The sequence below is a fragment of the Micromonospora sp. NPDC047812 genome, assembly GCF_040704175.1.
Lineage (GTDB): Bacteria > Actinomycetota > Actinomycetes > Mycobacteriales > Micromonosporaceae > Micromonospora.
In genome coordinates this window covers 496,614-552,428 of sequence record NZ_JBEYRY010000003.1, presented here as the reverse complement: position 1 = coordinate 552,428, position 55,815 = coordinate 496,614, and the positions used below count along the sequence as shown (strand labels likewise).

Genomic DNA, 55,815 nt, shown 5'->3' with positions numbered 1-55,815 from the left:
CACCTCCCCGAGGCCGGGCACCCTGTCCAGCGCCGACTCGGTCATCCGCTTGGAGCGCCGCTGCCGGTGGAAGGTGATGGCAAAGCGGTGCGCCTCGTCGCGCACCCGTTGCAGCAGGTAGAGCCCCTCGGAGGTGCGCGGCAGGATGACCGGGAACTCGTCGTCGGGCAGCCAGACCTCCTCCAGCCGCTTGGCCAGGCCGCAGAGCGCCACGTCGTCGACGCCCAGCTCCGCCAGGGCCTGCGCCGCCGCCGCGACCTGCGGCGCGCCGCCGTCGACCACCACCAGCTGTGGCGGGTACGCGAACCTGCGCGGGCGCCCGGTGGTCGGGTCGATCAGGGTGCCGACGGTGCGCTCGTCGGACCCGCCGGGCTGGTGGGGCTCGCTCGGCGCGGGCTGCCCGGCCGGGGCGACGGGATCGTCGGCCGGCTCGACACCCGCCTCGCCGGTCTCGGCGCGGGCGTCGAGGTAGCGGGCGAAGCGGCGGCGCAGCACCTCGGACATGGCGGAGAGGTCGTCGGTGGCGCCCCGGATGATGAAGCGCCGGTATTCGCTCTTGCGGGGCAGCCCGTCCTCGAAGACGACCATGCTCGCCACCACGTCGGTGCCCTGCATCTGGGAGATGTCGAAACACTCGATGCGCAGCGGCGAGGTGCGCATGTCGAGCGCCTCGGTGATCTCGTCGAGCGCCTTGCTGCGGGTGGTCAGGTCGCCGGCCCGGCGCAGCTTGTGCCGGGCGAGGGCGTCCTTGGCGTTGCGCTCGACGGTCTCCAGCAGGGACCGCTTGTCGCCGCGCTGCGGCACCCGCAGGCTCACCCGGCTGCCCCGGTGACCGGAGAGCCAGTCGGCCAGCGCGTCGGCGTCGGCGGGCAGCGCCGGCACGAGCAGCTCGCGGGGCACGTCGGCCTCGCCCTGCTCGCCGCCGTAGACCTGGGTGCAGAAGTGGTGCACCAGGTCGCCCGTGCTCAGCTCCTCGGTCTTCTCCACCACCCAGCCGCGCTGACCACGGACCCGGCCGTCGCGCACGTGGAAGACCTGGACGGCCGCTTCGAGGGGGTCGTCGGCGAACGCGACCACGTCGGCGTCGGTGCCGTCGCCGAGCACGACGGTCTGCTTCTCCATCGCCCGGCGCAGCGCGGCCACGTCGTCGCGCAACCGGGCCGCCCGCTCGAACTCCAACTGCTCGCTGGCCTCGGTCATCTCCCGTTCGAGCCGGCGCACCATCGTGTCGGTGCGGCCACCCATGAAGTCGCAGAAACCGTCGACGATCTCCCGGTGCCGCTCGGGGGTGACGCTGCCGACGCAGGGGGCCGCGCACTTGCCGATGTAACCCAGCAGACAGGGGCGGCCCACCTGGCCGGCGCGCTTGAACACCCCGGCCGAGCAGGTGCGCGCGGGAAAGACCCGCAGCAGCAGGTCGAGCGTCTCGCGGATCGCCCAGGCGTGCGAGTAGGGCCCGAAGTAGCGCACCCCCTTGCGCTTGGCGCCCCGCATCACCTGCAACCGGGGGAACTCCTCGTCCAGGGTGACCGCGAGGTAGGGGTAGGACTTGTCGTCGCGGTAGCGGACGTTGAAACGCGGGTCGTACTGCTTGATCCACGTGTATTCGAGCTGGAGCGCCTCGACCTCGGTGCCGACGGTGACCCAGTCCACCGACTCGGCGGTGGTGACCATCTGCTGGGTGCGCTGGTGCAGGCCCCACAGGTCGGCGAAGTAGGAGTTGAGCCGGCTGCGCAGGTTCTTCGCCTTGCCGACGTAGATCACCCGGCCGGTGCCGTCGCGGAACCGGTAGACCCCCGGTGACTCCGGGATGGTGCCGGGCGCGGGACGGTAGGTCGAGGGGTCAGCCACGGCAGCAAGCGTAGTCCGCTCCCCCGACAGCTCCCGGGACGGCGCGTCCCCGCCCGGCCCGCCCGCCGTGCCACGCCCCGGTCGTGCCGGCCGTCCCGGGCCGGGGGGCGAACCTCCGGCGGCCCGAAACTGCGGTGCCGCCGGAAACGCTCCCCGCTAACATCCGCCCCTGGCGGAGGCGACGCGAGGGGGTACGGGGACATGGGCGCGAACCCCGCGGGACACAGCCGAGGGGGTGCCGTCCTCGTGGCGGCGCTCACCGTCGACTCGGTCGGCAACGGGCTGTTCCTGCCCCTGTCGCTGGTGTACTTCCTGCGGCTCACCGACGTGCCCCTGGCGCTGCTCGGGGTGCTGCTCAGCGCGGCGACCGTGCTCACCCTGCCGGTGCCGCTGTGGGCGGGATCGCTGGCGGACCGGTTCGGGGCGCTGCCGGTGGTCGTCGCCTCCCAGCTGCTCCAGGCCGCCGGCTATCTGGCGTACGCCTGGGTGGGAGGGCCCGTCGGCGTCTTCGTGGCGGCGGCGCTGGTCGCCGTCGGCGTGCGGTTCTTCTGGTCCGCCGTCTTCACGGCGGTCGCCGACTACGCCGACGGCAGCCCGGGCGGCTGGGCCCGGGACACCTGGTACGCGATCAGCAACGGCGCCCGTACCGCCGGGCTGGCGGTGGGGGGCCTGACCACGGGCGTGGTGGTGGCCGACGGGCGGGCCGCCACCTACCGCGCGGTGGCCTACGCGGCGGCGGCCTGCTTCGCCCTCGCCGCGGTGCTCATCGCCGTCTGCGTGCGGATCCCGCCGGCCACCGACCGCCCGGCGGGATCCGGGCGGGGCGGGTACGCCGCGCTGGTCCGGGACCGCCCGTTCCTCGCCCTCATCGGCCTGAACACGGTCTTCGCGCTGAGCAGCATGATGCTCGGCTTGGCCCTGCCCACGATGATGCTCACGGACCTGCGGGGCCCCGCGTGGCTGACCTCCGCCGTCCTGGCCGGCAACGCGTTCCTCGTCGCCCTGCTGTCCGCGCCCGTCGGCGCCCGCCTGCCGCACCACCGCCGCACCCGTGCGGTCGCGCTGGCCGCCGCCCTGTGGACGGTCTGGGGCCTCGCCATGGCAACCCTCGGCCCGGGGCGCCTCGGCGTGGTGGCCGCGCTGCTGGTCGCGGCGACGCTGCTGTTCACCGTCGCGGAACTGGTGCACGCGCCGGCCTCCGCCGCGCTGGCCGCGGCCGCCGCCCCGGTCGCCGCCCGGGGCCGCTACCTCGCGGCCTTCCAGTACTCCTTCGCCATCGCCTCGATGGTCGCGCCGGCCTTCTTCGGCACCCTGTACGAGGTCGACACCGCCGCGCCCTGGCTGGCGCTGGCGCTGCTCAACGCCGTCGGCGTCGCCGGCGTCCTGCTGTTGGAGCGGAGCCTGCCGCCGGCCGCCCTGCGGGAGCCGCCGCCGACGGGCGAGCGGCCGGCGGTCGACGTGGGCGCCGCCGCGGACTGAGCGGGGCCGGCGGCCCGGGTCGGGCCGCCGGCCGCGCCGGACCGGTCAGGCCAGCGAGATCTGGTCGCCGGTGACCTTGACGTTCTTCGGCGGGAGCGGCTTGGTGGCCGGGCCGCCCTTCACCGAGCCGTCCTCGATCGAGAACTTGCTGAAGTGGCAGGTGCAGTTGATGGTGCCGCCGTCGACGTTCGTCACCGGACAGCCCTGGTGGGTGCAGATCGAGTCGAACGCCTTGAACTCGCCCTCGCGCGGCTGGGTGATCACCACGCCCTGGGCGGGATAGACGGCGCCGCCGCCGACCGGGATGTCGGCCGTACGGGCCAGCGACTGCGCGCCCTCGCGGTCACCGCCGCCGGCGTCCCCGGTGCTGGGCACCGGCGGGCCGCCGCTGGTCGGGGCCGCCCCGTCGCCGGAGTCGTCGCTGCCGCAGGCGGCCAGGACCACCGCCGCGCCGACCGCGCCCGCGCCCGTGAGAAGGGCGCGTCGCGTCCGCGTCGCCGGCCCGGTCAGCCCCTGATCGTCACTCATGCCTCGCCCTTCTCTCGGCTGCCGCCGCCTGGTCATGATCCGCGGCCGCACTCGGGTACACGGATCACTCTGCCCGACGGTTCACCCGATCGGCGAGCGTGGGGCCGTCCCGGCGGGCGTGGGGCCCGCCCGGACGGCCCCACGGTCCGTACCTGCGGTCGGGAGGCGCGCCGTCAGCGCGCCCCGGCCGGCACCTTGCGGGCGCGGGGCCTGGTGCCGTTGGCCTTGGCCGCCCGGGAGGTGGCCGCCGCCGCGCCCTTCGCCTCGCCGTCGAGCCTGAGCGCCTGCCGCAGGAAGTGGCCGGTGTGGCTGCCGGGCACCTCGGCGACCTCCTCGGGGGTGCCGGTGGCGAGCACCGTGCCGCCCCGGTGGCCGCCCTCGGGGCCCATGTCGATCAGCCAGTCGGCCGTCTTGATCACGTCGAGGTTGTGCTCGATGGTGATCACCGTGTTGCCCTTGTCGACCAGCCCTTCGAGCACCATCAGCAGCTTGCGGATGTCCTCGAAGTGCAGGCCGGTGGTCGGCTCGTCGAGGACGTAGACCGTCCGCCCGGTCGAGCGCTTCTGCAACTCGGAGGCGAGCTTGACCCGCTGCGCCTCGCCGCCGGAGAGCGTGGGCGCGGGCTGGCCGAGCCGGACGTAGCCGAGGCCGACGTCGACCAGCGTCTTGAGGTGCCGGTGGATGGCCGGGATGGCGGAGAAGAACTCGGCCGCCTCCTCGATCGGCATCTCCAGCACGTCGGAGACGGTCTTGCCCTTGTAGTGCACCTCCAGGGTCTCCCGGTTGTAGCGGGCGCCCTTGCAGACCTCGCACGGGACGTACACGTCGGGCAGGAAGTTCATCTCGATCTTGATGGTGCCGTCGCCGGAGCACGCCTCGCAGCGGCCGCCCTTGACGTTGAACGAGAACCGGCCGGGGCCGTACCCCCGGACCTTGGCCTCGGTGGTCTCGGCGAAGAGCTTGCGGACGTGGTCCCAGACCCCGGTGTAGGTGGCCGGGTTGGACCGCGGCGTGCGGCCGATCGGCGACTGGTCGACGCCGACCACCTTGTCGACGTGCTCCAGCCCGGAGACCCGGGTGTGCCGGCCGGGGACCAGCCGGGCCCCGTTGATCTGGTTGGCCAGCACCGCGTAGAGGATGTCGTTGACCAGCGTCGACTTGCCGGAGCCGCTGACCCCGGTGACGGCGATGAGCTGGCCGAGCGGGAACGAGACGGTCAGGTTGCGCAGGTTGTGCTCGCGCGCGCCGTGCACCACCAGCTCCCGCTCCGGGGTCTGCGGACGGCGCCCCCTCGGCGTCGGGATCGACCGGCGGCCCGACAGGTAGGCCCCGGTCACCGACTCCGGGTTCTCCAGCAGCGCCGGCACCGAGCCGCTGTGCACGATCTTGCCGCCGTGCTCGCCCGCGCCCGGGCCGATGTCGACGATCCAGTCGGCGGTGCGGATCGTGTCCTCGTCGTGCTCGACGACGATCAGCGTGTTGCCCAGGCCACGCAGCCGGACCAGGGTCTCGATCAGCCGGTGGTTGTCGCGCTGGTGCAGCCCGATCGACGGCTCGTCGAGGACGTAGAGCACGCCGACCAGGCCGGAGCCGATCTGGGTGGCCAGCCGGATGCGCTGCGCCTCGCCGCCGGAGAGGGTGCCGGCCGGGCGGTCCAGGGACAGGTAGTCGAGACCGACGTCGAGCAGGAACTTCAGCCGGGCGTTGATCTCCTTGAGCACCCGCTCGGCGATCATCTTCTGCCGGTCGGTCAGCTCGATGCCGGCGAGCAGGTCGGCGGCCTCGCCGACGGATAGGTTGCAGACCTCCGCGATGCTCTTGCCGGCCAGGGTGACCGCGAGCACCTCGGGCTTGAGCCGGGCGCCCCCGCAGGCCGCGCAGGGCACGTCGCGCATGTAGCCCTCGTACTTCTCGCGCGACCACTCCGACTCGGTGTCGGTGTGCCGGCGCTCAATCCACTGCACCACGCCCTCGAAGCCGGTGTAGTAGGAGCGCTCGCGGCCGAACTTGTTGCGGTAGCGCACGTGCACCTGGTCGTCGGAGCCGTGCAGGATCGTCTTCTGCGCCCGCGACGGCAGGGCCCGCCACGGCGTGTCGACGTCGAAGTGCTCGGCCGCGCCGAGGGCCTCCAGCAGGCGCAGGAAGTATTCCAGGTTGTGCCCGGTCGACCAGGGCTGGACCGCGCCCTCGCGCAGGGTGCGCTCCGGGTCGGGGACGACCAGCTCCGGGTCGACCTCCTTCTTGGTGCCGAGGCCGGTGCACTCGGGGCACGCGCCGTAGGGCGCGTTGAAGGAGAAGACCCGGGGCTCCAGGTCCTCGATCGCGAGCGGGTGGTCGTTGGGGCAGGCCAGGTGCTCGGAGTAGCGCCGCTCGCGCTCCGGGTCGTCCTCCGGCAGGTCGACGAAGTCGAGCAGGACCAGGCCGTTGGACAGGCCCAGGGCGGCCTCGACCGAGTCGGTCAGCCGCTGCTTGGCGCTCGGCTTGACCGTGAGCCGGTCGATCACCACCTCGATGGTGTGCTTCTCCTGCTTCTTGAGCTTCGGCGGCTCGGTGAGCGGGTGCACCACGCCGTCGACCCGGGCCCGGGCGTAGCCCTTGGCCTGGAGCTCGGCGAAGAGGTCGACGTATTCGCCCTTGCGGCCGCGCACCACGGGCGAGAGCACCATGAACTTGGTGCCCTCGGCCATCGCGAGGACCCGGTCGACGATCTGCTGCGGGGTCTGCCGGGAGATCCGCTCGCCGCAGACCGGGCAGTGCGGCTCGCCGATGCGGGCGAAGAGCAGCCGGAGGTAGTCGTAGACCTCGGTGATGGTGCCCACCGTCGAGCGCGGGTTGCGCGAGGTGGACTTCTGGTCGATGGAGACCGCCGGGCTCAGGCCCTCGATGAAGTCGACGTCCGGCTTGTCCATCTGGCCGAGGAACTGCCGCGCGTACGACGACAGCGACTCCACGTAGCGGCGCTGCCCCTCGGCGAAGATCGTGTCGAAGGCCAGGCTCGACTTGCCCGACCCGGAGAGCCCCGTGAACACGATCAGGGCGTCCCGGGGCAGGTCGAGACTGACGTCACGCAGGTTGTGCTCGCGCGCGCCACGGATGATCAGTCGGTCGGCCACTGTCCGTGTACTCCCGGGTGAAGAAGATGAAGAGGAATTGTCCGCTCCAAGGCTGGTCTGAGCGGTTGTTTGAGTGGTTGTGGGCGCGCAGAAAGGCGCCTCGGCAACTCTAGCCCCGAGGTACGACAACTTCCCTCGCCGGCACATTCCCCCAGCTCAGCCCGGTCCGCCGTGCCGAGGAACCGGCGCGCCGCGTTCGAGGGAACAGTCCGCCGTGACCGAGGAAGCGGTCCGCCGCCCCCGAGGAAACGGGCGGGGCCGGTCGTCGACCGGCCCCGCCCGCGCGTACGCCCGTCAGGGGCGGGCGGCCCGCCGCCGCCCGGAGCGCCAGCCGCCGCGCCGCTCCGCGGCCAGCCGCGTCTCCCGCCGCCGGCTCTCGTACGCCACCTCCCGCTGCAACCGCCGCCAGCTCTCCCAGCGCCGCGCCGGCAGTTCGCCGGTCTCCAGCGCCTCGCGCACCGCGCAGGCGGGCTCCCCGTCGTGCCCGCAGTCGGCGTACCGGCAGCCGGTGGCCAGCTCGGCGATGTCCGCGAACGCCCGGTCCAGCCCCGCCGAGCCGTCGAGCAGGCCGACCGCGCGTACCCCCGGGGTGTCCAGCACGGCGCCGCCGCCGGGCACCGGGAGCAGGGCCCGCCAGGTGGTGGTGTGCCGGCCCTTGCCGTCGACGCGCCGGATCGCCTGCGTCGGCATCAGCGCCGCCCCGGCCAGCGCGTTGACCAGGCTCGACTTGCCCGCGCCGGACGGGCCGAGCAGGCCGAGCGTGCGGCCGGGCGCCACCTCGGCGCGCAGCGGGTCGAGCCCGGTGCCGTGCTCGGCGCTGACGGCCAGCACCGGCACCCCCGGGGCGATCCCGGCGAGCTGGCGCGCGACGGCCTGCGGGTCGGCCGCCAGGTCGGCCTTGGTGAGCACGACCAGCGGCCGGGCGCCGGACTCGTGCGCCAGGGAGAGCAGCCGTTCGATCCGGCCGACGTCCGGTTCGGGGTGCACCGGCTCCACCACGGCGGCGGCGTCGAGGTTGGCGGCCAGCACCTGGCCGCTGGCGTCCTTGCCGGCGGTCCGCCGGACGAGGGCGGTGCGCCTCGGCAGCACCGCCTCCACGGTGACGTTGCGGTCGGGCCAGGTGCCCAGCAGCACCCAGTCGCCCGCGCAGGGCAGGCGGGTCAGGTCGCGGGCGGCGGCGGCCAGGACCGCCCCGCCCAGGGTGGCGCGGACCGGGCCGTCCGCGCAGAGCACGGTGCAGACGCCGCGGTCCACCCGGGCCACCCGGCCCGGTCGGTGCCCGGCGCGTCGCGGTACGTGTGCCGCCCGCTCGGCATCCCAGCCGAGGGCGGTCAGATCGATGGTCATGGCATCCTCATCGGTGTCGCAGTGGTTGACGCACGCGTGCTGCTACCGGCATGGTCACCACCTCCCCCGCCGTCCGGTGCCGCGTTCCACGCCGACGGTAGGACGCGCCGCGACGCGCCGAAAGCGATTTCCCCGGCGACGCGGCGTCCCCCGGCGGATAGGGTCGGTGGGTGACAATGGATCCGCTTCTGCTGACGGGCGAGGTGGACGCGGCCACGGACCGCCTGCTACGGACCGCGGCCTCCCTCGACGACACGGGCCTCGCCGCCGCCTCGCTGCTGCCAGCCTGGAGCCGGGGGCACGTCCTGGCTCATCTGGCCCGCAACGCCGACGGCTTCGTCAACCTGCTCACCGCGGCCCGCACCGGCGAGCCGATCCCGATGTACGCCTCCGCGGCGGCCCGGGACGCCGACATCGACGCCGGTGCCGCCCGCCCGCCCGACGCCCACCTGGACGACCTGCGCCGTTCGGCCGACCGGTTCGCCGAGGCGGTCGCCGCGATGCCGGTCGAGGCGTGGGCGGCCACCGTCCAGACGCGGCGCGGCCCCTGGCCGGCGGCCATGCTGGTCTGGGGCCGGCTGCGCGAGATCGAGGTGCACCACGTGGACCTCGACGCCGGCTACCGGCCCGCCGACTGGCCCGAGGCGTTCGGCCACCGGCTGCTGCACGAGGTGGTCGGCGACCTCGCCGACCGCGCCGACGTGCCGCCGATGGTGCTGCGCTTCGACGGCAGCCGGCACGAACTGGTCGTCGGCGACCGGAGCGCCGCGCCCACGGTCACCGGCGCCGCCCCCGAACTCGCCGCCTGGCTGATCGGCCGCAGCCCGGGCACCGTGCTGACCGTCACCCCCGACGGCCCCCTGCCGCAACCACCGGAATGGATATAGACGACCTCATGACCTACAGCGGAGACGTCACGCCCGGCGGCGCGCCGGCCGTACGCGAGCTCGACGGGCTCACCATCACGAAGGTGTCGGTGGGCCCGATGGACAACAACGCCTACCTGCTGCGCTGCCGGGCCACCGGCGAGCAGGTGCTGATCGACGCCGCCAACGAGGCGCCCCGGCTGCTCGAGCTGGTGGGCGAGGCCGGGCTGGCGACGGTGGTCACCACCCACCAGCACATGGACCACTGGGTGGCGCTGGAGGAGGTGGTCGCCAAGACCGGCGCCCGCCCGCTGGTGCACGCCGACGACGCGGCCGGGCTGCCGATCGAGGCCGAGACGCTCGCCGACGGCGACAGCGTGCCGGTGGGCGAGTGTGCGCTGGAGGTGATCCACGTCAAGGGCCACACCCCCGGCTCGATCGCGCTGCTCTACCGCGACCCGGCGGGGTCGCCGCACCTGTTCACCGGCGACAGCCTCTTCCCCGGCGGGGTCGGCAACACCGACAAGGATCCGGAGCGGTTCTCCGCGCTCATCGACGACGTCGAGCACAAGCTCTTCGACCGGCTGCCCGACGAGACCTGGTTCTACCCGGGTCACGGCAAGGACAGCACGCTCGGCGCGGAACGTCCCGCGCTGCCCCAGTGGCGCGCCCGCGGCTGGTGAACCTCAGCGGGGCCGGGCGCGATCCGCGCCCGGCCCCGCTCCCCCCGTCGGTCCCCCGTTCCCCCGTCGACTCCCCGATCCCCCGTGCCCCGGTCCGACGCGGGGTCAGGCCCCGGTGACCGCGCGCAGCCGGCGCCGCGTGCCCATCAGCACCGCGCCCGCCAGCAGCAGGCCGACCGTCATGGTGACCAGCATCGGGCTGGACTCCCCCGGCAGCAGCCCGGCGAGCGACCGCGACGCGGTGCCCAGCACCAGGTAGAGACCGGCCCATGCCGCCGCGCCGAGCGTCGCGCAGCCGAGGAAGCGCGGGTACGACATCCGCAGCCCGCCCGCCGCCAGCGGCAGCAGCGCGTTGAACACCGGCAGGAAGGGCGCGACCAGCACCATCCGGCCGCCGCCGCGCTGGAGGATCCCCTCCGCCGCCGCCCAGCGCGCCTCGCCGATCCAGTCGCCGAGGCGGCTGCGCCGCAGGCGTTCGCCGTACCGGCGGCCGGCGAGGAAGCTCAGCGACCAGCCGGCGAGGCAGCCGGCCACCACGACGGCGAAGGTGGCGGCCCCGGTGGTCGGGCCGCCGACCCCCATCGCGGCCAGGATCGCCACGTCGCCGGGGACCAGCACCCCGAGCAGCGGTACGGCGTCGAAGAGCATCACCACCCCGAGCACCCCCATGAGCAGGGTGGTGGGGAGCTCTCCGAGCTGGGTCAGCCAATCCGCCATGCCCGTACGCTATGGCCGCCCGGCCAACCGGGACATCGGGTCCGATCCCCCACCGCCCCCTGGTATCGGGCTCGGGGTCGACCCTGAGAGCCCGTGGGTCATTGGGGGCGCAGCACCTGCACCCGGCGCACGGTCGAGTCGACGGCTGGCTCGGTGGTCGGCACCGGGTAGCTCGCCACCGTCGCCAGCACGCCCGGTGGCAGGTGGCCCCGTCCGGGGTCGCCCACCAGCACGTCGGCGCCCGCGGCGGCGGCCCGTCGCAGGAAGGGCAGCACCCGCGCCGCCATCGTCGCGTCGTAGAGCACGTCCCCGGCCACCAGCAGGTCCACCCCGTCGAGGTCGGAGTCGAGCAGATCGCCGCCGGTGGTCGCGACCGTCACACCGTTCACCCGGGCGTTGACGGTGACCGCCGCGACCGCGTACGGGTCGATGTCGTTCGCGACCACCCGCTCGGCGCCGGCGAGCGCGGCGGCGATCGCCACCAGGCCGGACCCGGCGGCGAGGTCGAGCACCCGGCGGCCGGCCGCGAGGTCGGGGTGGTCGAGCAGGTGGCGCGCGAGGGCCTGTCCACCGGCCCAGACCGAGGCCCAGTACGGCGCGGGCAGGGCGTGTCCGGCCTGCGCCTCCATCCGGGCCCACCACACGATGGCGTCCTCGGCCAGGTGCAACCGGACCTCGGGGACGAACGGGATCCGCACCAGCCGGAGCCGGTCCAGCCCGCCGCCGGGAGCGTCGATCTCCCGCTCGATCTCGGTCAGCGCGTCGGCTGTGGCACCCCTCATCGGGGCAAGCATGCCCCAGCCGACCTCGCACCGCCCGGCTTTCGCGTCGCCGCGCCGAGAGTTCGGCCAGCGGATCGGGGTTCGGCCGGTTACTCTCGGGGTAGCACCGGGCGATCATCGGTCGACGACCGAGGTTCACCCGCTTTGGAACAGGGAGAGATGCATGGCAACCGGCACGGTTAAGTGGTTCAACTCGGAAAAGGGCTTCGGCTTCATCGAGCAGGATGGCGGAGGGCCGGACGTGTTCGTCCACTACTCGGCCATCGCGTCGAGCGGTTACCGGGAGCTGAACGAGGGCCAGAAGGTCGAGTTCGAGGTGACCCAGGGTCAGAAGGGTCCGCAGGCGGACAACGTCCGTCCGCTGTAGATCCCGTGCCGGTGGCGGCGGCCGACTGACGGCCGCCGCCGCAGCGCGTATTCAGGGCCGCTTCGGCGCGGCGGGCAGGTCCCGTCGCCGCCGTAGCGGCCCGATCAGCAGAATGGCCGGGGTGAGCGCGAGCCAGCCCGTCATCACCGCGATCGCGGTGCCGGCCCCGTGGGCCGCGCCGACCGCCCCGGCCAGCACCGCGGCGAGCGGGATCGTGCCGTAGTTGAGCATCTGCATGCTCACCGTGACGCGGCCCAGCAGGTGGTGCGGCGTGTAGGTCTGCCGGAAGCTGCCCTTGAGCACGTTGCCCACCGCCACCCCGAGGCTGACCAGCATCCCGCCGATCGCCGGCAGGGCCAGTCGGCCGCCGGGCCCGGCGAGCGGGATCAGCAACGCCGGCGGCCCGGTGAACGCCGCCGCCAGGAGCATGGCCCGGGCGGTGCCGAGCCGACGGCCGAGCAGGGTCGCCGACAGCGCGCCGACGATGCCGCCGAGACTCATCGCCGCGACCAGCAGGCCCACCGGGGCCGGTGCGAGTCGCGCCTCCCGGACCAGGAAGACCACCAGGACCGCCTGGTAGCCGACCAGGCCGACGTTGCTGGCCGCCCCGAAGGCGGTGAGCACCCGCAGGTACGGGTCCCGGGCGACGAACCGGATCCCCTCGCCGATCTCCCGCCGCAGCGACCGCGAGGGCCCGACGCGCTCGGGACGCCGCTCGACGGCGCGGATGCGCAGCAGGCAGGCGGCGGAGAACAGGAAGCTCAGCGCGTCGAGCACCAGCGCGGTGACGGCGCCGGCGGCCTGTGCGACCACGCCGGCGAGACCGGGGCCGAGCACGTAGCTCGCGGTCTGGGTGGCCTGGAGCTTGGCGTTGCCCTCCGGCACCTGCTCGGGGCGCAGCAGCACGGGCAGGTAGACCTGGTCGGCCGTCTCGAAGAAGACCCGGGCCAGGCCGGCGCCCAACGCCACCACCAGCAGCTGCGTCACGGTCAGCACGCCGAGCACGGCGGCGGCGGGGACGCTGAGGAACAGCAGCGCCGAGACCAGGTCACAGGCGATCATCACCGGCCGGCGCGGCAACCGGTCCACCCAGGCGCCGGCCGGCAGGCCGACGAGCAGCCACGGCAGCCAGGCGGCGGCGGTGAGCACCGCGACGCCGAACGTGCCGGCGTCGAGCACGGTCACCGCGACCAGGGGCAGCGCCACGGCGGTGACGTTGCTGCCGACGGCGCTGGCGGTCTGCCCGGCCCAGAGCAGCCGGAAGTCCCGGTGCCGCAGCAACCCTCCCCGGGGCGCCGCCGGCCGGTCGGCGGGCCGTACCGCCGGATCGGTGCTGGGACGGCGGGCGCCCACCGGTGGGGCGGCCGTGGCGCCGGCGGTGCGGGTCGGCGGGGTGGCGTCGGCGGGCGACGTCACGGCGTGGCCGGGATCCCGTAGGCGAACAGGAAGACCGGCTCGCGTTTCTGCCCGTCGTCGGGCACGTCCCGCTCGCCCCACCGGGTGAGCACCTCGTTCAGCTCGCCGGCCAGTTGGGCGAGTTCGGCGTCGGTCAGGTGCAGCCAGCGGTCCGTGGAGAACGGCCCCTCCGGCCAGGCGGCCTGGCTGGCCTCGTCGGTGGCGTGCCACGCGCGGGCGAGGGCGACGTGCCGGTCCAGGTTGAGCGAGGTGGCGGCGTCGGCGACGGCCCGGGCGGCGGGGTCGGCGTCGAAGTCCGACTGGGACCAGCGGACGCCCCGGGTGACCAGCCGCCACCAGCGTTCCCGCCGGTCGCGGGCCAGCTCGGGCGCCTCCTCGACCAGCTCGGCGCCGGCCAGCACCTTGAGGTGGTGGCTGACGTTCGCCGGCGCCTGGCCGGTCCGCTCGGCGAGCAGGCCGACGGTGGACGGGCCGTGCACCTTGAGCACGTCCATCAACCGGCGGCGCAGCGGATGGGACAGGGCGGCGAGCACCCGCGAGTCGGTCACGTGGCGTACGTCGGGTTTCGTCATGCCGCCAGCCTGGCATCGGCAACGACAGTTGCGCAACAGCTGTTGCGCAACTGCCGTTGCCGAATCCCGGTCGCGGCCGGCCGCCCGGCATGTGCGTGCCCGCCAGGGGCAGACCTGGACGAACTCGCGGCGGCGGGCCGGGCGCCGCCGGCGCCGGTCCGCCGGGCGGGGCGCGGGCACCGGCGCGGCGGACGCGGCGGGGTCAGGCCGCCAGGCGGCGGGCCAGCTCGTCGGTGACCTGCTGGGCGATGGTGGGCGGGATCGCCTCCGCGATCTGTTCCGGCGAGAGACCGGCGAGCACACCGGCGACGATCGCCTGCTCGTCGCTGAAGTCACCCTCGGACAGGGCCTTGACCTGGGCGACCAGGGCCGGATAGGCCCGCGCCATCGCGAGCATGAGCATCAACGGCGACTCCGGCAGCGGCGGGGTCAGCAGACCGGCCGTCCCGACGGGCGAGATCAGCCAGTTGCGCAGGTTCTCCAGGTCGGCGAAGACCTGGCCGACCGTACGGGTGGGTACCCCGGTGTTGTAGGCGAGCCTGTCGGTCTGTTCCATGTCGGACTCCTCTGCTGGCGGTGCGATCAATCCGATGGTCGTCAGGTAGCGGCGGAACAGCGGGGTCTGGTCCCGGTTCGCCTTGATGGAGTCGCGGAAGAAGCTGAAGTGCGTGTGCCACAGGTGGGAGCTGTCCCCGCTCGTTCGTTTGCGCAGGCGGTCCCACCGTCGGACGGCCTTGCCGTCCGGGGAGTAGATGATCTCGCGGATGTCCCGGCTGTCCGGGGTGCCGTCGGCGCACTGCGCCACGCACCAGGTGGAGAAGCCGCGCAGGTCGTGCGTACGGCCACCGGCGCGGACCTCGAAGAGGCCGACGTCGAGGGCCGCCGCGTCGAGGGTCAGGCCGGCGGAGTCCCGGGGCGACTCGACGACGGAGTAGTCCCTGGGCACCACCCGGTCCGAGCCGCAGTGGTAGCCGCCCCGGTGGGCGGGATCGCCGACGATGCCGACCTCGGCGGGTTCGAGGTCCTGACCGCGGACGGTGTCGGGGTCGACGTTGAGGTGGTCGAGCAGCAGGCGGCGGACGGCCAACAGGTTTTGCGGTGCCCGCGTCATGGACTCCCCCTTGCGGATGGTTCGGGGGCCGGGCACGGCAGTGACACCGCGTAGGCGGTGCGGGAGCCTCACGCGCGGGCCCGACCAAGTGATGCACAGCGTCGGGCAGTGGCCCCACCATAGCCCCATCTATTGATGAATGCCCAGTTCAGAGCGGGTTATTTCGGCTAGGAGAAACCTGTGATACCGGCGGCATGACCGGCAGGACCACAGCGGACGGACACTGTGGATCATGCAGTATCTCGCGCCATCCGGCACGCAGGGTGACTGCCGTGCCGAGGGGCTCACCGGTGCCGGGGTTGCGCGCGTAGCGGGGATGGGCGCCGCCGGAGACCTGCACCCGCAGCCGGTGCCCCGGCGCGAACCGGTGCGCCGTGGGCCAGAGCTCCACCGGCACGCGCACCACGCCGGCCGCGTCGGCGGGGAACCGGTCGGGCGTGACCCGGACCAGGCCGTCGCAGACGTTCCAGGACCGGCCGCGCCGGTCCACGTCGCACAGTCGCACGAAGACGTCCAGGTGGGACAGCTCGCTGCGCAGGTGGATCTCGGCGCGTACGGGACCGGTCACCTCGACGGGCGCGTCGAGCGGGGCGCTGGTGAAGGTGAGCACGTCGGGCCGGGCCTCGACCGGGCGGTTGTCCACCGGCCCGGCCCGCTGGGCGACCAGCAGCGGCCCGCCGAGCGAGGGCGTCGGGTCGGCCGGGTCGTAGTGGAAGCCGTCCGGCGCCGACGGGACCGGCGCGGCGGTGCTCAGCCCGCCCGCCGGGTGCAGGTGCCACGGGGTCGGCACCGCCGGGGGCGGCCAGTCGGGCAAATCTCGCCAGCCGCCACCGGCACCGCCCACGTGCACCCGCACGGGGGCCGCCGCACCGGCACCGGCCCGCGCCTGCGGAGACCGCCCGGCGAGGTGGGCGTCGAGGTGGTCCAGCCCTTCGCGCAGCGCGGCGAGGAGGAGCCCGGGGCTGCCGTGGGTCCACGGCCCGACGGTCAGCCGGGGACGGGCGCCGGCCGCGCGCAGCGCCGCGAAGTCGCGCAGTTGGGCCGGCAGGAAGATGTCGTGCCAGCCGCTCACCATCACCACCGGCGCGTGGACCTCGGCGACCCGGTCGCCGAAGACGCGCGTACGCCAGTAGTCGGCGTCCGGGGTGTGGTGGCGTAGCCACTCCTGGAAGAACGGCACGGTCACGCCGGTGGCCACCCGGTCCGCCTCGGCCAGCGGCAGGTGGGCCAAAGCCGCGACCAGCCGGGGCTGGCCGCGCTTGAGTTCCCACTGCCGGGCCAGCCACGGCACGGTCTGCGCCTGGAGCAGCTCGGCCCAGGTGAGCACGGTGTCCAGGGCGAAGGACTCCCCGGCGTACGTCGAGTCGCGGGTGCCCGAGGCGGTCACCACCGCGACCATCGCCCGCAGCTCCTCCCCGGCGTCGGCGGCCAGGGCCCACTGCACGAAGCCCTGGTAGCTGGCGCCGAACATGCCGAACGCGCCGGACCACCAGGGCTGGCGGCGCAGCCAGTCGAGGGTGTCGAGGCCGTCCTCGCGCTCGTGCACCAGCGGGGCGAAGGTGCCACCGGAGCCGAACGTGCCGCGGCAGGACTGGATCACCACGTGGAAGCCGCGTTCGGCGACGAGCCGGCCGAGCAGCCGCACGGGTCCGCCCCGCCCGTACGGGGTGCGGATCAGCACCGTCGGCGCGCCGGGCAGGGCCGGGGCGTAGTGGTCGGTGCGCAGCGGCACGCCGTCGCGGGCCCGCACCCCGATGCCCCGGGTGAGGGTGACCCGGCGGGTGCGCGCGGGCGGCAACCGCAGCGCGGCGGTGGCGAGGCGGGTTGCCAGCCGGTCGAGCACGACGTCAGCCGTTCGCGCGCCGGGCCGGCTCGTCGCGGGCGGCGCGCACCGCGTCGCGGTGCTCCCCCATCGAGGCGGTCATCGCGGTCATGAACCGGTGCACCACCTCCAGCTCGTCGTCGCTGAAGCCGGCCATCACGTCGTCGGTGCGCCGGCCCAGGGGCCGGAAGAACTCCATGGCCAGCGCGGCACCCCGCTCGGCGTAGTGCAGGAAGACCTTGCGCCGGTCGGCGGTGTCACGGTCGCGGCGGATGTGCCCGGCGCGCTCCAGCCGGTCGATCAGGGCGGTGACCGATCCGGACGACAGGTTGAGCTGCTCGCCGAGGCGGCCGGGGGTGATCGGCCGGCCGACCAGCTCGGCGTCCATCACCGCGATCAGCGCCTGCAGGTCGGTGGCGTTGAGTCCGTGCAGGCCGGCGAAGGCGTGCCCGATGTGCTGCGCGTCGACCGAGTAGCGCCGCAGCTCGGTCCCGATCTCGGCGACCAGCCGCTCGCGGCGCGTGTCGCGCCGCCGGTACATGCCGTGACCTGCCACCTCAGTCGCCGCCTCCCGCCCTTCCGTTCCGGTTGCAGCATAACTCAGCAGCCGATAATCTCGTTTATCGAGATACTCGACAGTCGGACCTTTGCGTCGTTCGCGAGGTCTTGACCGTCGAAGCAGATCCGCCGAGAGACCGTGAGGGCATCCGATGTCAGTGTTCACCCGCGTGGCGCGCGGACGGCTCGCCGCGTGGCTCACCGTGGTCGCCGCGATCGTCTTCGGGGCGGCCGTCTTCGCGCTGCCCAAGCCCGACAACCCCACGCCCGTCTCCTCCACCGGCCTGTCCGTCGAGTGGCAGTCGACCCAGGTGGAGCGCCTCCAGGACCAGCTGCCCTCCCGCGACGTCCAGCCGGCGATCGTCGTCGTCAGCCGCGCCGACCGGGCGGCCCTCACCGAGGCCGACCGCGCGGCCCTGACCGGCCAGTCCGGTGACCTCGGCCGGTTCGCCGTCGGCGGTCGCGTCAGCCCGCCGCAGGTCTCCCCCGACGGCACCGTCGCGCTCGTCGCCGTGCCGCTGTCCACCGCCGGCGGGCAGGAGGAGACCGCGGGCCGGATCGACGAGCTCCGCGCCTCCCTGGACGACGCGCCGGCCGGCCTGAACGTGGAGGTCACCGGCGGGCCCGCGTTCGCCACCGACCTGACGAAGGTCTTCGACGGCGCCGACACCACGCTGCTCGCCGTCACCGCCGCCGTCGTGGCGCTGCTGCTGCTCGTCACCTACCGCAGCCCGTTCCTGTGGATCGTGCCGCTCGTCGTCGTCGCGGCGACGGAACAGCTCACGCTGCGCGCCCTCGACACGGTCGTCCCGGCCGTCGGCATCAACCTGCCCGGCGGCGCCGTCACCGGCATCGCCAGCGTTCTCGTGTTCGGCGCCGCCACCAACTACGCGCTGCTGCTCATCGCCCGCTACCGCGAGGAGCTGCGCCGCGAGGAGGACCGCTTCGTGGCGATGCGCGCCGCGCAGCGGCGGGTCGCCGAGCCCATCCTCGCCAGCGGCTCCACCGTCGTCCTCGGCGTACTCACCCTGCTGCTGTCGGAGCAGGAGCTCAACCGCGCCCTCGCCGTGGCCTGCGCCACGGGCGTCGTCCTCGCCATGCTCTCGGCGCTGTTCGTCCTCCCGGCGGTCCTGGTGATCTTCGGACGCGGCCTGTTCTGGCCGTTCGTGCCCCGCGTCGGCGGAGAGATCCGCGAGGGCCGGCTGTGGGGCCGGCTCGGCGCCGCCGTCGAGCGCCGTCCCGCGCCGGTCGCGCTGCTCGCGACGCTGCTGCTGGCCGGGCTCGCCCTCGGCGGGCTCGGCATCCGCACCGGCCTGTCGGAGACCGAGCAGTTCCGGGTCAAGCCGGAGGCGGTCGCCGGGGCGGAGACCCTCGCGCGGTCCTTCCCCGCCGGCACGACCCAGCCGGTCGCCGTGCTCACCACCCCCTCGGCGGTGCGGGCCGTCACGGACACCGCCGCCGGGATCCCCGGCGTCGCCTCCGCGCGTCCCGGCGAGGCGGGCGCCCAGGTGGCCCAGGTCGACGTCGTACTGGAGGCCGAGCCCGGCACCGAGGCCGCGAACCGGGCCGTCGAGGCGCTGCGGGACGCGGTCGCGGCGGTCCCCGGCTCCGCCCCGCCCGCGGTCGAGGGCGCACCCGCAGTCGACGGCGCGGTGGTCGGCGGCGCTGTCGCCGCCACCTACGACGAGAACGAGGCCAACGGCAGGGACCTGCGGCTGATCCTGCCGATCATCCTGCTGCTCGTCGGCGCGGTGCTGGTGCTGCTCCTGCGCGGCCTGGTCGCCCCGCTGCTGCTGGTGCTCACCGTGATCGCGTCGTTCTTCGCCAGCATCGGCGCGTCGTGGCTGCTCTTCGACCACGTGCTGGACATGCCGGCGCTCGACAGCGGCGTCCTGCTGCTGGCCTTCGTGTTCCTGGTGGCGCTCGGCGTGGACTACAACATCTTCCTCGTCACCCGGGCCCGCGAGGACGCCCGGCGCAGCGGTACCCGCGCCGGCATGCTCTCGGCCCTGCGGGTCACCGGCGGCGTCATCACCAGCGCCGGCGTCCTGCTCGCCGCGGTCTTCGCGGTCCTCGGCGTCCTGCCGCTGATCCTGCTGACCCAGATCGGGATCATCGTCTGCATCGGCGTCCTGCTGGACACCCTGCTCGTGCGGACGGTCCTGGTGCCGGCGCTGGCGTTCACGCTCGGCGACCGTTTCTGGTGGCCGGGACGGCTCACGCGCGAGCCCGCCGGGGACGAGGACGAAGCCGGACGCGAATCGGTCACCTCCCGGGACTGATCGGCCCCTCGGAGCGACGGGGGCCGTGGCGTCGCCGCCACGGCCCCCGTCTGCCGTCGTACCGGCACGCTGGCGTCCCGGGTCGGCTCTAGGGCTCGTCACAGGCAGGTCAGGCAGGTTCCGGCTGGAGTACTAGAAGTAGGTGTCCTCGTCGGCCTTGCGGTAGTTGTGGATCTCGTCGAGTCGGCCGGCTGCGGCGAGGGTCACCCACGCCGGGTTGCCGAGCAGGATGCGTCCGAGAGCCACGAGGTCGAATTCGCCGGCGTCGAGCCGGTGGAGCAGGTCGCGTAGAGCGCGGGAGCCGAGGAAGTCGCGGGTCAGGCCGATCGAGCCGACGGTGATGGAGGGCAGGCCGGTGAGGTGCTTGGCCCAGCCGGCCAGATTGCGCGGCGAGCCGGGGAACGCCGGGTCGGCGAAGTTGCGCTGGGAAGCGTGCAGCACGTCGGCGCCGGCCGCGGCGAAGGCGTTGAGGATCACCGCCAGCTCGGCGGGTGACTCTGCGATCCGGGCGGCGTAGTCCCGCTCCTTGAACTGGGAGAACCGCACGATGACCGGCATCTCGGCGGGGACCGCCGTGCGGACCGCCCGGATCACCTCCGCCGGGAACGCGGAACGCCCGGCGGGTGACCCGCCGAAACGGTCGGTGCGGCGATTGGTGTACGGCCAGAGGAACTCGTCGAGCAGGTAGCCGTGCGCGGCGTGAATCTCCACGGCGTCGAAACCGGCCCGTACCGCCACACCGGCGGCGTCGGCGTACGCGGCGAGAAGAACGTCGACGTCGGCGAGGGTCATAGCGTGGCTGTCGCCGGGCACGCCCGACGGGGTCCACGCCGCGATCCCGTCCACCGGTTCGCGTGCGCTGCCGAGATGCCACAGCTGCGCGGCGATCCGGCCGCCGACGGCGTGCACCTCGTCGGTCACCCGCCGCCAGCCTTCCTCCGCCGCTCCGGCGGTCATCCGCGGCACGCTCGTCTCGTGCCCGGCGCTGGGATGCCCGACGAGCACCCCCTCGCTGATGACCAGACCGATGCCGTTGTCGGCCCGGCGCCGGTAGTAGGCAGCGACCTCGGGTGTCGGCACACCGCCGGGCGATCGGAACCGGGTCATCGGCGCCATTACGAAGCGGCTGTTCAGCGGCAGGCCGGCAAGCGTCGTCGGTTCGAGCAGGGAACCCAGTGGGGTCGTCGTCGTGGTCATGCCGTACGCTAAAACCTGACATTGACGTCAAGGGCAAGTCCTGTGACGAGGGAGACACCGATGCGCATCGGCGACCTGGCCACGGCGACCGGCGCGAGCGCCCGATCTCTGCGCTACTACGAGGAACAGGGGCTACTCGCCAGCGAGCGCAGCGCCGGCGGGCAACGGCACTATCCCGAGTCGGCGGTCGAGCGCGTCACGCTCATCCAGTCCCTGCTCGCCGCCGGCCTGTCCAGCAGCACCATCCGCGACGTGTTGCCGTGCATCACCGAGGAGGCGATCCGCACGCCCTGGCTGGCCGCACGGTTGCGCTCGGAGCTCAGCCGGGTCGAGGACCAGATCAACTCTCTGCACCGGACCCGCACCATCCTGGCCGGCCTGGTCGAACACTACGCCGCCTGACACCACCGACGCCCTCGACAGCCGGGGGACGAACGCCAGCCAGCGCTGATCAGTCACGCATCTGCACCAGAGCCCGTTCGGGCGTTTCGCTGCTGGGCCTGGTCCGGGCTGACACCGGCCACGTTCTCCGGATCGACGAGCTTCACATCGAACGCCATGCTGTCCTGCCTCAGGCGTCCGCGCGCAGCGCCACCGGCGCCGGTTCCGCCGGGTCGTCGCCCACCGCCCTGTCGCGGGTGGCCCAGGCGACCACGAACAACGCCGTCCAGGCCACCCCGAGCAGCACCGCCGTGACGCTGCCGCTGGCGGTGCTCAGCCCCAGGTAGAGGCGGGCGCCGACGATGCCGACCACCCCGGCCGCCGCGGCCGTCCAGGCGGCCACCGCCACCGGCCAGCGCGCCCCCCGTGACAGCAGCCAGGCCAGGGTGCAGAGGCTGGCCGCCACCACGGCGTTCTGCGTCGGGAACAGGGCGGCGTCCCGGCCGTCCGGCCCGCCCGCCGCCGGCCCGGCCAGGTCGACCACCACGGCCAGCACCACCAGCGGCACGAACGCCCCGACCGTGCCGACCACGCTGAGCAGGTCCGCCCGCCAGGGCCGGTGCCGCCAGGCCAGCACCGCCGCGACGACGGCCACCAGCACGATCAGGGACGAGCCGCGCAGCACCGAGACCACCGCGAGCGTGACGTCGACCGCCCCGGGCGTACGCCGGTCGGCGAACCAGTCGGCGATCGCGCCGTCGAGCACCGCCAGGCCGCTGTGGCGGACCACCGCCCCGAGCACCCAGGCGATGGCGAGCCCGACCAGGAAGAGCAGCATCAGGCCCGCCACCAGGTTGATCAGCAGCGTCCAGGCCGGCCCGACGTGCATGGCGAGCAGGAAGAACAGCACCCCGTACCGGCCGCGGAGCCAGCGCACCGGCCGCAGGCCCGCCGCCCGCGACGCCAGCGCCCGCGCCGGATCCGGGTTGCGGCCCAGCCACCGCCCCGCCAGCACCACCGCGACCAGCGCGGCCACCAGCACCAGCACCGCGCCGGTGGCGCGCCCGAGCAGCCGGGAGACCGTCTCGTACGACTCGCCGGCCAGGTTGCCCACGAGCACCGAGCCGCCCACCCAGGTCACCACCCCGGCCAGGTTCCACGGCGCGAACCGCCGGTACGGCATCCCGGCCGCCCCGGCCAGCCTGGGCACCAGGGTGCGGGCGAAGGCCACCCAGCGGGCGGTGAGCACCCCGCGCCCGCCCAGCCGGTCGAGCATCGCGTCGGCCCGGCCCCACCGCTCGTGCCCCACCCGCGCGCCCAGCCGGCCGGCGCGCAGCCGGGGCCCGTGCCGCCGACCCGCCCGGTACGCCAGTGTGTCGCCGATCACTGCTGCAAGGATCATCACCAGCAGCGCCGGTACGAGCCGCAGCGTCCCCGCGTACGCTAGGAAGCCGACCAGCAACAGGGTCGCCTCGCCCGGCACCAGCAGACCGAAGATCACGGCGGTCTCCCCCGCGACGACAATCGCGGCGATCACATAGATCAGCAGGGGCGGCAGGCCCTGCAGCGAGGTCAGCAGGTCGTGCATCGGGCCCCCATTCCCACGGGGGTCAGCATGCCAGGCGCTGAAACGGTCGGAACATCAGTTTCGACAGAGATCCGGGCCATCTGGGGGGAGACCCCGACGCGTGCCCCGGCAACCGCAGACAGGAGTATGGAGGGTATGCAGCTTCGCACCGACCTCCGCAACGTCGCCATCATCGCCCACGTCGACCACGGCAAGACGACCCTGGTCGACGCCATGTTGCGGCAGGCCGGCGCCTACGGCGCCCGCGGCGAGGTAACCGAACGGGTCATGGACTCGATGGACCTCGAACGGGAAAAGGGCATCACCATCCTGGCCAAGAACACCGGCGTGCGATACATGCCGGCCGACGGCTCCGACCCGGTGACCATCAACATCATCGACACCCCCGGCCACGCCGACTTCGGCGGTGAGGTCGAGCGCGGCCTGACCATGGTCGACGGGGTGGTGCTGCTGGTGGACGCCAGCGAGGGCCCTCTGCCGCAGACCCGGTTCGTGCTCCGCAAGGCGCTCAAGGCGCGCATGCCGATCATCCTGGTGATCAACAAGGTCGACCGCCCCGACGCCCGGATCAAGGAGGTCGTGGACGACACCTACGAGCTCTTCCTCGACCTGGACGCCGACGAGGAGCAGATCGACTTCCCGATCGTCTACGCCTGCGCCCGCGACGGCATCGCCTCGCTGACCCAGCCCGCCGACGGCGCGGTCCCCGACGACAGCACCAGCCTGGAGCCGTTGTTCCGCACCCTGCTGGACACCATCCCGCCGCCCGCGTACGACCCGGAGGCGCCGCTGCAGGCGCACGTCACCAACCTCGACGCCTCCCCGTTCCTCGGCCGACTGGCGCTGTGCCGGGTGCGGCAGGGCACCATCAGCAAGGGTCAGACGGTGGCCTGGTGCCGCACCGACGGCAGCACCCAGCGGGTCCGCATCTCCGAGCTGCTGATGACCGAGGGCCTGGAGCGCAAGCCGGCCGACTCGGCGGGCCCGGGCGACATCATCGCCGTCGCCGGCATCCCCGAGATCATGATCGGTGAGACCCTGGCCGACGCGGAGGACCCGCGCCCGCTGCCGCTGATCACCGTCGACGAGCCGGCCATCTCGATGACCATCGGCACCAACACCTCGCCGCTGGTCGGCCGGGTCAAGGGCGCCAAGGTCACCGCCCGGATGGTCAAGGACCGGCTCGACAAGGAGCTGGTCGGCAACGTGTCGCTGCGGGTGCTGCCCACCGAGCGCCCCGACGCGTGGGAGGTGCAGGGCCGCGGCGAGCTGGCGCTGGCCATCCTGGTCGAGCAGATGCGCCGCGAGTCCTTCGAGCTGACCGTCGGCAAGCCGCAGGTCGTCACCAAGGAGATCGACGGCAAGACCTGCGAGCCGGTCGAGCGGCTCACCATCGACGCCCCCGAGGAGTACCTGGGCGCGATCACCCAGCTGCTGGCGACCCGCAAGGGCCGGATGGAGCAGCTGGTGAACCACGGCACCGGCTGGATCCGGATGGAGTGGCTGGTCCCGGCCCGGGGCCTGATCGGCTTCCGCACCGAGTTCCTCACCGACACCCGGGGCACCGGCATCCTGCACCACGTCTTCGAGTCGTACGAGCCGTGGTTCGGCGAGCTGCGCACCCGCAACAACGGCTCCCTGGTCGCCGACCGGGCCGGCGCCGTGACGTCGTTCGCGATGATCAACCTCCAGGAGCGCGGCCAGCTCTTCGTCGAGCCGACCACCGAGGTGTACGAGGGCATGATCGTCGGGGAGAACTCCCGCTCCGACGACATGGACGTCAACATCACCAAGGAGAAGAAGCTCACCAACATGCGCGCGTCGACCTCCGACGAGACCGAGAAGCTGATCCCGCCGCGCAAGCTGTCGCTGGAGCAGGCCCTCGAGTTCTGCCGCGAGGACGAGTGCGTCGAGGTCACCCCGGCCGCGATCCGGATCCGCAAGGTGGTGCTCGACCAGACCACCCGTGGCCGGGCCGCCGCCCGCCGCAAGCACGCCGGCTGACGTACGACCGCAGCCGATCCCGGAGCCCGGACCGCCCCGCGCGGTCCGGGCTCCGCCCGTTCCCGGCCCCGCGGCGGCGGTCAGGCGGGGCGGACGGCGAGGAAGGCGAACAGGTCGGGCACCGGCCCGGAGCCGGCCTCGGCCGTGCGGACCAGGGTCAGACCGGCGTCGGTGACCGCGTTGAGCAGGTCGGCCAGCGGCACGTGCCACGCGCCGACACGCACCCGCACCCCGTGCGGCGTCCACGCCCGGAAGCTGCGCTCCCGCTCGGCGTAGCCGCCGTCGATCACGATCCGCCGCGGGTCGGAGCGGTCGGCGAACGCCCCGGTGAAGCACGGGTGCACTCCCACGTGGACGAACCGCCCGCCGGGCGCGAGCACCCGCGCGGCCTCGGCGATCACCGCCGCGTAGTCGGGCACGTCGGTGTGGGCCAGCACGCACGCCACCGCCGGCACCGAGGCGTCGGCCACCGGCAGCGCCGCCGCGTCGGCGCGGGCCACCGGCAGGCGCGGCCGGGCGTGCCGCAGCTGCCCGGCGGACAGGTCGACCCCCACCGGGTCCCAGCCCAGCCTGCGCAGCTCCGCCGCCTGGAGCCCGGTGCCGCAGCACAGGTCGAGGCAGCGGCCGGGGCCGGGCCCGAGCAGGTCGCCGAGCCGGGCGCGGACCCGGGTCATGTAGCCGCTGGACGTGTCGGTGGCGAACGCCTCGTACCAGTCGGCGTGCGCGTCGTAGGCGGCAACCGTCATCCCCGCACGGTACGACCGATCGCCCCGGCCCGCCGCCCCGTCGGCGATCCGTTACGGTCAGCCGCATGACCTGGGACGAGCTCGACGCCCATCTGGACGGGGTACCCGGCACCGTGTCGGCGTACGTGGGGCGGGTCGGCGCCGCCCCCACCTGGACCCGGCACGCCGACGCGACCCACTACGCGGCCAGCACCATGAAGGCGGCGGTGCTCGTCGCGCTGCACCGCGCCGCCGAGGCCGGCACCCTCGACCTGGACACGCCGGTGCCGGTGCGCAACGAGTTCGACTCCGCGCTGCCCGGCGCGCCCCGGTTCTCCTGCGCGCGGCACTACGACAACGACGAGGCCGTCTGGGAACGGCTCGGCGGCGGCGCGCCGCTGCGCTGGCTCGCCCACCGGATGATTGTCCGCTCCAGCAACCTCGCCACCAACCTGGTCATCGGCCACGTCGGACTGCCGGCGGTGGCACGGGTGTGGGACCTCGCCGGGGCCCGGCACAGCGTCACCGGCCGGGGCATCGAGGACTTCGCGGCCCGCGAGGCGGGCGTCACCAACCTCGTCACCGCCGCCGACCTGGCCGCGTTGCTCGGCGCGCTGGCCGCCGGCGCGGGCACCCCGGTCCCGCTGGCCTCACCGGCCGGCTGCGCGGCCATGCTCGACGTGCTGTTCGCCCAGGAACACCGCGAGGACCTGGCCGCCGGGCTGCCCGAGGGCACCCGCATCGCGCACAAGAACGGCTGGGTGCGCGGCGTGCGCCACGGCGCCGGGGTGGTCTTCCCCGACGACGCGCCGCCGTACGCCGTCGTCGTCTGCACCACCACCGACCTCGCCGACGGCGGCCCCGGCGGCGAGGAGGACGACGACGCCTGCCGGCTGATCGCGCGGGTGTCCGCCGCCGCCTGGGACGCCCGCCGCGACCTGCGCCCCTGACGCCTCACTCCAGCAGCTGCCCCCGCAGCGCCGCCAGCACGTCGTCGGTCACCCCGAGCCCGTCGCGCAGGTACGCCCCGAACGACCCGTGCACCCGACGCACCTCCGCGTACGCGGCGTCCAGGTACTCCTCGCGCACCTCCAGCACCGGGCGTACCGCCTCGACGTCCAGCCCCGGCATCCGCCGCCGCATCGCCTCCAGCAGGACCTCCCGCAGGCTCTCGGTCAGCCGGTTGTTCGCCAGGTAGTCCGCCCGGATCGCCGCCTCGTCCACGCCGAGGGCGCTGAGCAGCAACACCGTCAACCAGCCCGTGCGGTCCTTCCCCGCCGAACAGTGGTAGACCAGCGGCAGGTTCTCCGCCTCCGCCGCCAGCCGCACCGCCGCGCCGAAGTTCGCCCGCGCCGACTCGCCGCTGACGAACCAGCGGTAGATCGCCGCCATCGCCGCCGGAGTGCCCTGCTCCGCCAGGGCCTCGTACGCGCCCAGGTCGTGCCCCAGCAGCACCGCCGAGACGTACGTGAAGACGGGGTGCTCGGCGTCGTGCACCGGCAGGTGCACCACCCGCGGCTCCCCGGTGAGCCGGTCCGGCGGGGCCACCGCCGTCTCCGAGTGGTCCCGCAGGTCGACCACGCAGGCCGGGCCCAGCTTGGCCAGCACCGGCAGGTCCTCGTCGGTCAGCCGACCCAGCGCCGGGGTGCGGATCAGCACCCCGGGACGCACCCTTCGGCCGTCGGCGCCGACGAGCCCGCCGAGGTCCCGCGCGTTCGGCGCGCCCACCAGTTCCCAGCCCTGCTCGCTTCGCCCGCTCATGCCGGCACTCCGCTGCGCTCCGTGCCGCCCTGCGGCAGCACCGCCCCGCACCCGATGACTCGCTCACGTTCGCTCATGCCGGCCTCCCCTTCGCCTGCCCGTGCCCGTATAGGGTGCCGCACATGACGATCGCCGCGGTACGCACCCACCGGCTCTCCGCCCCGTTGCACACGCCGTTCGTCACCGCGCTGCGCCGCACCACCACCGTGGAGACCCTGGTGGTGGAGGTGGTCGACGCCGACGGCCGGTCCGGCTTCGGCGAGGCACCGCAGGTGTGGCAGGTGACCGGGGCGTCGGTCGCCGGTTCCGAGGCGTGCGTCCGCGAGCTGCTCGGCCCGGCGCTCACCGGCCGCGACGCCGACGACCTGGTGGCCCGCTGCACCGAGGTGCAACGGGCGGTCGTCGGCAACGAGGCGGCCAAGGCGGCCGTCGACGTCGCGCTGCACGACCTGGCCGCGCGGCGGCTCGGCGTACCGCTGGTGCGGCTGCTCGGGGGCACCGCCCTGCGGGTGCCCACGGACGTCACGCTCGCCGCGGGCGACGCGGTGGACCTGGCGGCGGCGGCCCGGCAGCGGCGGGCGGAGGGCTTCGGCGTGCTCAAGCTGAAGGTGGGCACCGACGCCGCCGGCGACCTGGAGCGGGTCCGCGCGGTGCGTTCCGCCGTCGGCGACGGGGTCCGCATCCGGCTGGACGCCAACCAGGGCTGGACCCCGCGCGAGGCGGTCCGGGTGATCCGCGGCGTCGAGGACGCCGGGCTCGACGTGGAACTGGTCGAGCAGCCGGTCGCCCGCTGGGACCTGGACGGGCTGGCCTGGGTCAGCGACCGGGTGGACGTGCCGATCCTCGCCGACGAGTCGGTCTTCGGCGTCCGCGACCTGGTCGAGGTGATCCGCCGCCGGGCCGCCGACATGGTCAACGTCAAGCTCGCCAAGTGCGGCGGCCTGCATCCGGCCCGGACGCTGCTCGACCTCGCCGCCGCGCACGGCCTCGGCACCGTCGTCGGATCGATGATGGAGAGCCAGGTGGGCATCGGCGCCGCTGCGAGCCTGGTCGGCGCCTACGGCACCACCGCCGTGGCCGACCTGGACGCCGCCTGGTGGCTGGCCTGGTCGCCGGTGCGCGGCGGCCTGCGGTACGACGGCGCGACCGTCGTGCTGCCGGACGCGCCGGGTCTCGGCATCAGCTCCGTGACTGAAGCAAAGATGCAGACTACTGGTTGATGCTTGTCGAAAACTTTCATATGGTCGCGGGAACGATCGGCGCGAGCTGGGGGTGGACGTGGAGCTGCAACCGGGCCGGGAGGCCGTGGTCCGGGTCGCGGTCGCGACCCTCTGGAGCTGCCCCGAGGCGGTACGCCCCGTCGACGGCCCCGCCCTGGCCGCGCGTACCGACATCGCCGCCTGGATCTCCGGCATGGACACCGACCAGCAGGTCGGCGACTGTGTGCTGAGCCAGCTGCTGCTCGGCGAGCGGGTGCTGGTCACCGAACTGCGCCCGGACGGCTGGGCCCACGTGGTGGCGGTCGAGCAGCCGGCTCCCCGGCTGCACCCGCGCGGCTACCCCGGCTGGCTGCCCACCGAGCAGCTCGCCCCGGTCGCCGGCACCGCCGACGCCGACCCGCTCGTGGTCGACGCCACCGTCACCGCGCTGCGCGACGCGCCGGGTGGCGCCGAGGTGCTTCCCGGGGTGATCCTGGGCACCCGGCTGATCCCGTCCGGGCCGGCGGTCGACGGCTGGCAACCGGTGCACGCGCCGGGCCACTCCGTGCCGCTCTGGCTGCCCTGCGCCGACGCGGTGCCGATGCCCACGACTCCCCCGTCGGCCGACGAGGTGCTGGCCGTCGCGCAGCGCCTGGTCGACGTCGTCTACATCTGGGGCGGGGTGTCGGCACACGGCATCGACTGCTCCGGCCTGGTCCACCTGGCCTGGCGGCGGCTCGGCGTGCTGCTGCCGCGCGACGCCAGCGACCAGGCGACGGTGACCACGCCGGTGCCCCTGGGCGCGGAACGCCCCGGCGACCTCTACTTCTTCGCCCGGCCCGGACGCCGGATCCACCACATCGGGATCGTCACCGCCGACCCGCGCCCCGGCGACGACCGGCGGATGCTGCACGCCTGCTACCTGCGGCGCCGGGTGCTGGAGGAGCGGCTGCCCGACGAGCGCACCGCCACCCTGGTCGGCGCGCACCGCGTCTGACCCGCGTACGGCGCGAGAGGGGCGCTCCCGACCGGGAGCGCCCCTCTCGTCGCGTCGCGTACGCCTCAGAGGCGGGCGTCGGTCAGCACCCGCCGCCGGTCGCGGGAGGACTTGACCAGGCTGGCCACGGTGGCCACGGCGAGGGTGCCGAGGATGATCGTCAGTGAGAGCCAGATCGGGATGTGCGGGGCCCAGGAGACGTGCTCGCCGCCGTTGATGAACGGCAGCTTGTTGTCCGCGAGGGCCTCCAGCACCAGCTTGACGCCGATGAAGCCGAGCACCACGGCCAGGCCGTAGCTGAGGTAGATCAGGCGGTTGAGCAGGCCACCGAGCAGGAAGTAGAGCTGCCGCAGGCCCATCAGCGCGAAGACGTTGGCGGTGAAGACCAGGTACGGCTCCTGGGTGATGCCGAAGATCGCCGGAATCGAGTCGAGCGCGAAGATCAGATCGGTGGTGCCGATGGCGATCATGACGATCAGCATCGGGGTGAAGATCCGCTTGCCCTTCACCGTGTGGGTGGTCAGCCTGGCGCCGTCGTAGTCCCGGGAGATCGGCAGCGCCTTGCGGCTCCACCGGATCAGCAGGTTCTCGGAGAACTCGTCCTCGTCGGGCTCGCCCTGCCGGGCGAGGTTGATCGCGGTGTAGATCAGGAACGCGCCGAAGATGTAGAACACCCAGGAGAACTGCGAGATCAGCGCCGCGCCGGCCGCGATGAAACCGCCCCGCATGACCAGCGCCAGCACGATGCCGATGAGCAGCACCTTCTGCTGGTACTGCCGGGGCACCCCGAAGCGGGCCATGATGATCACGAAGACGAACAGGTTGTCGACCGAGAGGCTGTACTCCGTCAGCCAGCCGGTGTAGAACTGCCCGGCCGCGCTGGCCCCGGAGGCCAGCCAGACGCCACCGCCGAAGATCAGGGCCAGGGCGACGTAGAAGCCCACCCAGAGGCTCGACTCACGCACGCTGGGCTCGTGCGGCCGCCGACCGACGATCAGCAGATCCACGAGCAGGATCCCGGTCAGGGCGACGAGCGTCCCCGCCCAGACCAGTCCGGACACGTCCAATGTTCATTCCTCCGGCAGACACGCAACGACGGGCACACCGTACGCCCTCGGTGGACGCGGTGTGCCGGCGACGCTGACTCTGGTGACTGACGGAGGTCTCTTCCGTCGCCGTCCCCGAGGGGGCGGCGACCGACGGGCCGGGTCGCGCATCCAGGATCGGCGCTCGACCGTGCTGACGACTCCGTCGCGGGGGAATACTCCCCTCCTCGCCCGTCATTCTTGCCCACCGCCGCCAGTGGCCGCATCCCGGGTCGTGAGTGTCCTTTCCCACCCCGGGCATCGATGCTGGTGGCGGGGTGGCATCGAGACCGGCCGCACCGCCCGTTGGGCATCCTAGGAGGCTAGGTGCTCCTGGTCGGCGGCGACCAGCGGGTCGGCCAGCGGCCAGCCGGCCGCGAGCAGGGCGTCGCAGGCGGCCACCGCCCGGGCCAGTCGCTGCCGGTGCGGGCCGGTCAGCTCGACCACCGGCACCCCGCAGCCCGCCAGTACCGCCCGGAACCGCCCCGTCATCCACGCCCGCAGGTGCTCGCCGTCGCGCAGCCCGTCGTCGTCGAAGGGCACCCCGACGTGGTCGGTCAGCAGGTACAGCGCGGGACGCCGGGCCGCCGCGCGCACCCGCGCCGACGTCGACCCCAGGTACCGCTCCTCCCAGACGGCGGTGGCCCGCGCGTCCGTGTCGCAGAACAGCAGCGGGCCGCACGACCTCGCCGCGGCGTCCTCCGCCGCCTGCTGCTCCCGGACCACCTCGGCGAAGTCGTCGCGGTCCCAGACCACGTCGAAGACCGTGGCCGCCGGATCCCGCCGGCGCAGCCGGGCCAGCTTCCGCGCGGTCAGCTCCCGGCCGTACTCCGGGACCCAGCGGGTGCCGTAGTGCGCGGCGAGGGCGGCGGCCATCGTGGTGGTGCCGGTCGACTCCGCGCCGAGGACCACCACCCGCCGGACGAACCACGCCCGCACCGGCGCGCTGAGCCGGTCCCAGTGCCCCGCCGGGTCCGCGCGCACCGCCGTCCCCGACACGGGCACGCCGCGCCGCCCCGGGTCCACGCAGACCGACACCGCGTCGAACCGCCGGGCCAACTCCTCGCCGTACGGCTCGGAGGAGAAGACGGCGTCCACCGGCGCCCCGCCCAGCGCCTCCCGGAAGACCGCGCAGTGCAGGTCCCAGACCGCCGGGTCGGCGTAGTCCACCGGGTGGTCGTCGTAGCGGCCGACGAAGCGGACCCACGGGGTGGCCGCGTGCACCTCGCGCAGCCAGTCGAGCCGCAACGCGAGCGGTATCGACTCCCGGCGGGACGGTGCCACCACCACGGTGACGGCCGCGCAGCGGGCGGCGGCGGCCTCGATCAGCGCGTGGTGGCCCGCGTGCGGCGGGTAGAACTTGCCCACCACCATCGCGTGCCGAAACTCCGGCGGGGCCGGCCCGCCGCCGACGCCCACCTCCCCGGTGACGCCGCCGACGCCCGTCGCCCCGGTCACGCCGTCGGCGGGGCCCGCCCCGGTCACGCCGCCGCCGGTGCCGGGCCCGGGGGCACCGGGGTCGGGGCGGCGCCGCGCCGCAGGTCCGCCCGCCACTCGCGCAGCCCGAGCACGCAGAGCCCGAGGAAGATCACGTAGAGGGCCGCGGTGAGGTACAGGCCCTTGTAGGCGTACAGCGGGATGTAGATCAGGTCGGCGGCGATCCACAGCCACCAGCTCTCCACCCGCTTGCGGGTCTGCCCGTACGTCGCCAGCAGCGACAGCGCGGTGGTCAGCGCGTCCGGCAGCGGCACGGTGGAGTCGGTGGCCCGGTCCAGCAGCGCCCAGAGCCCGCCGGTCAGCACCATGCCCGCCGCCGCCAGCGCCCACCACTCCCGGCGGCCCGTGCGGCCGACCGTGAGCCGGGTGCGCCGCTCTCCGCCGTACAGCCACGCCCACCAGCCGTACAGGCCCAGGCCGACGTAGACGACCTGGAGGCCGGCGTCGGCGTAGAGACCGGCCGTCCAGAACAGCAGCATCAGCAGCAGCACGTTGGCGATGCCGACCGGCCAGTTGGCGATCCGCTGCCGGGCCACCAGCCAGACGTTGAGCACCCCGGTGGCGAAGCCCAGCAGCTCCGCCCAGGTGGTGCCGGTGCCCGCCACGGTGAACGCCGTGCCGGTCAGCCAGTCGATCATTCGCCTCCCCCTTTTCCGCGCGCCCACCCTAGATCCGCCCGGCCTGCGGGAACAGGCCCCCGCGGCGTCCGGCCCGCACCGCGGCATGAAAGGCTTCCGGGCATGGTGCTTGAGGTCGCGCTCATCGACGTACTGCCGGGACACGAGGACGAGTTCGCCGCCGCGTACGCCAAGGGGCATCCGGTGCTCGCCGGCACGCCCGGCTGCCGGTCCGTGCGGATGACCCGGGGCGTCGAGTCTCCGAGCCGGTTCGTGCTGCTGGTCGAGTGGGACTCGGTCGAGGCGCACAACGACAACTTCCGCGCCACCGAGCGCTTCGCGCAGTGGCGGGCGCTGATCGGCCCGCACTTCGCCAACCCGCCGCTGGTCGAGCACTTCGTGGACGTGCCGGCCTGAGCTGTCGTACCCCTGCCCTAGGGTGCGCCGTGCACGCGACGGCCGCCGGTCCCGACGGGCTCGGGGGCGCCGGGCCCGGTTGCCGCGCGGAGATATCCGCTGGCCCCCGGTCGCCGACGCCGGTTGACTGGTCCCATGACGCAGCGGGTGGCCCTCGTGACGGGCGTGAGTCGTCGGACCGGCATCGGCGCGGCGGTCGCCCGCACACTCGCCGCGGACGGCTGGCGGCTGCTGCTCACCGGCCTGCCGGAGTTCGACGACGCCCAGCCCTACGGCGGCGATCCCGGGGGCGTGCCGGCCCTGCTCGGTGAGCTGGGCGACGCCGGACACGTCCGAGCCGACCTGCTCGACCCGGCCGCGCCCGCCGGCCTGGTCGCCGAGGCGCTACGCCGGCACGGCCGGCTCGACGCGGTGGTCGCCGTGCACGCCTACTGCACCCACACGCCGTTCGGCACGCTGGATCCGGCCGAGATCGACCGGCACCTGCTGGTCAACGTGCGGGCCACGCTGCTGCTCGCCGAAGCGTTCGCCGAGGCGTTCACCGCCGGATCGGGTGGCCGGCTGGTGCTCTTCTCCACCGGCCAGCGCCTCAGCCCGATGCCGCAGACTCTCGCCTACGCGATCAGCAAGGCGGCGGTGGAGAACGCGACCTTCCAGCTCTCCCCGCTGCTGATGCCACGGGGCATCACCGTCAACTGCGTGCACCCGGGCCCGACGGACACCGGATACGCGTCGCCCGAGGCGTACGCCGAGGTCGCCAAGCTCTTTCCGGGCGGACGCTGGGGCACGCCGCAGGACGCCGCCCGGCTGGTGCGGTTCCTCTGCTCGTCCGACGCCGACTGGATCACCGGCCAGGTGATCGACTCGGAGGGCGGCTTCCGCCGCCACCTGTGAGCCTGGCTCAGCCGGCGGCGAGCCGGTCCAGCGCCGCGACCGTCTCCTCCGGGCCGAGGGCCGCGTCCAGCAGCCAGCCGGTGAGCTGCTCGTAGCGGTCGACGTCGGCGAGCGTCACCAGCCGCACGTCGGTGGTGAGCGCCTCCAGCATCACCGTGCGCGGGTCGGCCGGGTCGGGGAACGAGTAGCAGGAGTACGGCGTCAGCGGCTGCGCCCCGCCCCGCGCGGCGACGCCCCGGGGCAGCAGCCGGATCGTCACGTGCGGCAGGGCCGCCAGCTCGACCAGGTGCCGCAGCTGCTCCCGCCACACCTGCGGCGGGGTGTCGCCGGCCTCGCAGGCGGCCTCGGTGAGCAGCGCCGTGTATCGGGGCGGGTCCGCCCGCCGCAGCACCTCGTGCCGCAGCGCCCGGGCGCGCACGTCGGCGTCCACGTCGAGGGCGGGGTCGAGCAGCTGGCCGGCGGCGAGCCGCAGCCGGGCGTACGCCGGGGTCTGGAGCAGCCCCGGCACGATCGCGGGCTGCCAGTCCACGATGCTCGCCGCGCCGGCCTCCAGCTCGGCGTAGGTGCGCTGTCGCTCGCCCATCTCCCCCAGCGCCTTCCACCAGCCCCGGCTGGTGGCGGCGTCGCGGGCGATGACGATGAGCGCGTCGCGCTGCGGCGGCGGCACCTCGTAGACGTCGAGCAGGTCGAGCACGTCGGCCAGGTCCGGCCGGCTCTGCCCCAGCTCGATGCGGGACAGCTTGGAGGTGGAGGCCCAACCCAGCCGGTCGCAGACCTGTTCCAGGGTCAGCGCCTCCCGTCGTCGCAGCTGACGCAGCTCGGCGCCCAACCGGGCGCGACGAATGACCGGACTCGTTGGCAACGGCATCCCCAGCCTCCCCACCGAGGGAGAGTAGCCAGGACGATCACTGAGCGCAATAGCCTGCTCGCGTACCGCAATCAGCCGCGCGGAGCGGCCAGCCACCGCCGCCCAGGTGGGCGCGGGAGCGGGCCGCTCACTTCACGCCGGCCGCGTCCATGCCCCGCAGCTCCTTCTTGAGGTCGGCGACCTCGTCGCGGATCCGGGCCGCCAGCTCGAACTGGAGCTCCCGCGCCGCGGCCAGCATCTGGTCGTTGAGCTCCTGGATGAGCTGGGCCAGCTCGGCCCGCGCCATCCCCTCCCGCGCGGGCCCGGCGCCGCCGGTCCGGCTGCGGCTGCGGGTCTCCTTGACCGGCGCCTTGCCCCGGGAGAGCTGCCGTACGGCGCCGCCGACGCGGCTGTTCTCGGTGTCCTCCGCCTCGCGGTAGATGTCGTCGAGGATGTCGTGGATCTTCTTGCGCAGCGGCTCGGGACTGATGCCGTGCGCCTCGTTGTGCGCGATCTGCTTGTCCCGCCGCCGGTTGGTCTCCCCGATCGCCTCCGCCATCGACGGAGTGATCTTGTCGGCGTACATGTGCACCTGACCGGAGACGTTCCGCGCCGCCCGGCCGATGGTCTGGATCAACGACCGGCCGCTGCGCAGGAAGCCCTCCTTGTCGGCGTCGAGGATGGCGACCAGCGACACCTCCGGCAGGTCGAGACCCTCCCGGAGCAGGTTGATGCCGACCAGCACGTCGTAGTCGCCCTTGCGCAGCTCCCGCAGCAGCTCCACGCGGCGCAGCGTGTCGACCTCGGAGTGCAGGTAGCGCACCCGGATGCCGTTCTCCAGGAGGTAGTCCGACAGGTCCTCGGCCATCTTCTTGGTCAGCGTGGTGACCAGCACCCGCTCGTCGCGCTCGGTGCGCAGCTTGATCTCGTGCATGAGGTCGTCGATCTGGCCCTTGGTGGGCTTGACGACGACCTCCGGGTCGATCAGACCGGTGGGCCGGATCACCTGCTCGACGAACTCGCCCTGGGCCTGCTCCAGCTCCCACGGGCCGGGCGTCGCGGAGAGGAAGACCATCTGGCCCACCCGCTCCAGGAACTCGTCGAAGCGCAGCGGCCGGTTGTCGGCGGCGCTGGGCAGCCGGAAGCCGTGGTCGATCAGCATCCGCTTGCGGGACGCGTCGCCCTCGTACATCCCGCCGATCTGCGGGATGGTCACGTGCGACTCGTCGACGACAGTGAGGAAGTCGTCGGGGAAGTAGTCGAGCAGGCAGTGCGGCGGACTGCCCGGCAGCCGGCCGTCCATGTGCATCGAGTAGTTCTCGATGCCGGAGCAGAACCCGACCTGGCGCATCATCTCGATGTCGTAGGTGGTGCGCATCCGCAGCCGCTGCGCCTCCAGCAGCTTGCCCTGCCGTTCCAGCTCGGCCAGCCGCTCGGCCAGTTCGGCCTCGATGTCGCGGATCGCCCGCTCCATCCGCTCGGGCCCGGCCGCGTAGTGGGTGGCCGGGAAGATGACCAGCCCGTCGACCTCCTTGACCACGTCGCCGGTGAGGGGGTTGAGGTAGTAGAGCTTCTCCACCTCGTCGCCGAAGAGCTCGATCCGGACGGCCAGCTCCTCGTAGGCCGGGATGATCTCCAGCGTGTCGCCGCGGACCCGGAAGGTGCCCCGGTTGAAGGCCATGTCGTTGCGCGTGTACTGGATGTCGACCAGCCGGCGCAGCAGCTGGTCACGGTCCAGCTCCTGCCCGACCGCGACCCGCACCGCGCGGTCGAGGTATTCCTCCGGGGTGCCCAGGCCGTAGATCGCCGAGACGGTGGCCACCACGATCACGTCGCGGCGGGTGAGCAGCGACATGGTCGCCGAGTGCCGCAGCCGCTCGACCTCCTCGTTGATCGAGGAGTCCTTCTCGATGTAGGTGTCGGTCTGCGGGATGTAGGCCTCGGGCTGGTAGTAGTCGTAGTAGGAGACGAAGTATTCGACCGCGTTGTGCGGCAGCAGCTCGCTGAACTCCTTGGCCAGCTGCGCGCAGAGCGTCTTGTTGGGCGCCAGCACCAGCGTCGGCCGTTGCACCCGCTCGATCAGCCACGCGGTGGTGGCGCTCTTGCCGGTGCCGGTCGCGCCGAGCAGCACGGTGTTGCGGTCGCCGCGCCGGACCCGACGCTCCAGCTCGTCGATCGCCGCCGGCTGGTCGCCGGCCGGCTGGAACTCGCTGATGACCTGGAAGCGGCCGTCGAGCCGGGGAATGTCGAGCGCCATGACCCCCACGGTACGCCGGGGGTCCGACACCGCGACGCGACTACGCCCGGTCCGTGATCGGCTTCGATATTCGCATTGTGTGGCGCATCTCACCGGACTACGCTCTCCGTGTAGGCCGCTCGCGGCGGCCGTCCGGGCAGGTGGCCAGGCCGTCAGGGCCGGCCCGCCCCCGGCACAGGGTCGCAGCACCCGGCATGCCCGGCGTGCGCACCCGATGTGGTCGCGCGTGAGGCGCTGACCGGCCGCCGCGAGCGCCCCTGCTCGTCACCCCACGGGGGTGAATCCCGTTCAACCTCCCGTGGAGACCTCCGCCGCCCGTACCGGCCCGCCGCACCCGCCGCAGGGCCCTCCGGCGCACGACGACGCGCACACCGGGGGCATCCCACGGGTGGTGACCGGCCGTCGGCGCACCGTCCTGCTGGTGCTCGCGGCCGTGGCCGTGCTCTCCGCCGGCGCGCTGGTCGTGGGGCTGGCGAGCTGGGCGCCCGGGCGGCCGGAGCAGCCGAGGGCGCTGACGGGCGACGAGCGCGAGCGACTGGCCGCGATGCGGGTCACCAACTACCGGGACCTGCGGGCCGGGGTACGCGTGACGGCGGGCACCGGCGCGGCGCGTACCGAACTGGTCGGCTGGGTCGACTGGTCCCGGTCGCTGGTCTACCTCGACGTCGGCGGGCCCGGCGCGGGCGCCGAGCGCGGGCTGCTCCAGGCCACCCCGACGGTGGTCCTGCTGCGCCCCGACCCGACGGCGGTGCCGACCCCCGCGCCGCCCCCGCTGGTGCCGCCGACGGACCGCTGGCGGCTGCACGACCCGCCCGCCGGGCAAGGGCTGGCCGCCGTGCTCGACCTGCTCTTCCGCCTCGCCTCGGACCGTCCGGAGCCGCCGGCCGACGCCGCGCGCCGGGTCGGTGGGGCCACGGTCGGGGCGGCGCCGGTCGACATCCTCCAGGCACCGCCGTCCGGCCCCGGCGCCGCGACCCCCGTGCCGGGCGGGCACCCCCGCTACTGGCTCGACCACGACGCGCGGCTGCACCGGCTGGAGACCGGGCTGGCCGGCGTCGGACCGGTGACCGTGCAGCTGAACCGGAGCGACCGGCCCACGCTGCGGCCGGTCGACGCCCTCGGCGGCCGCCCCGGGCAGCCCCGCGCCCTGACCGGCGCCGAGCGGGGCCGGCTGGACCGGTTGCCCGCCCGGCTGCGCGCCCGCGGCGGCGCCGCCGTGACCCTGACCGCGCCCGTCGCCGCCGCCACGAACCTGCGCGGAACCGGCTGGGTGAGCTGGAGCGGGCGGGCCGCGTACGTCACCGTCGCCGACCTCGGCGTGCCGGAGCGCCGGACGCTGCTGCGCCTCGACGGCGCCGGCGTGCGCCGGGCGGAGGTGCCGGCCGCGACGGTCCCGGGCACCGTGGAGTCGCCCGGCCGGCCGCCGCTGCCGCCGCCCGCCCGGGGCTGGCGCGCCGACCCGCGGCGCGCGGGCGACCTGGGCCTGCTGCTCGACGCGGCGCTGCGGGCCGCCGGATCGGCCGGCGGGCGCGACGCCGCCCTGCGGGTGCGCGGCGACACCGTCGCCGGCAAGAGCGTCGACGTGGTCGAACTGCGCACGTCCCGGGGGCTGCTGCGCTACTGGATCGACCGGTCCGGCACGCTGCGCCGCCTGGAGCTGCGCACCCGCACCGGCGCCTGGGCTCAGCTCGACCTGACGCCCACCACGGTGCCCCGGCTCGTCGCGCCGCCCCGGTCCCCGGCCGGGGGGCGCTGACCGGTCAGGGACGCCAGCCGGTCTGCGCCGCCCACTGCTCGGCGCGCAGATGCTCCTCGTCGAACCACGGGTCCTTCGCGGTGGTCCAGGTGGCGCTGTCCGGGGCGGAGGCCGCCAGCTCCCGCTTCAACATCAGGTAGGCCGCCCGCTGGTCCGGGTCGGCACGCAGGTGGTCGCGCATCAGCAGCGCGTAGCGCCAGCCGGGCGAGTCGACGGGGCGGACGTGCAGGTGCACGGGGCGGCCCGGGTCGGCGTTGCCGTGCAGCCGCTTCTCCCACCGGCCGCTACCGGGCGGGCGGGGGTTGTCCCACCACTCGCCGGGCAGGCGTGGGAAACCGGCCGCCGCGAGCCGTTCCGCCAGCGGCCCGTCCGCGTCGGCGAGGGTCGGGACGGTGAGCTGGATGTCGATCACGTCCTTGGCGGCGAGCCCCGGCACCGCGGTCGAGCCGATGTGGTCGACGCGCAGGTCGGCGGGGGCGACCGCGTGCCGGATCCGGGCGGCCAGCCGCGCGTACTGCTGCGGCCAGGTCGGGTCGGCCTCCGCCAGGGCGACGCGGTCCGACCGGGCCGGCCGCCGCTCGCGCAGGTTCGCCTCGTAGGGCCGCAGCCGCTCGCGCCACAGCACGTCGACGGCCGCGTGCAGGTCGTCGAGGCTGCCGTCGTTTGTCAGCAGCACGTCCGCCGCGGCCCGGCGCCGGGCGTCGTCGGCCTGCGCGGCGATCCGCCGCTCGGCCTCCGCCCGGTCCATCCCCCGGTCGCGGGCCAGCCGCGCCAGCCGGGTGGCCACCTCCGTCTGCACCACGACCACCAGGTGGTACGTGGGCGCGAGCCCCACCTCCACCAGCAGCGGCACGTCGTTGACCACGATCGCGTCGGGTGCCGCCGCGGCGGCCAGCTCGGCGGAGCGGGCCCGTACGCGGGGATGGGTGATCGCCTCCAGCCGGCGGCGCGCCGTCTCGTCGGCGAACACCAGCGCGCCCAGCGCCGCCCGGTCGAGGGCGCCGTCGGCGTCGAGGACCCGCTCGGAGAAGGCCGCGACGATCTCGGCCAGCCCTTCCGTGCCCGGCGCGACCACCTCGCGGGCGATCCGGTCGGAGTCGACCACCACCGCGCCGCACTCGGCCAGTCGCCTCGCCACGGCGCTCTTGCCGGACCCGATTCCCCCGGTCAGTCCCACCTTCAGCACGGCACCAGTCAACCGGATCACGACCGCGCCGCCGGCACCGGGGGCACCCCCGGACCGGGTTCCCTGGGGGACGTCGCACGGCCCTATTCCAGTACTAGGATAGGACCGTGGAGCTGACCACCGCCGAGCTGACCGTGCTGGGCCTGATCATCGAACGACCCCGGCACGGCTACGACCTGGAGCAGGTGATCGCGCGACGCGGCATCCGGCAGTGGTCCGACATCGGGTTCTCCTCGATCTACTACCTGCTCGCCAAGCTGGAGAAGCGCGGCCTGGTCCACGTTCCCGAGGCTCCCGCCGCCCCGAAGTCCCGCCACGTGTTCCACGCCACCGCCGAGGGCCGGGCGGCCGCGGCGCGCACCGCGCTGGCCCTCATCGAGGAACCGCAGCCGGTGCGGCACCCGCTTCTGGTCGGCATCGCCAACCTGCCCCTGTTCTCCGAGCGGCAGTACGCGCAGGCGCTGCGTACCCGGCTGGCGCGGGTCGAGGCCCGCATCGAGTCGGTCCGGGCGGCGCAGCAGGCGCAGGACCCCCTCCCGCACCCGGCGCGCGAGGTGTTCTCGTACTCACTGAGCCTCCTGGAGGCAGAAAGGCAGTGGCTCGCCACCCGGGCCCAGGTGCCTGATGACTGACAAGACCGACTTCAAGAAGACCCTCGACGCCTACCAGGCCAGACGCGGCCGGTTCCGGATCCTGGACGTGCCCGACACGCGGTACCTCATGATCGACGGCCATGGCGACCCGAACGCCTCACCGGCGTTCACCGGCGCCATCGGAGCCCTCTACCCGGTGGCCTACAAGCTCAAGTTCGCCAGCAGGCGGGACCTCGGCCGGGACTACGTCGTCCCGCCCCTGGAGGGCCTGTGGTGGGCCGAGGACATGGACTCCTTCACCGCGCGACGCGACAAGGCACGGTGGGACTGGACGCTCATGATCATGGTCCCGGACTGGATCGACCAGGGCATGGTCACCGCCGCCGTGCAGCAGGCCGGGGCCGGGAACCGCCCGGCGCGTCTCGACGACATCCGCCTGGGAACGCTGTCCGAGGGGCGGTGCGTGCAGACGCTGCACGTCGGTTCCTTCGACGAGGAGGCCGAAGTGCTGGCGCGACTGCACGGTGAGTTCGTTCCCGGCAACGGGCTGCGGATGGTGGGCAGACACCACGAGATCTACCTCAGCGACTTCCGCAGGGTCGCACCCGAGAGGCAACGCACCATCCTGAGGCAGCCGGTCGCCGCCGCGTCGGGTGCGTAGGCGGGACGACGACACCGGCGGTGGCGGGGCCGGCGCGGCAAAGACGGGAGCCCCGCCCCCGGCGATCTCGCGATCGCGGGGACGGGGCCCGTCGTCGTTCAGCGGGTCACTTGCCGCCGGCGAGCTTCTCCCGCAGAGCGGCGAGCGCCTCGTCGGTGGCCAGGGTGCCGGCCGGCTCCTCGGCCTGGCGGCTCGGGGCCGCGCTGGTCGAGGTGGTGGTGCCACCACCGGTGACGGCCGGAGCCGGGTTGGCAGCGGCCTCGGCGTCGGCGGCCCGGGAGGTCTGCACCTGCTTGGTGTGGGCCTCCCAGCGCTGACGCGCCTCGGCGTACTGGTTCTCCCAGGTCTCGCGCTGCTTGTCGTACCCCTCGAGCCACTCGCCCGTCTCCGGGTCGAAGCCCTCCGGGTAGATGTAGTTGCCCTCGGCGTCGTAGGTCGCGGCCATGCCGTAGAGGGTCGGGTCGAAGTGCTCCTCGCCCTCGACGAAGCCCTCGTTGGCCTGCTTGAGCGACAGCGAGATCCGGCGACGCTCCAGGTCGATGTCGATGACCTTGACCATGACCTCGGAGCCGACCTGGACGACCTGCTCCGGGATCTCCACGTGGCGCTCGGCCAGCTCGGAGATGTGGACCAGGCCCTCGATGCCGTCGTCCACCCGGACGAAGGCGCCGAACGGCACCAGCTTGGTGACCTTACCCGGCACGATCTGCTGGATCGCGTGGGTGCGGGCGAACTGACGCCACGGGTCCTCCTGCGTCGCCTTCAGCGACAGCGAGACCCGCTCGCGGTCCAGGTCGACGTCCAGGACCTCGACCTCGACCTCCTGGCCCACCTCGACGACCTCGGACGGGTGGTCGATGTGCTTCCAGGACAGCTCGGAGACGTGCACGAGACCGTCCACGCCGCCCAGGTCGACGAACGCGCCGAAGTTGACGATCGAGGACACGACGCCCTTGCGGACCTGGCCCTTCTGGAGCTTGTTGAGGAACTCCGTGCGCACCTCGGACTGCGTCTGCTCCAGCCAGGCCCGGCGGGACAGGACCACGTTGTTGCGGTTCTTGTCCAGCTCGATGATCTTGGCTTCGAGCTCGCGCCCGACGTACGGCTGCAGGTCGCGCACCCGACGCATCTCGACCAGGGAGGCGGGCAGGAAGCCCCGCAGCCCGATGTCGAGGATGAGGCCACCCTTGACCACCTCGATGACCGAACCGCGGACGACGCCGTCCTCGTCCTTGATCTTCTCGATGGTGCCCCAGGCCCGCTCGTACTGCGCCCGCTTCTTCGAGAGGATCAGACGACCCTCCTTGTCCTCCTTCTGGAGGACCAGGGCCTCGATGTGGTCACCAACCGAAACGACCTCGGCCGGGTCCACGTCGTGCTTGATCGACAACTCCCGAGAGGGGATGACACCCTCGGTCTTGTAGCCGATGTCGAGCAGGACCTCGTCCCGATCGACCTTGACGACGGTGCCTTCGACAATGTCGCCGTCGTTGAAGTACTTGATGGTCTCGTCGATCGCGGCGAGGAAAGCCTCCTCGGAACCGAGATCGTCGTGGGTGACCCGGGTGGCGCTCGAGGGGGCCTCGATGCTGCTCGTCATGTGGGCGGTTGCTCCGGTCGGATGGTGTGTCACAGCAGGCTGGTGTGTCGCGGTGACCTGTTCGCGCCAGCGGATCCGTCGCCGGGCACACCGAAAGATCATCGCGTGAGATCATGGATGTGGCTCCGCCAGTGGTCCCGGAGACCGCGCACCTGCTCCCTGCCGAGGCACACGATCCGCGAGCGCATCATCTAGCCTACCCGCTGCATTACCACAGCGTGCAAGGCCTCCCGTCCTCTCGCTGCGTCGTCAGCTGCGAAAGCGGAGATATCGGCAGGAAGGCGTCGCAGGTGTCGCGTCCGTCACAGGAGCATCAGGGTGAACGGTAGCGCCGGGCGCCGCGCCACGCACTGCGGGGGTAGGCCGGCCCGCGGTGCCGCCGGGGCTAGCGTGAGCGCGTGGATGACGACAGCCGGGTGACCCGGCGCCGGGTCGGCAACGCCGAGGCCCGCCGGGCGAACCGCCGCTGGTGGGACGCCGACGCCGACGACTACCAGGCCGAGCACGGCCGCTTCCTCGGCGACCTGGACTTCGTCTGGTGCCCCGAGGGCGTGCGGGAGGCCGACGTACGGCTGCTGGGCGACCTGTCCGGACGGCGGGTGCTGGAACTCGGCTGCGGGGCCGCCGCCGCCGCGCGGTGGCTCGCCACCCGGGGCGCCCGGCCGGTCGCCCTGGACCTGTCCGCCGGCATGCTGCGGCACGCCGCGCTGGCGGCCGGACGCACCGGCGTACGCGTGCCGCTGGTGCAGGCCGACGCGCTGGCGTTGCCCTTCGCCGACGCCGCGTTCGACACGGCGTGCACGGCGTTCGGGGCGGTCCCGTTCGTGGCCGACTCGGCGGCGGTCATGCGCGAGGTGTTCCGGGTGCTGCGCCCCGGCGGCCGGTGGGTGTTCTCGGTGACCCACCCGATGCGGTGGATCTTCCTCGACGACCCCGGCGAGGGCGGGCTGACCGCCGTGCACTCGTACTTCGACCGCTCCCCCTACGTGGAGCAGGACGAGGCCGGCGACGCCACCTACGTCGAGCAGCACCGCACGCTCGGCGACCGGGTCCGCGAGCTCGTGGGCGCCGGGTTCCGCCTGCTCGACCTCGTGGAGCCGGAGTGGCCCGAGGGACACGAGGGGATCTGGGGGCAGTGGAGCCCGCTGCGCGGCCGGCTGTTCCCCGGTACCGCCATCTTCGTCGCCGAGAAGCCCGCCCGCGAGAGCCGGACAGTCAGTGCGACGTCCGAGGCGGGCCGCGGGGCTACGCTGAGCCGGTGAGCGCCGAGCCGACCGCGACACCGCCTGGCCCATGGTGTCCGGACCCGATCCGGCAGCAGCGCGCCGACTACACGCTGGAGGACCTGCTCCACCTGCCGGACGACGCCCCCCGCGTCGAACTCGTCGACGGAGTCATCCAGGTGACACCCTCCCCCACCCTGGGCCACCAGGACATCTCCAGCCTGCTCTGGCTGTGGCTGCGGACCCACTGCCCCGCACACCTGCGTGCCACACAGGCCGTCGGCGTGGCCCTCAATGCGAACACCAGCCGGCAGCCGGACGTGCTGCTGTGCCGGACGGAGGTGACCGCCGACCGGTCGCTGCTCATGCCGGACGACGTCATCCTCGCGGTCGAGGTGGTGTCGCCCGGCACCGCCGCACCGACCGGTTCGCCAAGCCCGGCGAGTACGCCGCCGCAGGCATCCCCTTCTACTGGCGGATCGAGCAGGACCCCATCCACCTCTACGCCTACCGGCGGGGCGAGCGGCGCGGGCCGGGCGGCGAGCGACAGTACGAACTGATCGCCGACAGCGCCGAACTGATCGAGCTGACCGAACCGTTCGAGATCAAGCTGCCGATCACCGACATCACGCCGTAGCCCGCGGGTCGTCGTTTCGGCCCGTCGACGCCGGGTACCCGCGCGGCATGGCCGAGCAGAGCGAGTTCCGCAGAGGCGACCACGTCTCCTGGGCCAGCCACAGCGGCCGGGCGTACGGCGTGGTCAAGGAGAAGATCACCGAACGCACGCACGTACGCGGGCACGCCGTGAACGCGTCCCCGGACGACCCGCAGTACCGGATCCGCAACGACGACTCGGGGCGGGACGTCGCACACCGACCGGAGGTGCTGCGCCATGAGCAGGGGTGACGAGGGCCGCGACACCTACCGGGAGTTCACCGAGGCGGTGAACATGAAGCCGGCCGAGCTGTCGAAGTGGCTGGAGACCGACGAGTCGAAGCAGGTCGGCTGGCACAAGGGTGGGCGCTCCGGCGGCGGCGAGTCGGTCGGGCACGAGTCCGGCCGGAAGATCATCAATCTGCTGCGGCGCAAGCGTGCCGAGCTCTCCGAGGGCGACTACCGGCACATGCGCAAGGTCGTCGGCTACGTCCGCCGGCACATGGCACAGCGCCCCTCCGGCGACGTCCGCGACACGAAGTGGCGCTGGTCGCTGATGAACTGGGGGCACGACCCCCTGAAGCGCTGAGCCCGCCCGCTTGACCCTGCCACTGACGGCAGGGTCCGACGATCCGCACCATGAGTCGAGCGCAGCGCAGGATCGTCGTCGTCACCGGTGCGGGTACCGGAATCGGACGGGCCACCGCCCGTGAGTTCAGCGCCCGGGGCGCGCACGTCGTCGCGGTGGGACGACGGGCCGCGCCCCTGGCGGAGACCGCCGCCGGTCACCCCGGCATCGAACCGCTGGTCGCCGACGTCACCGCTCCCGGCGCCGCGGAGCTGATCGTCGGCGCCGCCACCGAGCGGCACGGCCGCCTCGACGTCCTGGTCAACAACGCGGGCGTCGCCGGCGGCGGTCCGCTCGGTTCCCTCGTCGCGGACACGGTCGAGCGCCACCTGGCGACGAACCTGGTCGCGCCGATCCAGCTCGCCCGGGCGGCGGTGCCGGCGCTGACCGACAGCCGCGGCGTCATCGTCAACGTCACCACGTCGGTCGGGTCACGCGCCTGGCCGGGCAGTTCGCTGTACGCGGCGGGAAAGTCCGCCCTGGACTCGCTGACCCGCAGCTGGGCGGTGGAACTCGCGCCGCACGGGATCAGGGTGGTGGCGGTCGCGCCCGGCGCCGTCGACACCCCGATCGGCGCACACCAGGGTCTGACGCCCCAGCAGCAGGCCGACGTCCGCTCGTGGCAGGTGGCGCGGACGCCGCTGGGACGCATCGGGCGCCCCGAGGAGGTGGCCTGGGCGATCCTGCGCCTCACCGACCCGGCGGCCGGCTTCGTCACCGGCGTCGTGCTGCCGGTGGACGGCGGCGCCGTGGTCGCGTGACGGCGCCGCCGAGCCCGCCTGGCAGAAGCGCCGGCCCCGCCTGGCGGCCTGGTAGAAACGGTGCCCGGAGGTGTGGACCATGCTGATCGGCGAGCTGGCGGAGGCCACCGGCGCCACCCCGCGCGCGCTGCGGCACTACGAGCGGCACGGACTGCTCGATTCCCGGCGGGCCCACAACGGCTACCGGATCTACGACGAGCGCTCGGTCGGCCGGGTGCGCAACATCCGTCACCTGCTGGCCGCCGGCCTGACGCTGGACGACGTGCGGACGTTCCTGCCCTGCCTGGACGGGGACGTGGCCGCCGCCGCGCCCGCGCCCGCCGGTGTCCGGGTCGCCCTGGACCGGCTCGCGGTGCTCGACGCCCGCATCGCGGCGCAGACGGCGGTACGCGACCGGCTGGCGGCGGCCCTGCGCGCGGCGGGCACGGCCGTCCCGCACGCCTGAAGGCGACGCGGGCCCTGCCCCGACCACAGCCGTCCCGCGCGGTTCGACGATGGACGCCGGCCCTGCCTGCCGCCTACCCGGACAGGGCCGGCGCCGACGTACGGCGGGACGGTGCCCGTCAGTGGTCGGCGCTGTTCCAGTCGCGCCCCTCGCCCACCGAGACCTCCAGCGGCACCGACAACGGGTGCGCCGCGCCCATCTCCCGCCGCACCAGCGCCTCCAGGGTCTCCCGTTCGCCCGGGGCGACCTCGAAGACCAGCTCGTCGTGCACCTGGAGCAGCATCCGCGAGCGCAGGCCCGCCTCGCGCAGCGCCGTGTCGACGTGCAGCATGGCGACCTTGATGATGTCGGCCGCCGAGCCCTGGATGGGGGCGTTGAGCGCCATCCGCTCGGCCATCTCCCGGCGCTGCCGGTTGTCGCTGGCCAGGTCGGGCAGGTAGCGGCGGCGGCCCAGGATGGTCGAGGTGTAGCCGTCGTGCCGGGCGCGGGCGACGACCTCCTGGAGGTAGTCGCGTACCCCGCCGAAGCCGGCGAAGTAGTTCTCCATCAGCCCGCGCGCCTCCTCGGCGGTGATCCCGAGCTGCTGGGAGAGGCCGAACGCGCTCAGCCCGTACGCCAAGCCGTAGTTCATCGCCTTGATCTTGCGCCGCTGGTCGGCGGTGACCTCGTCGACCGGCACCCCGAAGACCGACGAGGCGGTGGCGGCGTGGAAGTCGGCGCCGGAGTTGAACGCGTCGATGAGCGCGTCGTCCGACGACAGGTGCGCCATGATCCGCATCTCGATCTGGCTGTAGTCGGCGGTGAGCAGGCACTCGTAGCCCTCCCCCACCACGAAGGCGCGGCGGATCCGGCGGCCCTCCTCGGTGCGGATCGGGATGTTCTGCAGGTTGGGCTCGGTCGAGGAGAGCCGGCCCGTGGCCGCCACCGTCTGGTTGAACGTGGTGTGGATGCGGCCGTCGTCGGAGACCGACTTGAGCAGCCCGTCGACGGTCGTCTTGAGCTTCGCCACGTCCCGGTGGCGCAGCAGGTGGGCCAGCACCGGGTGCGGGTTCTGCGCGTGCAGCCACTGGAGGGCGTCGGCGTCGGTGGTGTAGCCGGTCTTGATCTTCTTGGTCTTGGGCAGGCCCAGCTCGCCGAAGAGGATCTCCTGCAACTGCTTCGGCGAGCCCAGGTTGAACTCCCGGCCCACCGCCTCGTACGCCCCCTGGGCGGCGGCCTTCACCTCGGCGGCGAAGTGCGCCTCCAGCTCGGAGAGGTAGTGCGTGTCGGCGGCGATGCCGGTGCGCTCCATGCCGGCGAGCACCCGCATCAACGGCAGCTCCACCCCGGCCATCAGCCGCGCCGACTGCTCGCCGTCGCGGGACAGCTCGGCGTCGATCGCGTCGGCCAGGTCGAGGGTGGCGCGGGCCTGGAGCATCAGGTTCTGCTCCGCCTCACCGTCGTTGCCGAGCCCCTCCAGGGTGAGCTGGCCGGTCTCCGGGGCGTCGACCCGCAGCTCGCGGTGCAGGTAGCGCAGGGCCAGGTCGGTCAGGTCGTAGGAGCGCTGGTCGGGGCGGGCCAGGTAGGCGGCGATCTGGGTGTCGCGGAGGATGCCCTCCATGCTCCAGCCGTGCGCGGCGAACGCCAGCACCGCCGGCTTGCTGTCGTGCAGCACCTTGGGCCGCCCGGCGTCGGCCAGCCAGGCCGCCAGGGCCGCCTCGTCGGTCGGCTCCAGGGTGGCGGGATCGCACCAGGCCGCCGCGCCGCCGGCGGTGGCCAGCGCCAGCCCGGTCACCGAGGCGGTGTGCCGGCGGTTGGGGCCCGTGTCGAGCTTCGCCGCCACGCCCACCGGGGTGTCGGCCGGCGCGTGCGTCTCCAGCCACCCGGCGAGCGCCCCGGGCTCGGTGAGCACCTCGCCGGTCAGGTCGAACCCGGACTCGGCCTCCGGCTCCACCGCCTCCAGGTACTGGTAGAGCCGGTCGCGCAGGATGCGGAACTCGAGGGTGTCGAAGACCTGGTGGACGGCCTCGCGGTCCCACCCCTCCCAACGCGCGTCCTCGGGACGCAGCGGCAGTTCCAGGTCGGAGACGAGACAGTTGATCTCGTAGTTGCGGATCACGTCGGCGAGCCGCTCGCGCAGGCTGTCGCCGGCCTTGCCCTTGATCTCGTCGGCCCGCGCGACGACTCCGTCGACCCCGCCGTACGTGGTGATCCACTTCGCGGCGGTCTTCGGGCCGACACCCGGCACGCCGGGCAGGTTGTCGCTGGTCTCGCCCACCAGGGCGGCCAGGTCGCGGTAGCGCTCCGGGGGGACGCCGTACTTCGCCTCGATCGCCGCCGGGTCCATCCGGGCCAGGTCGGAGACGCCCTTGCGCGGGTAGAGCACGGTGATGTTGTCGCCGACGAGTTGGAACGCGTCCCGGTCGCCGCTGCTGATCAGCACCGACATGCCCTGGTCGCGGGCCTGGCAGGCGAGGGTGGCGATGATGTCGTCGGCCTCGAAGCCCTCCTTCTCCACCACCGGGATGCGCAGCGCCGCGAGGACCTCCTTGACCAGGCTCACCTGGCCCTTGAAGTCGGTCGGGGTCTCGCTGCGGCCGGCCTTGTACTCCGCGTACTTCTCGGTGCGGAAGGAGCGGCGGGAGACGTCGAAGGCGACCACGATGTGCGTCGGCTGCTCGTCGCGCAGCACGTTGATCAGCATGGACGTGAAGCCGTAGACCGCGTTGGTCGGCTGCCCCGTCGTGGTGGAGAAGTTCTCCACCGGCAGGGCGAAGAACGCCCTGTATGCCATGGAATGTCCGTCGACGAGAAGCAGGCGCGGCGTCGTAGCTGTCACGGCAGCGACTCTAGCCGCCCGCTCCGACACTCCGGGACACCGGCACGGGCGCCGGCGCGGCCCGGGTGGGGCCGCGCCGGCGTACCGCTCAGAGCACCTTGGCCAGGAACGCCTTCGTCCGGTCGTGCCGGGGGTTCGCGATCACCTCGCGGGGCACGCCGGACTCGACCACGACGCCGCCGTCCATGAAGACCAGCGAGTCGCCGACCTCCCGGGCGAAGCCGATCTCGTGGGTGACCACGATCATCGTCATGCCCTCACGCGCCAGGTCCTTCATCACGTCGAGCACCTCGCCGACCAGCTCCGGGTCGAGCGCGCTGGTGGGCTCGTCGAAGAGCATCAGCTTGGGCTGCATCGCCAACGCCCGGGCGATCGCCACCCGCTGCTGCTGTCCGCCGGAGAGCTGGCCCGGGTAGTTGCCGAGCTTGTCGCCCAGCCCCACCCGCTCCAGCAGCGCGGCGGCCCGGTCCCGGGCGGCGGCCTTGGACTCGCGGCCCAGCAGCACCGGCGCCTCGGCGACGTTCTCCAGGGCGGTCATGTGCGGGAAGAGGTTGAACCGCTGGAACACCATGCCGATCGCCCGGCGCTGCGCGGCGACGTCCTTCTCCCGCATCTCGTGCAGCTTGCCGCCGCGCTCGCGGTAGCCGATCAGGTCGCCGTCCACCCAGATCCGACCGGCGTTGATCTTCTCCAGGTGGTTGATGCAGCGCAGGAACGTCGACTTGCCGGAGCCGGAGGGACCCAGCAGGCAGCACACCTCGCCGCTGCGGACCTCCAGGTCGATGCCCTTGAGCACCTCGATCGCCCCGAACGACTTGTGCACCTGCTCGGCCCGGACCATCGGCACGGACTTCACCGCCGCCCCGTCAGCCGCTGCCGGCACCGTCAGCTCGGTCATGCGCCGTCCGCCTTCCCGGTCGTGCCGCCGCTCTCCGCCGCGAGCCCCCGCAGCCGGGTCTTCGCCCGCCCGCTGCGCCCGACGCCCTTGGAGAAGTGCCGCTCCAGGTAGTACTGCCCGACCAGCAGCACGCTGGTCAGCAGCAGGTACCAGATGGTCGCCGCCACCAGCATCGGGAAGACCTGGAAGGTCCGGCTGCCGACGGCCCTGAGCTGGAAGAACAGCTCGGTGGAGACCGGCACGAAGGCCACCAGCGAGGTGTCCTTGAGCATGGCGATGGTCTCGTTGCCGGTCGGCGGGACGATCACCCGCATGGCCTGCGGCAGCACGATCCGGCGCAGGATCTGCCCCCGGCGCAGGCCGAGCGCCTGCGCGGCCTCGGTCTGCCCCTCGTCGACCGACTGGATGCCGGCCCGGACGATCTCCGCCATGTAGGCGGCCTCGGACAGCCCCAGCGCCAGCATGCCGGCGACGAAGCCGGTCAGGATCTCCACGGCGGAGAAGCCGAACAGCCGCGCCTCGAAGTCGTCGACCCCGAACAGGGCGCCGATCTGCCGGTCGAAGGGCAGGCCGAACTCGACGCGCGCCCAGAGGATGCCCAGGTTGCCGAAGAGGATCGCCAGCACCAGCCGGGGCACCGCCCGGAAGAACCAGGTGTACGCGAAGGCGACGCCGCGCAGGATCGGGTTCTCCGAGAGCCGCATGATGGCGATGACGACGCCCAGCCCGACACCGATCAGCATGGAGGTCACCAGCAGCGCGAGGGTGCCGCGCAGCCCCTCGACGATCGGCGGGCGGAACATCTCGTCGATCATGAACGACCAGTTGAACGCCTTGTTCGTCACCAGCAGGTGCACGAACATGGCCACCAGCACCCCGATCACGGCGACGGCGACCCACCGCCCGGGATGCCGCACGGGCACGGCCCGGATGGGTTCCGGCCGTGCCCGCTCGGGTGTATCAGTTCCGACCGACATGGTCAGCTGGTCGGGTTCAGCGCCGGGGTCGTGATGGCGCCGCCCTCGACGCCCCACTTCTTCAGCGCGCCCTGGTACGTGCCGTCGGCGATGACCGCCGTGACGGCCTCCTTGAGCACCTCGGCGAACGCGGCCTGGTCCTTCTTCACCGCGTAGCCGTACGGGGCGGACTCGTAGATGTCGCCGAGCAGCTCCAGCTGGCCGTTGCTCTGCTTCACCGCGTACGCCCCGACCGGGGAGTCGGCCAGCATGGCGTCGTTCTTGCCGCTGACCACGGCGGCGGTGGCGTCGCTCTGCGCCTGGTACTGGTCGATGGTGATGGCCGGCTTGCCGCCGTCGGTGCACTTCTTCGACCGGGCGGTGATGTCGTCGAGCTGCACGGTGCCGACCTGCACGGCGATCTTCTTGCCGCAGGCGTTCTCGGTGTCGACCTTGGCCGGGTTGCCGGCCTTGGTCGCCCACTGGGTGCCGGCGGAGAAGTAGCTGACCATGTTGACGGTCTTCATCCGCTCGGCGTTGATGGTGAACGAGGAGACGCCGACCTCGTACTTGCCCGAGTCGACGCCGGGCAGGATCGCGTCGAACGGCGCCGACTCGTACTCGGCCTTGAGGCCGAGCTTCTGCGCGACCGCGTTGAACAGCTCGATGTCGAAGCCGACGACCGTCTTGCCGTCGGCGTCGAGGAACTCCGCCGGGGCGTACGTCGAGTCGGTGCCGACCTTGATCACGCCGTCGGCCTTGATGGCGTCGGGCACCTTCGCGGCCAGCGCCGAGTCGGCGGCGGCGGTGACGCTGGGGCCGGCGCCGGGCTGCTCGGTGCTCTCCTTCTCACCGCAGCCGGCCAGCGAGAGGGCGAGCAGGGCGGCGCTGGTGACGCCGAGGGCGGCCCGGCGGCCACCACTGATGCGGAACATGGGGTACTCCTTGCGATGAGGGGTGACGGCCGGTCAGGCCACGCCGAGGTAGGCCTCTTTGACCGCCGGGTCGTGCAGCAGCTCGGCGCCGGTGCCGCTCTTGACGATCCGGCCGGTCTCCAGCACGTACGCCCGGTGGGCCCGGGCCAGCGCCTGCTGGGCGTTCTGCTCGACCAGCAGGACGGTGGTGCCCTGCTGGTTGATCTCGACGATGATGTCGAAGATCTGCTGGATCAGCATCGGTGCCAGACCCATGGAGGGCTCGTCGAGCAGCAGCAGCTTCGGCCGGCTCATCAGCGCCCGCCCGACGGCCAGCATCTGCTGCTCGCCGCCGGAGAGGGTGCCGCCCTGCTGCTTGCGCCGCTCGGCCAGGCGCGGGAAGAGCCCCAGCACCCGGTCGAGGTCCTGGGCGATGCCGGCGCGGTCGCGCCGGGTGTACGCGCCCATGTCCAGGTTCTCCAGGACCGTCATGCCCGGGAAGATCCCGCGGCCTTCGGGGGCCTGGCACAGCCCCCGCCGGACCCGCAGGTCCGCCCGGAGCTTGGTGATGTCCTCACCGGCGAACCGGATGCTGCCGCTGGCGACCGGCCGGATCCCGGAGATCGCCCGCATCGTGGTCGACTTGCCGGCGCCGTTGGCGCCGATCAGGGCCACGATCTCGCCCTCGTCCACCGTCAGGCTGATGCCGTGCAGCGCCTGGATCCGCCCGTAGAGCAGGCTCACATCGTCGATCTCAAGCAGCATCGTCCGGCACCCCCAGGTACGCCGCGATCACCTTCGGGTTCTCCCGCACCTCGGCGGGCAGCCCCTCGGCGATCTTCTTTCCGAACTCCAGCACCACGATCCGGTCGGTGACCCCCATGACCAGGCGCATGTCGTGCTCGATGAGCAGCACGGTCACGCCGGTGTCCCGGATCTGCCGGATGAGCTGGAGCAGTTCCTCCTTCTCCGCCGGGTTGAAGCCGGCGGCCGGCTCGTCCAGGCAGAGCAGCACCGGGTCGGTGGCCAGCGCGCGGGCGATCTCCAGCCGCCGCTGCTCGCCGTAGGAGAGGTTGCGGGCGAACTCGTGCATCCGCTTGCGGATGCCGACGAACTCCAGCAGGCGCTCGGCCTTCTCCCGGCTCGCGCGCTCCTCCTTCCAGTACCGCGGCAGGCGGAACAGCGCGGAGATGACGCTCGTCTTGTTGTGCGCGTCCGCGCCCACCAGGACGTTCTCCAGCGCCGTCATCTCCGGGAAGAGGCGGATGTTCTGGAACGTCCGCGCCATGCCCATCTTGGTGATCTGGTGCCGCTTCTTGCCACTGACCTTCTGGCCACGGAACCGGATCTGCCCCTCGGTGGGCTGGTAGATGCCGGTCATGGCGTTGAAGCAGGTGGTCTTGCCGGCGCCGTTCGGGCCGATCAGACCGAGGATCTCGCCCTTGTAGAGGGTGAAGTCCACCTCGTTCAGGGCGACCACGCCGCCGAAGCGCAGCGTGACCTTGTCGACCTCCAGCAGCGGCTCCCGGGTGGGCACCGCCTCCACGGCCGGCGCGCCGGCCTGCGCCGGAACGGCCGGCGTCTGCTCGGTGTCACTCACCGACGGTCACCTCCTTGCGACGATCCTTGAACTCCGCCGCACGTCGTCGGTTGGGGATCAGACCCTCCGGCCGGAAGATCATCATGACCACCAGCACCAGGCCGAAGAACAGGAACCGGTACTCGTACAGCTCGACGCCCAGCAGCTCGATGCCGCGGAACCGCTCGATCATGTACGCCACCAGACCACCGCCGACGATCGCGCCGACGATGTTGCCCGAACCACCGAAGATGACCGCGGCCAGGATGATGATCGAGTTCAGCAGCTCGAAGTTCTGCGAGTTGACGAAGTTCTGTTTGCCCGCGAAGAGCGCACCGGCCAGGCCCGCGATCGCGGCGCCCGCGGCGAACGCCCACAGCTTGAACTTGAACGTCGGCACGCCCATCAGCTGCGCCGCGTCCTCGTCCTCGCGGATGGAGATCCACGCACGCCCGACCCGGCTGTGGGTCAGGTTCCGCACCCCGATCACCACCAGGATGATCACCGTGAGCACCAGCCAGTAGTACGGGCGGGCGTCGAGCACGCCAAAGAACGGCTTGCCGTCGGCGTACTGGCCCGGGGGGTGCGGGATCTGGTTGAAGCCCCGCTGGCCCTTCAGGAACTCCGAGCTGACCGCGCCGATCCGGATCATCTCGGCGAAGCCGAGCGTCACCAGCGCCAGGTAGTCGCCCCGCAGCCGCAGGGTCGGCGTACCGAGCATCACGCCGGAGACCATCGTCAGGGCGATCGCCACCGGCACCGCCAGCAGCCACGGCCACAGCGTCTTGATGTCGCTGCTCGGCGAGGTCAGCACCGCCACGGTGTACGCGCCGACGGCGAAGAAGCCGAAGTAGCCGAGGTCGAGCAGGCCGGCGAAGCCGACCACGATGTTCAGGCCGACGGCCAGCAGCACGTAGATCGAGACGGTGAACATCACCTGGGTGAAGTTCGCACCGGGGGTCGGGATCGGCCCGAGGTACTGGTAGAACTCCTTGTTCGGCAGCGCGTAGAAGAACACGATCACCGCGGCCAGCAGCGCCCAGCGCACCCAGCGCGGCGCGCCGCGCCACCGTTCGCCGGCCGCCTCGCGGCCGGAGCGCACCTTTTCCAAGACGGTCGTCATGCCCGTGCCCTCCCCAGCGACTCACCCAGCAGACCGGTCGGCCGGAACATCAGCAGCACCACCAGCAGCGCGAACGCGGCGAAGTCCTTCCACTCGCTGCCGAACAGGCCGGAGGCGTAGTTCTCCACCACGCCCAGCAGGAGGCCGCCGAGCAGCGCCCCGCGCAGGTTGCCGATGCCGCCGAGCACCGCGGCGGTGAAGGCCTTCAGGCCGAGCAGGAAGCCGACGCTGTAGGTGAGGGTCTGGATCCGTACGTCGTAGAGCAGACCGGCGACGCCGGCCATGCTGCCGCCGGCGATGAAGACCATCAGGATGATCCGGTCCTTGTTCACGCCCATCAGCGCGGCGGTGTTGGCGTCCTGGGCGACCGCCCGGATGCCGCGACCGACCCGGCTGCGGTTGATGAACAGGTCCAGCGCGATCATCATCGCCAGCGCCGCGCCGAGGGTGAGCAGCTGCACCGCGTCGATCGGCACGCCGAAGACGTGGAACAGCGGATCCTGGCTGACCAGGATCGGGGCGCCCTCGGGGCGGCGGCGGGTCCAGATGCCGAACGCCTCGGAGATGGCGATGGACGCGCCGATCGCGGTGATCAGGAAGGCCAGCGGCGGCGCGTTGCGCTTACGCAGCGGCCGGTACGCCACCCGCTCGATCACGGTCGCCGTGCCCGCCGAGGCGATCGCCGCGACGATCATGGCCACCAGCAGGTAGAACAGGATCGAGCCGATCCCGCTGACCTGCGAGTTCTGGTCGAGCCCGAAGCCGTTCCAGGTCCAGATCGCGGCGAACGCGCCGGCGATGAAGACCTCGGAGTGGGCGAAGTTGATGAGCCTCAGCACGCCGTAGACCAGCGTGTAGCCGAGCGCGACCAGGGCGTAGATCGCGCCCTGCGTCAGGCCGGTCGTCGTGTATGTCCCGAAGTTGGAGAACAGGTCGTCGAAGTTCAATGAAGGGACACTCCATCAGGGTCTGGAGAGAAAAGTGGGGCGATCCCGTCCAGCGCGCGGCCGGTTGGCCGCAGGCGTTCCTCGGGCGGTGCGGTCGCGGCGCCGGACGGCAT

At 73.2% G+C, this 55,815-nt stretch carries 51 protein-coding genes (1 of these 51 cut by a window edge); 21 read left to right on the top strand and 30 right to left on the bottom strand.

Going from position 1 to position 55,815, the window contains the following annotated elements; all coding sequences use genetic code 11:
- Window positions 1–1,851, bottom strand: partial view of an excinuclease ABC subunit UvrC gene (uvrC, locus tag AB0883_RS17570; protein ID WP_366642170.1) — the 5' portion only. 156 nt of this gene lie to the left of the window's left edge; the window shows 1,851 of its 2,007 coding nt (coding positions 1–1,851); its start codon is at window positions 1,849–1,851; the stop codon falls past the left edge of the window.
- Window positions 1,852–2,052: 201 nt separating this feature from the next.
- Between uvrC and AB0883_RS17565 the strand changes: the two genes are divergently transcribed.
- Window positions 2,053–3,330 (top strand): MFS transporter, encoded by a 1,278-nt coding sequence (locus AB0883_RS17565; RefSeq protein ID WP_366642169.1) that lies wholly within the window; start codon window positions 2,053–2,055, stop codon window positions 3,328–3,330.
- A 45-nt stretch (window positions 3,331–3,375) separates the two neighbouring features.
- Here AB0883_RS17565 and AB0883_RS17560 read toward each other — a convergent pair whose 3' ends face one another.
- The 3 genes from AB0883_RS17560 to rsgA all read right to left on the bottom strand — a co-directional run bounded on the left by AB0883_RS17560 (window position 3,376) and on the right by rsgA (window position 8,318).
- On the bottom strand, window positions 3,376–3,858 hold the full coding sequence (locus AB0883_RS17560) for a Rieske (2Fe-2S) protein (RefSeq protein ID WP_366642168.1): 483 nt from the start codon (window positions 3,856–3,858) through the stop codon (window positions 3,376–3,378).
- A gap of 173 nt (window positions 3,859–4,031) precedes the next feature.
- Entirely contained in the window at window positions 4,032–6,971 is a 2,940-nt protein-coding gene (gene uvrA, locus AB0883_RS17555) for an excinuclease ABC subunit UvrA (RefSeq protein WP_366642166.1), read from the bottom strand.
- Window positions 6,972–7,265: 294 nt separating this feature from the next.
- Entirely contained in the window at window positions 7,266–8,318 is a 1,053-nt protein-coding gene (gene rsgA / locus AB0883_RS17550; RefSeq protein ID WP_366642165.1) for a ribosome small subunit-dependent GTPase A, read from the bottom strand.
- Window positions 8,319–8,488: 170 nt separating this feature from the next.
- On the opposite strand from rsgA, the gene AB0883_RS17545 reads away from it, so the two are divergent.
- Both AB0883_RS17545 and AB0883_RS17540 read left to right on the top strand, forming a co-directional pair.
- Window positions 8,489–9,205, top strand: a complete 717-nt coding sequence (locus tag AB0883_RS17545; protein WP_366642164.1) for a maleylpyruvate isomerase family mycothiol-dependent enzyme — start codon at window positions 8,489–8,491, stop codon at window positions 9,203–9,205.
- A gap of 8 nt (window positions 9,206–9,213) precedes the next feature.
- Entirely contained in the window at window positions 9,214–9,867 is a 654-nt protein-coding gene (locus tag AB0883_RS17540) for an MBL fold metallo-hydrolase (RefSeq protein ID WP_366642163.1), read from the top strand.
- Window positions 9,868–9,972: 105 nt separating this feature from the next.
- Here the strand turns inward: AB0883_RS17540 and AB0883_RS17535 are convergent, their stop codons facing one another.
- The gene (locus AB0883_RS17535; RefSeq protein ID WP_366642162.1) at window positions 9,973–10,584 is read right to left on the bottom strand and encodes a VTT domain-containing protein; all 612 of its coding nucleotides are present in this window, start codon (window positions 10,582–10,584) and stop codon (window positions 9,973–9,975) included.
- 98 nt (window positions 10,585–10,682) lie between these two features.
- Window positions 10,683–11,366, bottom strand: a complete 684-nt coding sequence (locus AB0883_RS17530) for a 50S ribosomal protein L11 methyltransferase (RefSeq protein WP_366642161.1) — start codon at window positions 11,364–11,366, stop codon at window positions 10,683–10,685.
- A 163-nt stretch (window positions 11,367–11,529) separates the two neighbouring features.
- Here AB0883_RS17530 and AB0883_RS17525 point away from each other — a divergent pair, with 163 nt between their 5' ends.
- On the top strand, window positions 11,530–11,733 hold the full coding sequence (locus AB0883_RS17525) for a cold-shock protein (RefSeq protein ID WP_088961229.1): 204 nt from the start codon (window positions 11,530–11,532) through the stop codon (window positions 11,731–11,733).
- A gap of 51 nt (window positions 11,734–11,784) precedes the next feature.
- Here AB0883_RS17525 and AB0883_RS17520 read toward each other — a convergent pair whose 3' ends face one another.
- From AB0883_RS17520 to AB0883_RS17500, 5 genes are all read right to left on the bottom strand, one after another.
- Window positions 11,785–13,149: an MFS transporter gene (locus tag AB0883_RS17520; protein ID WP_366642159.1), complete on the bottom strand. Its 1,365-nt coding sequence runs from the start codon at window positions 13,147–13,149 to the stop codon at window positions 11,785–11,787.
- A complete protein-coding gene (locus AB0883_RS17515; protein ID WP_366642158.1) occupies window positions 13,146–13,721 on the bottom strand; it encodes a metalloregulator ArsR/SmtB family transcription factor in 576 nt (191 codons plus the stop codon). The genes AB0883_RS17520 and AB0883_RS17515 overlap by 4 nt, the downstream gene beginning before the upstream one ends.
- Before the next feature lie 202 nt (window positions 13,722–13,923).
- The gene (locus AB0883_RS17510) at window positions 13,924–14,832 is read right to left on the bottom strand and encodes a hypothetical protein (protein WP_366642157.1); all 909 of its coding nucleotides are present in this window, start codon (window positions 14,830–14,832) and stop codon (window positions 13,924–13,926) included.
- 148 nt (window positions 14,833–14,980) lie between these two features.
- Window positions 14,981–16,675, bottom strand: a complete 1,695-nt coding sequence (locus AB0883_RS17505; protein WP_366642156.1) for a CocE/NonD family hydrolase — start codon at window positions 16,673–16,675, stop codon at window positions 14,981–14,983.
- Between the two features lie 4 nt (window positions 16,676–16,679).
- A complete protein-coding gene (locus tag AB0883_RS17500) occupies window positions 16,680–17,195 on the bottom strand; it encodes a MarR family transcriptional regulator (protein ID WP_121400657.1) in 516 nt (171 codons plus the stop codon).
- Window positions 17,196–17,364: 169 nt separating this feature from the next.
- On the opposite strand from AB0883_RS17500, the gene AB0883_RS17495 reads away from it, so the two are divergent.
- On the top strand, window positions 17,365–19,494 hold the full coding sequence (locus tag AB0883_RS17495; RefSeq protein ID WP_366642154.1) for an efflux RND transporter permease subunit: 2,130 nt from the start codon (window positions 17,365–17,367) through the stop codon (window positions 19,492–19,494).
- A 132-nt stretch (window positions 19,495–19,626) separates the two neighbouring features.
- Here the strand turns inward: AB0883_RS17495 and AB0883_RS17490 are convergent, their stop codons facing one another.
- A complete protein-coding gene (locus AB0883_RS17490; RefSeq protein ID WP_366642153.1) occupies window positions 19,627–20,691 on the bottom strand; it encodes a 12-oxophytodienoate reductase in 1,065 nt (354 codons plus the stop codon).
- A 60-nt stretch (window positions 20,692–20,751) separates the two neighbouring features.
- Here AB0883_RS17490 and AB0883_RS17485 point away from each other — a divergent pair, with 60 nt between their 5' ends.
- Complete coding sequence (locus AB0883_RS17485; protein ID WP_366642152.1) at window positions 20,752–21,093, top strand: MerR family transcriptional regulator; 342 nt, start codon at window positions 20,752–20,754, stop codon at window positions 21,091–21,093.
- 169 nt (window positions 21,094–21,262) lie between these two features.
- Here AB0883_RS17485 and AB0883_RS17480 read toward each other — a convergent pair whose 3' ends face one another.
- Entirely contained in the window at window positions 21,263–22,660 is a 1,398-nt protein-coding gene (locus AB0883_RS17480) for a DedA family protein (RefSeq protein ID WP_366642151.1), read from the bottom strand.
- Between the two features lie 135 nt (window positions 22,661–22,795).
- Here AB0883_RS17480 and typA point away from each other — a divergent pair, with 135 nt between their 5' ends.
- Window positions 22,796–24,664 carry a translational GTPase TypA gene (gene typA / locus AB0883_RS17475; protein WP_366642150.1) on the top strand — a complete coding sequence of 623 codons (1,869 nt, stop codon included), beginning with the start codon at window positions 22,796–22,798 and terminating at the stop codon, window positions 24,662–24,664.
- Window positions 24,665–24,744: 80 nt separating this feature from the next.
- Here the strand turns inward: typA and AB0883_RS17470 are convergent, their stop codons facing one another.
- Complete coding sequence (locus AB0883_RS17470; protein WP_366642149.1) at window positions 24,745–25,410, bottom strand: methyltransferase domain-containing protein; 666 nt, start codon at window positions 25,408–25,410, stop codon at window positions 24,745–24,747.
- A 65-nt stretch (window positions 25,411–25,475) separates the two neighbouring features.
- Here AB0883_RS17470 and AB0883_RS17465 point away from each other — a divergent pair, with 65 nt between their 5' ends.
- Window positions 25,476–26,339, top strand: coding sequence for a serine hydrolase (locus AB0883_RS17465; RefSeq protein ID WP_366642148.1), 864 nt, complete (start codon window positions 25,476–25,478; stop codon window positions 26,337–26,339).
- Window positions 26,340–26,343: 4 nt separating this feature from the next.
- On the opposite strand, the gene AB0883_RS17460 is transcribed toward AB0883_RS17465, so the two are convergent.
- Window positions 26,344–27,150: a tyrosine-protein phosphatase gene (locus AB0883_RS17460; protein ID WP_366642147.1), complete on the bottom strand. Its 807-nt coding sequence runs from the start codon at window positions 27,148–27,150 to the stop codon at window positions 26,344–26,346.
- Between the two features lie 122 nt (window positions 27,151–27,272).
- Between AB0883_RS17460 and AB0883_RS17455 the strand changes: the two genes are divergently transcribed.
- Window positions 27,273–28,370: a mandelate racemase/muconate lactonizing enzyme family protein gene (locus tag AB0883_RS17455; protein WP_121400648.1), complete on the top strand. Its 1,098-nt coding sequence runs from the start codon at window positions 27,273–27,275 to the stop codon at window positions 28,368–28,370.
- Between the two features lie 58 nt (window positions 28,371–28,428).
- Window positions 28,429–29,346 (top strand): NlpC/P60 family protein, encoded by a 918-nt coding sequence (locus tag AB0883_RS17450; RefSeq protein WP_366642146.1) that lies wholly within the window; start codon window positions 28,429–28,431, stop codon window positions 29,344–29,346.
- 65 nt (window positions 29,347–29,411) lie between these two features.
- Here AB0883_RS17450 and AB0883_RS17445 read toward each other — a convergent pair whose 3' ends face one another.
- From AB0883_RS17445 to pnuC, 3 genes are all read right to left on the bottom strand, one after another.
- Window positions 29,412–30,413 (bottom strand): TerC family protein, encoded by a 1,002-nt coding sequence (locus tag AB0883_RS17445; RefSeq protein ID WP_366642145.1) that lies wholly within the window; start codon window positions 30,411–30,413, stop codon window positions 29,412–29,414.
- 333 nt (window positions 30,414–30,746) lie between these two features.
- On the bottom strand, window positions 30,747–31,916 hold the full coding sequence (locus AB0883_RS17440) for an AAA family ATPase (RefSeq protein ID WP_366642144.1): 1,170 nt from the start codon (window positions 31,914–31,916) through the stop codon (window positions 30,747–30,749).
- Entirely contained in the window at window positions 31,913–32,566 is a 654-nt protein-coding gene (gene pnuC / locus AB0883_RS17435; protein WP_366642143.1) for a nicotinamide riboside transporter PnuC, read from the bottom strand. The genes AB0883_RS17440 and pnuC overlap by 4 nt, the downstream gene beginning before the upstream one ends.
- Before the next feature lie 102 nt (window positions 32,567–32,668).
- Between pnuC and AB0883_RS17430 the strand changes: the two genes are divergently transcribed.
- Window positions 32,669–32,962: an antibiotic biosynthesis monooxygenase gene (locus tag AB0883_RS17430; protein ID WP_334607336.1), complete on the top strand. Its 294-nt coding sequence runs from the start codon at window positions 32,669–32,671 to the stop codon at window positions 32,960–32,962.
- Between the two features lie 135 nt (window positions 32,963–33,097).
- Window positions 33,098–33,856: an SDR family oxidoreductase gene (locus AB0883_RS17425; RefSeq protein ID WP_366642142.1), complete on the top strand. Its 759-nt coding sequence runs from the start codon at window positions 33,098–33,100 to the stop codon at window positions 33,854–33,856.
- A gap of 7 nt (window positions 33,857–33,863) precedes the next feature.
- Here AB0883_RS17425 and AB0883_RS17420 read toward each other — a convergent pair whose 3' ends face one another.
- A complete protein-coding gene (locus AB0883_RS17420) occupies window positions 33,864–34,724 on the bottom strand; it encodes a helix-turn-helix transcriptional regulator (RefSeq protein ID WP_366642141.1) in 861 nt (286 codons plus the stop codon).
- Window positions 34,725–34,851: 127 nt separating this feature from the next.
- Window positions 34,852–36,960, bottom strand: coding sequence for an excinuclease ABC subunit UvrB (uvrB, locus tag AB0883_RS17415; RefSeq protein WP_366642139.1), 2,109 nt, complete (start codon window positions 36,958–36,960; stop codon window positions 34,852–34,854).
- A gap of 298 nt (window positions 36,961–37,258) precedes the next feature.
- Between uvrB and AB0883_RS17410 the strand changes: the two genes are divergently transcribed.
- Window positions 37,259–38,716, top strand: a complete 1,458-nt coding sequence (locus AB0883_RS17410) for a hypothetical protein (protein ID WP_366642138.1) — start codon at window positions 37,259–37,261, stop codon at window positions 38,714–38,716.
- A gap of 4 nt (window positions 38,717–38,720) precedes the next feature.
- On the opposite strand, the gene coaE is transcribed toward AB0883_RS17410, so the two are convergent.
- On the bottom strand, window positions 38,721–39,902 hold the full coding sequence (gene coaE, locus AB0883_RS17405) for a dephospho-CoA kinase (RefSeq protein WP_366642137.1): 1,182 nt from the start codon (window positions 39,900–39,902) through the stop codon (window positions 38,721–38,723).
- 107 nt (window positions 39,903–40,009) lie between these two features.
- On the opposite strand from coaE, the gene AB0883_RS17400 reads away from it, so the two are divergent.
- The gene (locus tag AB0883_RS17400; RefSeq protein ID WP_366642136.1) at window positions 40,010–40,534 is read left to right on the top strand and encodes a PadR family transcriptional regulator; all 525 of its coding nucleotides are present in this window, start codon (window positions 40,010–40,012) and stop codon (window positions 40,532–40,534) included.
- A complete protein-coding gene (locus AB0883_RS17395; RefSeq protein ID WP_366642135.1) occupies window positions 40,527–41,156 on the top strand; it encodes a GyrI-like domain-containing protein in 630 nt (209 codons plus the stop codon). The genes AB0883_RS17400 and AB0883_RS17395 overlap by 8 nt, the downstream gene beginning before the upstream one ends.
- Window positions 41,157–41,262: 106 nt before the next feature.
- Here AB0883_RS17395 and rpsA read toward each other — a convergent pair whose 3' ends face one another.
- The gene (gene rpsA, locus AB0883_RS17390; protein WP_088999324.1) at window positions 41,263–42,858 is read right to left on the bottom strand and encodes a 30S ribosomal protein S1; all 1,596 of its coding nucleotides are present in this window, start codon (window positions 42,856–42,858) and stop codon (window positions 41,263–41,265) included.
- Window positions 42,859–43,154: 296 nt separating this feature from the next.
- Here rpsA and AB0883_RS17385 point away from each other — a divergent pair, with 296 nt between their 5' ends.
- From AB0883_RS17385 to AB0883_RS17360, 6 genes are all read left to right on the top strand, one after another.
- The gene (locus tag AB0883_RS17385) at window positions 43,155–44,018 is read left to right on the top strand and encodes a class I SAM-dependent methyltransferase (protein WP_366642134.1); all 864 of its coding nucleotides are present in this window, start codon (window positions 43,155–43,157) and stop codon (window positions 44,016–44,018) included.
- Complete coding sequence (locus tag AB0883_RS17380) at window positions 44,015–44,539, top strand: Uma2 family endonuclease (RefSeq protein ID WP_366642133.1); 525 nt, start codon at window positions 44,015–44,017, stop codon at window positions 44,537–44,539. Before AB0883_RS17385 ends, AB0883_RS17380 begins: the two co-directional genes overlap by 4 nt.
- Window positions 44,540–44,663: 124 nt before the next feature.
- Window positions 44,664–44,885, top strand: a complete 222-nt coding sequence (locus AB0883_RS17375) for a DUF2945 domain-containing protein (RefSeq protein WP_121400637.1) — start codon at window positions 44,664–44,666, stop codon at window positions 44,883–44,885.
- Window positions 44,872–45,222: a DUF3140 domain-containing protein gene (locus AB0883_RS17370; RefSeq protein WP_101411732.1), complete on the top strand. Its 351-nt coding sequence runs from the start codon at window positions 44,872–44,874 to the stop codon at window positions 45,220–45,222. The genes AB0883_RS17375 and AB0883_RS17370 overlap by 14 nt, the downstream gene beginning before the upstream one ends.
- Before the next feature lie 50 nt (window positions 45,223–45,272).
- Window positions 45,273–46,022 carry an SDR family oxidoreductase gene (locus AB0883_RS17365; RefSeq protein ID WP_366642132.1) on the top strand — a complete coding sequence of 250 codons (750 nt, stop codon included), beginning with the start codon at window positions 45,273–45,275 and terminating at the stop codon, window positions 46,020–46,022.
- A gap of 79 nt (window positions 46,023–46,101) precedes the next feature.
- Entirely contained in the window at window positions 46,102–46,467 is a 366-nt protein-coding gene (locus tag AB0883_RS17360; protein ID WP_366642131.1) for a MerR family transcriptional regulator, read from the top strand.
- A gap of 118 nt (window positions 46,468–46,585) precedes the next feature.
- Here the strand turns inward: AB0883_RS17360 and polA are convergent, their stop codons facing one another.
- From polA to AB0883_RS17320, 8 genes are all read right to left on the bottom strand, one after another.
- On the bottom strand, window positions 46,586–49,285 hold the full coding sequence (gene polA, locus AB0883_RS17355; RefSeq protein ID WP_366642130.1) for a DNA polymerase I: 2,700 nt from the start codon (window positions 49,283–49,285) through the stop codon (window positions 46,586–46,588).
- 88 nt (window positions 49,286–49,373) lie between these two features.
- Window positions 49,374–50,183, bottom strand: coding sequence for an amino acid ABC transporter ATP-binding protein (locus tag AB0883_RS17350; RefSeq protein ID WP_366642129.1), 810 nt, complete (start codon window positions 50,181–50,183; stop codon window positions 49,374–49,376).
- A complete protein-coding gene (locus AB0883_RS17345; RefSeq protein WP_366642128.1) occupies window positions 50,180–51,160 on the bottom strand; it encodes an amino acid ABC transporter permease in 981 nt (326 codons plus the stop codon). The genes AB0883_RS17350 and AB0883_RS17345 overlap by 4 nt, the downstream gene beginning before the upstream one ends.
- Window positions 51,161–51,162: 2 nt before the next feature.
- Entirely contained in the window at window positions 51,163–52,074 is a 912-nt protein-coding gene (locus AB0883_RS17340; RefSeq protein WP_366642127.1) for an ABC transporter substrate-binding protein, read from the bottom strand.
- Between the two features lie 33 nt (window positions 52,075–52,107).
- Window positions 52,108–52,818, bottom strand: a complete 711-nt coding sequence (locus AB0883_RS17335) for an ABC transporter ATP-binding protein (protein ID WP_366642126.1) — start codon at window positions 52,816–52,818, stop codon at window positions 52,108–52,110.
- The gene (locus AB0883_RS17330) at window positions 52,808–53,599 is read right to left on the bottom strand and encodes an ABC transporter ATP-binding protein (RefSeq protein WP_165947810.1); all 792 of its coding nucleotides are present in this window, start codon (window positions 53,597–53,599) and stop codon (window positions 52,808–52,810) included. The genes AB0883_RS17335 and AB0883_RS17330 overlap by 11 nt, the downstream gene beginning before the upstream one ends.
- 46 nt (window positions 53,600–53,645) lie before the next feature.
- Complete coding sequence (locus tag AB0883_RS17325; protein WP_121400628.1) at window positions 53,646–54,755, bottom strand: branched-chain amino acid ABC transporter permease; 1,110 nt, start codon at window positions 54,753–54,755, stop codon at window positions 53,646–53,648.
- Window positions 54,752–55,702, bottom strand: coding sequence for a branched-chain amino acid ABC transporter permease (locus tag AB0883_RS17320; RefSeq protein ID WP_366642125.1), 951 nt, complete (start codon window positions 55,700–55,702; stop codon window positions 54,752–54,754). The genes AB0883_RS17325 and AB0883_RS17320 overlap by 4 nt, the downstream gene beginning before the upstream one ends.
- Between the last annotated feature and the right edge of the window lie 113 nt (window positions 55,703–55,815).

Bases quoted from the DNA above. Each gene is read 5' to 3' on its own strand.
- AB0883_RS17565 (WP_366642169.1), top strand. From the start codon at position 2,053: ATGGGCGCGAACCCCGCGGGACACAGCCGAGGGGGTGCCGTCCTCGTG.
- AB0883_RS17560 (WP_366642168.1), bottom strand. From the start codon at position 3,858: ATGAGTGACGATCAGGGGCTGACCGGGCCGGCGACGCGGACGCGACGC.
- rsgA (WP_366642165.1), bottom strand. From the start codon at position 8,318: ATGACCATCGATCTGACCGCCCTCGGCTGGGATGCCGAGCGGGCGGCA.
- AB0883_RS17540 (WP_366642163.1), top strand. From the start codon at position 9,214: ATGACCTACAGCGGAGACGTCACGCCCGGCGGCGCGCCGGCCGTACGC.
- AB0883_RS17535 (WP_366642162.1), bottom strand. From the start codon at position 10,584: ATGGCGGATTGGCTGACCCAGCTCGGAGAGCTCCCCACCACCCTGCTC.
- AB0883_RS17530 (WP_366642161.1), bottom strand. From the start codon at position 11,366: ATGAGGGGTGCCACAGCCGACGCGCTGACCGAGATCGAGCGGGAGATC.
- AB0883_RS17525 (WP_088961229.1), top strand. From the start codon at position 11,530: ATGGCAACCGGCACGGTTAAGTGGTTCAACTCGGAAAAGGGCTTCGGC.
- AB0883_RS17515 (WP_366642158.1), bottom strand. From the start codon at position 13,721: ATGACGAAACCCGACGTACGCCACGTGACCGACTCGCGGGTGCTCGCC.
- AB0883_RS17510 (WP_366642157.1), bottom strand. From the start codon at position 14,832: ATGACGCGGGCACCGCAAAACCTGTTGGCCGTCCGCCGCCTGCTGCTC.
- AB0883_RS17500 (WP_121400657.1), bottom strand. From the start codon at position 17,195: ATGTACCGGCGGCGCGACACGCGCCGCGAGCGGCTGGTCGCCGAGATC.
- AB0883_RS17495 (WP_366642154.1), top strand. From the start codon at position 17,365: ATGTCAGTGTTCACCCGCGTGGCGCGCGGACGGCTCGCCGCGTGGCTC.
- AB0883_RS17490 (WP_366642153.1), bottom strand. From the start codon at position 20,691: ATGACCACGACGACGACCCCACTGGGTTCCCTGCTCGAACCGACGACG.
- AB0883_RS17485 (WP_366642152.1), top strand. From the start codon at position 20,752: ATGCGCATCGGCGACCTGGCCACGGCGACCGGCGCGAGCGCCCGATCT.
- AB0883_RS17480 (WP_366642151.1), bottom strand. From the start codon at position 22,660: ATGCACGACCTGCTGACCTCGCTGCAGGGCCTGCCGCCCCTGCTGATC.
- typA (WP_366642150.1), top strand. From the start codon at position 22,796: ATGCAGCTTCGCACCGACCTCCGCAACGTCGCCATCATCGCCCACGTC.
- AB0883_RS17470 (WP_366642149.1), bottom strand. From the start codon at position 25,410: ATGACGGTTGCCGCCTACGACGCGCACGCCGACTGGTACGAGGCGTTC.
- AB0883_RS17465 (WP_366642148.1), top strand. From the start codon at position 25,476: ATGACCTGGGACGAGCTCGACGCCCATCTGGACGGGGTACCCGGCACC.
- AB0883_RS17460 (WP_366642147.1), bottom strand. From the start codon at position 27,150: ATGAGCGGGCGAAGCGAGCAGGGCTGGGAACTGGTGGGCGCGCCGAAC.
- AB0883_RS17455 (WP_121400648.1), top strand. From the start codon at position 27,273: ATGACGATCGCCGCGGTACGCACCCACCGGCTCTCCGCCCCGTTGCAC.
- pnuC (WP_366642143.1), bottom strand. From the start codon at position 32,566: ATGATCGACTGGCTGACCGGCACGGCGTTCACCGTGGCGGGCACCGGC.
- AB0883_RS17430 (WP_334607336.1), top strand. From the start codon at position 32,669: ATGGTGCTTGAGGTCGCGCTCATCGACGTACTGCCGGGACACGAGGAC.
- AB0883_RS17425 (WP_366642142.1), top strand. From the start codon at position 33,098: ATGACGCAGCGGGTGGCCCTCGTGACGGGCGTGAGTCGTCGGACCGGC.
- AB0883_RS17420 (WP_366642141.1), bottom strand. From the start codon at position 34,724: ATGCCGTTGCCAACGAGTCCGGTCATTCGTCGCGCCCGGTTGGGCGCC.
- uvrB (WP_366642139.1), bottom strand. From the start codon at position 36,960: ATGGCGCTCGACATTCCCCGGCTCGACGGCCGCTTCCAGGTCATCAGC.
- AB0883_RS17395 (WP_366642135.1), top strand. From the start codon at position 40,527: ATGACTGACAAGACCGACTTCAAGAAGACCCTCGACGCCTACCAGGCC.
- rpsA (WP_088999324.1), bottom strand. From the start codon at position 42,858: ATGATCTTTCGGTGTGCCCGGCGACGGATCCGCTGGCGCGAACAGGTC.
- AB0883_RS17375 (WP_121400637.1), top strand. From the start codon at position 44,664: ATGGCCGAGCAGAGCGAGTTCCGCAGAGGCGACCACGTCTCCTGGGCC.
- AB0883_RS17370 (WP_101411732.1), top strand. From the start codon at position 44,872: ATGAGCAGGGGTGACGAGGGCCGCGACACCTACCGGGAGTTCACCGAG.
- AB0883_RS17365 (WP_366642132.1), top strand. From the start codon at position 45,273: ATGAGTCGAGCGCAGCGCAGGATCGTCGTCGTCACCGGTGCGGGTACC.
- AB0883_RS17360 (WP_366642131.1), top strand. From the start codon at position 46,102: ATGCTGATCGGCGAGCTGGCGGAGGCCACCGGCGCCACCCCGCGCGCG.
- AB0883_RS17350 (WP_366642129.1), bottom strand. From the start codon at position 50,183: ATGACCGAGCTGACGGTGCCGGCAGCGGCTGACGGGGCGGCGGTGAAG.
- AB0883_RS17345 (WP_366642128.1), bottom strand. From the start codon at position 51,160: ATGTCGGTCGGAACTGATACACCCGAGCGGGCACGGCCGGAACCCATC.
- AB0883_RS17340 (WP_366642127.1), bottom strand. From the start codon at position 52,074: ATGTTCCGCATCAGTGGTGGCCGCCGGGCCGCCCTCGGCGTCACCAGC.
- AB0883_RS17335 (WP_366642126.1), bottom strand. From the start codon at position 52,818: ATGCTGCTTGAGATCGACGATGTGAGCCTGCTCTACGGGCGGATCCAG.
- AB0883_RS17325 (WP_121400628.1), bottom strand. From the start codon at position 54,755: ATGACGACCGTCTTGGAAAAGGTGCGCTCCGGCCGCGAGGCGGCCGGC.